This window comes from Pseudoalteromonas sp. 2CM39R (assembly GCF_023161845.1).
Window position 1 is genome coordinate 57,672 of the sequence record NZ_JALNTM010000004.1, and the last position, 57,671, is coordinate 115,342.

The 57,671-nt window shown below is 38.8% G+C and carries 61 protein-coding genes (1 of these 61 only partly in view); 38 read left to right on the plus strand and 23 right to left on the minus strand.

The annotated features are described in order from the left end of the window. The 6 genes from pgm to MTF66_RS10645 all read left to right on the plus strand — a co-directional run. A protein-coding gene (gene pgm, locus MTF66_RS10620) for a phosphoglucomutase (alpha-D-glucose-1,6-bisphosphate-dependent) (protein WP_248527208.1) crosses the window boundary here: on the plus strand, positions 1-644 show its final stretch. 994 nt of this gene lie to the left of the window's left edge; only the last 644 of its 1,638 coding nucleotides appear in the window; its start codon lies beyond the left edge, outside the window; it ends in the stop codon at positions 642-644. A gap of 82 nt (positions 645-726) precedes the next feature. Further along, positions 727-1,779, plus strand: coding sequence for a succinylglutamate desuccinylase (gene astE, locus MTF66_RS10625; RefSeq protein ID WP_075169178.1), 1,053 nt, complete (start codon positions 727-729; stop codon positions 1,777-1,779). Positions 1,780-2,044: 265 nt separating this feature from the next. Further along, positions 2,045-3,259, plus strand: a complete 1,215-nt coding sequence (locus MTF66_RS10630; protein ID WP_008466734.1) for a thiamine pyrophosphate-dependent dehydrogenase E1 component subunit alpha — start codon at positions 2,045-2,047, stop codon at positions 3,257-3,259. After that, positions 3,259-4,236 (plus strand): alpha-ketoacid dehydrogenase subunit beta, encoded by a 978-nt coding sequence (locus MTF66_RS10635; protein WP_010390106.1) that lies wholly within the window; start codon positions 3,259-3,261, stop codon positions 4,234-4,236. The genes MTF66_RS10630 and MTF66_RS10635 overlap by 1 nt, the downstream gene beginning before the upstream one ends. Before the next feature lie 8 nt (positions 4,237-4,244). Further along, positions 4,245-5,819, plus strand: coding sequence for a dihydrolipoyllysine-residue acetyltransferase (locus MTF66_RS10640; protein WP_138621925.1), 1,575 nt, complete (start codon positions 4,245-4,247; stop codon positions 5,817-5,819). A 159-nt stretch (positions 5,820-5,978) separates the two neighbouring features. Beyond that, positions 5,979-6,338, plus strand: coding sequence for a DUF805 domain-containing protein (locus tag MTF66_RS10645; RefSeq protein WP_010390103.1), 360 nt, complete (start codon positions 5,979-5,981; stop codon positions 6,336-6,338). A gap of 58 nt (positions 6,339-6,396) precedes the next feature. Here the strand turns inward: MTF66_RS10645 and MTF66_RS10650 are convergent, their stop codons facing one another. Together MTF66_RS10650 and MTF66_RS10655 are read right to left on the minus strand one after the other, a co-directional pair. Next, the gene (locus MTF66_RS10650; RefSeq protein WP_138621927.1) at positions 6,397-7,569 is read right to left on the minus strand and encodes a putative manganese transporter; all 1,173 of its coding nucleotides are present in this window, start codon (positions 7,567-7,569) and stop codon (positions 6,397-6,399) included. Positions 7,570-7,657: 88 nt separating this feature from the next. Continuing rightward, positions 7,658-9,283, minus strand: a complete 1,626-nt coding sequence (locus MTF66_RS10655; protein ID WP_248527209.1) for a M28 family metallopeptidase — start codon at positions 9,281-9,283, stop codon at positions 7,658-7,660. Positions 9,284-9,390: 107 nt separating this feature from the next. On the opposite strand from MTF66_RS10655, the gene MTF66_RS10660 reads away from it, so the two are divergent. Genes MTF66_RS10660 through MTF66_RS10670 form a run of 3 tightly spaced genes read left to right on the plus strand, consistent with a single transcriptional unit; the run spans position 9,391 to position 12,189 of the window. Further along, on the plus strand, positions 9,391-10,203 hold the full coding sequence (locus MTF66_RS10660; protein ID WP_138621929.1) for a DUF3025 domain-containing protein: 813 nt from the start codon (positions 9,391-9,393) through the stop codon (positions 10,201-10,203). Beyond that, positions 10,200-10,988: an ABC transporter ATP-binding protein gene (locus MTF66_RS10665; RefSeq protein WP_075169185.1), complete on the plus strand. Its 789-nt coding sequence runs from the start codon at positions 10,200-10,202 to the stop codon at positions 10,986-10,988. Before MTF66_RS10660 ends, MTF66_RS10665 begins: the two co-directional genes overlap by 4 nt. Then, positions 10,981-12,189: an ABC transporter permease gene (locus MTF66_RS10670; RefSeq protein ID WP_138621933.1), complete on the plus strand. Its 1,209-nt coding sequence runs from the start codon at positions 10,981-10,983 to the stop codon at positions 12,187-12,189. Before MTF66_RS10665 ends, MTF66_RS10670 begins: the two co-directional genes overlap by 8 nt. A 179-nt stretch (positions 12,190-12,368) precedes the next feature. Here MTF66_RS10670 and MTF66_RS10675 read toward each other — a convergent pair whose 3' ends face one another. The 5 genes from MTF66_RS10675 to MTF66_RS10695 all read right to left on the minus strand — a co-directional run bounded on the left by MTF66_RS10675 (position 12,369) and on the right by MTF66_RS10695 (position 18,122). Further along, positions 12,369-14,093, minus strand: a complete 1,725-nt coding sequence (locus tag MTF66_RS10675; RefSeq protein ID WP_138621935.1) for a proline--tRNA ligase — start codon at positions 14,091-14,093, stop codon at positions 12,369-12,371. A 129-nt stretch (positions 14,094-14,222) separates the two neighbouring features. Next, the gene (gene tsaA, locus MTF66_RS10680) at positions 14,223-14,927 is read right to left on the minus strand and encodes a tRNA (N6-threonylcarbamoyladenosine(37)-N6)-methyltransferase TrmO (protein WP_138621937.1); all 705 of its coding nucleotides are present in this window, start codon (positions 14,925-14,927) and stop codon (positions 14,223-14,225) included. Positions 14,928-15,093: 166 nt separating this feature from the next. Then, positions 15,094-15,663, minus strand: coding sequence for an outer membrane beta-barrel protein (locus MTF66_RS10685; protein WP_138621940.1), 570 nt, complete (start codon positions 15,661-15,663; stop codon positions 15,094-15,096). A 246-nt stretch (positions 15,664-15,909) separates the two neighbouring features. Then, positions 15,910-16,374 (minus strand): acyl-CoA thioesterase, encoded by a 465-nt coding sequence (locus tag MTF66_RS10690; protein WP_008113812.1) that lies wholly within the window; start codon positions 16,372-16,374, stop codon positions 15,910-15,912. Positions 16,375-16,475: 101 nt separating this feature from the next. After that, positions 16,476-18,122, minus strand: coding sequence for an electron transfer flavoprotein-ubiquinone oxidoreductase (locus tag MTF66_RS10695; protein WP_138621942.1), 1,647 nt, complete (start codon positions 18,120-18,122; stop codon positions 16,476-16,478). A 220-nt stretch (positions 18,123-18,342) separates the two neighbouring features. Between MTF66_RS10695 and MTF66_RS10700 the strand changes: the two genes are divergently transcribed. From MTF66_RS10700 to MTF66_RS10710, 3 genes are all read left to right on the plus strand, one after another. Continuing rightward, positions 18,343-19,092: an electron transfer flavoprotein subunit beta/FixA family protein gene (locus MTF66_RS10700; protein ID WP_138621944.1), complete on the plus strand. Its 750-nt coding sequence runs from the start codon at positions 18,343-18,345 to the stop codon at positions 19,090-19,092. Next, on the plus strand, positions 19,093-20,019 hold the full coding sequence (locus tag MTF66_RS10705; RefSeq protein WP_008113818.1) for an electron transfer flavoprotein subunit alpha/FixB family protein: 927 nt from the start codon (positions 19,093-19,095) through the stop codon (positions 20,017-20,019). It begins immediately after the preceding gene. A gap of 185 nt (positions 20,020-20,204) precedes the next feature. Next, positions 20,205-21,284: an acyltransferase family protein gene (locus tag MTF66_RS10710; protein WP_138621946.1), complete on the plus strand. Its 1,080-nt coding sequence runs from the start codon at positions 20,205-20,207 to the stop codon at positions 21,282-21,284. A 126-nt stretch (positions 21,285-21,410) separates the two neighbouring features. On the opposite strand, the gene asnS is transcribed toward MTF66_RS10710, so the two are convergent. Then, a complete protein-coding gene (asnS, locus tag MTF66_RS10715) occupies positions 21,411-22,808 on the minus strand; it encodes an asparagine--tRNA ligase (RefSeq protein ID WP_008113822.1) in 1,398 nt (465 codons plus the stop codon). A 286-nt stretch (positions 22,809-23,094) separates the two neighbouring features. Between asnS and MTF66_RS10720 the strand changes: the two genes are divergently transcribed. Further along, positions 23,095-23,529 (plus strand): ATP-binding protein, encoded by a 435-nt coding sequence (locus MTF66_RS10720; RefSeq protein WP_008113825.1) that lies wholly within the window; start codon positions 23,095-23,097, stop codon positions 23,527-23,529. Between the two features lie 3 nt (positions 23,530-23,532). Here the strand turns inward: MTF66_RS10720 and MTF66_RS10725 are convergent, their stop codons facing one another. From MTF66_RS10725 to bioA, 6 genes are all read right to left on the minus strand, one after another. Beyond that, the gene (locus MTF66_RS10725) at positions 23,533-24,162 is read right to left on the minus strand and encodes a Vat family streptogramin A O-acetyltransferase (RefSeq protein ID WP_248527210.1); all 630 of its coding nucleotides are present in this window, start codon (positions 24,160-24,162) and stop codon (positions 23,533-23,535) included. A 30-nt stretch (positions 24,163-24,192) separates the two neighbouring features. Then, positions 24,193-25,203, minus strand: coding sequence for an ABC transporter ATP-binding protein (locus tag MTF66_RS10730; protein WP_248527211.1), 1,011 nt, complete (start codon positions 25,201-25,203; stop codon positions 24,193-24,195). Positions 25,204-25,215: 12 nt separating this feature from the next. Continuing rightward, complete coding sequence (locus MTF66_RS10735) at positions 25,216-26,715, minus strand: iron ABC transporter permease (RefSeq protein ID WP_109874617.1); 1,500 nt, start codon at positions 26,713-26,715, stop codon at positions 25,216-25,218. Continuing rightward, entirely contained in the window at positions 26,715-27,755 is a 1,041-nt protein-coding gene (locus MTF66_RS10740) for an ABC transporter substrate-binding protein (RefSeq protein ID WP_138621950.1), read from the minus strand. The genes MTF66_RS10735 and MTF66_RS10740 overlap by 1 nt, the downstream gene beginning before the upstream one ends. Continuing rightward, entirely contained in the window at positions 27,756-28,568 is an 813-nt protein-coding gene (locus MTF66_RS10745) for a hypothetical protein (RefSeq protein ID WP_054201198.1), read from the minus strand. Between the two features lie 179 nt (positions 28,569-28,747). Continuing rightward, positions 28,748-30,049, minus strand: a complete 1,302-nt coding sequence (gene bioA, locus MTF66_RS10750; RefSeq protein WP_248527212.1) for an adenosylmethionine--8-amino-7-oxononanoate transaminase — start codon at positions 30,047-30,049, stop codon at positions 28,748-28,750. 95 nt (positions 30,050-30,144) lie between these two features. Here bioA and bioB point away from each other — a divergent pair, with 95 nt between their 5' ends. The 7 genes from bioB to MTF66_RS10785 all read left to right on the plus strand — a co-directional run bounded on the left by bioB (position 30,145) and on the right by MTF66_RS10785 (position 37,194). Next, a complete protein-coding gene (gene bioB / locus MTF66_RS10755; RefSeq protein ID WP_010390068.1) occupies positions 30,145-31,185 on the plus strand; it encodes a biotin synthase BioB in 1,041 nt (346 codons plus the stop codon). A 14-nt stretch (positions 31,186-31,199) separates the two neighbouring features. Beyond that, complete coding sequence (locus tag MTF66_RS10760) at positions 31,200-32,354, plus strand: 8-amino-7-oxononanoate synthase (protein ID WP_248527213.1); 1,155 nt, start codon at positions 31,200-31,202, stop codon at positions 32,352-32,354. Beyond that, entirely contained in the window at positions 32,351-33,184 is an 834-nt protein-coding gene (locus MTF66_RS10765; RefSeq protein WP_248527214.1) for a methyltransferase domain-containing protein, read from the plus strand. The genes MTF66_RS10760 and MTF66_RS10765 overlap by 4 nt, the downstream gene beginning before the upstream one ends. A gap of 10 nt (positions 33,185-33,194) precedes the next feature. Then, a complete protein-coding gene (bioD, locus tag MTF66_RS10770) occupies positions 33,195-33,878 on the plus strand; it encodes a dethiobiotin synthase (protein ID WP_138594985.1) in 684 nt (227 codons plus the stop codon). Positions 33,879-34,034: 156 nt separating this feature from the next. After that, on the plus strand, positions 34,035-35,594 hold the full coding sequence (locus MTF66_RS10775) for an FAD-dependent oxidoreductase (RefSeq protein ID WP_248527215.1): 1,560 nt from the start codon (positions 34,035-34,037) through the stop codon (positions 35,592-35,594). A 252-nt stretch (positions 35,595-35,846) separates the two neighbouring features. Beyond that, positions 35,847-36,710, plus strand: coding sequence for a protease HtpX (htpX, locus tag MTF66_RS10780; protein WP_248527216.1), 864 nt, complete (start codon positions 35,847-35,849; stop codon positions 36,708-36,710). Between the two features lie 151 nt (positions 36,711-36,861). Beyond that, complete coding sequence (locus MTF66_RS10785; RefSeq protein WP_248527217.1) at positions 36,862-37,194, plus strand: hypothetical protein; 333 nt, start codon at positions 36,862-36,864, stop codon at positions 37,192-37,194. A gap of 62 nt (positions 37,195-37,256) precedes the next feature. Here MTF66_RS10785 and gloA read toward each other — a convergent pair whose 3' ends face one another. Beyond that, positions 37,257-37,784 (minus strand): lactoylglutathione lyase, encoded by a 528-nt coding sequence (gene gloA / locus MTF66_RS10790; protein ID WP_248527218.1) that lies wholly within the window; start codon positions 37,782-37,784, stop codon positions 37,257-37,259. Positions 37,785-38,168: 384 nt separating this feature from the next. Between gloA and MTF66_RS10795 the strand changes: the two genes are divergently transcribed. The 4 genes from MTF66_RS10795 (at position 38,169) to MTF66_RS10810 (ending at position 40,917) form a co-directional block, all read left to right on the plus strand. Then, on the plus strand, positions 38,169-38,807 hold the full coding sequence (locus MTF66_RS10795) for a hypothetical protein (RefSeq protein WP_248527219.1): 639 nt from the start codon (positions 38,169-38,171) through the stop codon (positions 38,805-38,807). Between the two features lie 111 nt (positions 38,808-38,918). Next, complete coding sequence (locus MTF66_RS10800; protein ID WP_248527220.1) at positions 38,919-39,878, plus strand: hypothetical protein; 960 nt, start codon at positions 38,919-38,921, stop codon at positions 39,876-39,878. A gap of 120 nt (positions 39,879-39,998) precedes the next feature. Beyond that, positions 39,999-40,454 carry a hypothetical protein gene (locus MTF66_RS10805; protein WP_248527221.1) on the plus strand — a complete coding sequence of 152 codons (456 nt, stop codon included), beginning with the start codon at positions 39,999-40,001 and terminating at the stop codon, positions 40,452-40,454. A gap of 229 nt (positions 40,455-40,683) precedes the next feature. Then, positions 40,684-40,917: a hypothetical protein gene (locus MTF66_RS10810; protein WP_138594973.1), complete on the plus strand. Its 234-nt coding sequence runs from the start codon at positions 40,684-40,686 to the stop codon at positions 40,915-40,917. Positions 40,918-41,414: 497 nt separating this feature from the next. On the opposite strand, the gene MTF66_RS10815 is transcribed toward MTF66_RS10810, so the two are convergent. Next, positions 41,415-41,777, minus strand: coding sequence for a hypothetical protein (locus MTF66_RS10815; RefSeq protein ID WP_248527222.1), 363 nt, complete (start codon positions 41,775-41,777; stop codon positions 41,415-41,417). 189 nt (positions 41,778-41,966) lie between these two features. Between MTF66_RS10815 and MTF66_RS10820 the strand changes: the two genes are divergently transcribed. From MTF66_RS10820 to MTF66_RS10845, 6 genes are all read left to right on the plus strand, one after another. Continuing rightward, a complete protein-coding gene (locus MTF66_RS10820) occupies positions 41,967-43,205 on the plus strand; it encodes an amidohydrolase (RefSeq protein ID WP_248527223.1) in 1,239 nt (412 codons plus the stop codon). Positions 43,206-43,535: 330 nt separating this feature from the next. Next, complete coding sequence (locus MTF66_RS10825; RefSeq protein WP_248527224.1) at positions 43,536-43,991, plus strand: hypothetical protein; 456 nt, start codon at positions 43,536-43,538, stop codon at positions 43,989-43,991. Beyond that, positions 43,988-44,497 (plus strand): cyclase family protein, encoded by a 510-nt coding sequence (locus tag MTF66_RS10830; protein ID WP_248527225.1) that lies wholly within the window; start codon positions 43,988-43,990, stop codon positions 44,495-44,497. The genes MTF66_RS10825 and MTF66_RS10830 overlap by 4 nt, the downstream gene beginning before the upstream one ends. 151 nt (positions 44,498-44,648) lie before the next feature. Then, positions 44,649-45,227, plus strand: coding sequence for a cold shock domain-containing protein (locus MTF66_RS10835; RefSeq protein WP_138621978.1), 579 nt, complete (start codon positions 44,649-44,651; stop codon positions 45,225-45,227). A gap of 122 nt (positions 45,228-45,349) precedes the next feature. Continuing rightward, the gene (locus tag MTF66_RS10840; RefSeq protein ID WP_008113866.1) at positions 45,350-45,649 is read left to right on the plus strand and encodes a DUF6419 family natural product biosynthesis protein; all 300 of its coding nucleotides are present in this window, start codon (positions 45,350-45,352) and stop codon (positions 45,647-45,649) included. Between the two features lie 52 nt (positions 45,650-45,701). Then, positions 45,702-46,076: a hypothetical protein gene (locus tag MTF66_RS10845; RefSeq protein ID WP_008113868.1), complete on the plus strand. Its 375-nt coding sequence runs from the start codon at positions 45,702-45,704 to the stop codon at positions 46,074-46,076. A gap of 87 nt (positions 46,077-46,163) precedes the next feature. Here the strand turns inward: MTF66_RS10845 and bktB are convergent, their stop codons facing one another. From bktB to MTF66_RS10860, 3 genes are all read right to left on the minus strand, one after another. Next, positions 46,164-47,357: a beta-ketothiolase BktB gene (gene bktB, locus MTF66_RS10850; protein ID WP_248527226.1), complete on the minus strand. Its 1,194-nt coding sequence runs from the start codon at positions 47,355-47,357 to the stop codon at positions 46,164-46,166. Between the two features lie 229 nt (positions 47,358-47,586). Then, complete coding sequence (locus tag MTF66_RS10855; protein ID WP_248527227.1) at positions 47,587-49,044, minus strand: aerolysin family beta-barrel pore-forming toxin; 1,458 nt, start codon at positions 49,042-49,044, stop codon at positions 47,587-47,589. Between the two features lie 182 nt (positions 49,045-49,226). Continuing rightward, positions 49,227-50,108, minus strand: a complete 882-nt coding sequence (locus MTF66_RS10860) for a LysR substrate-binding domain-containing protein (RefSeq protein WP_248527228.1) — start codon at positions 50,106-50,108, stop codon at positions 49,227-49,229. A 318-nt stretch (positions 50,109-50,426) separates the two neighbouring features. Between MTF66_RS10860 and MTF66_RS10865 the strand changes: the two genes are divergently transcribed. After that, positions 50,427-50,666: a hypothetical protein gene (locus MTF66_RS10865; protein ID WP_010390035.1), complete on the plus strand. Its 240-nt coding sequence runs from the start codon at positions 50,427-50,429 to the stop codon at positions 50,664-50,666. Between the two features lie 31 nt (positions 50,667-50,697). Then, on the plus strand, positions 50,698-50,868 hold the full coding sequence (locus MTF66_RS10870) for a hypothetical protein (RefSeq protein ID WP_010390033.1): 171 nt from the start codon (positions 50,698-50,700) through the stop codon (positions 50,866-50,868). A gap of 101 nt (positions 50,869-50,969) precedes the next feature. Here MTF66_RS10870 and msrA read toward each other — a convergent pair whose 3' ends face one another. Beyond that, positions 50,970-51,566, minus strand: coding sequence for a peptide-methionine (S)-S-oxide reductase MsrA (gene msrA / locus MTF66_RS10875; protein ID WP_248527229.1), 597 nt, complete (start codon positions 51,564-51,566; stop codon positions 50,970-50,972). A 128-nt stretch (positions 51,567-51,694) separates the two neighbouring features. On the opposite strand from msrA, the gene MTF66_RS10880 reads away from it, so the two are divergent. The 3 genes from MTF66_RS10880 (at position 51,695) to MTF66_RS10890 (ending at position 53,060) form a co-directional block, all read left to right on the plus strand. Then, entirely contained in the window at positions 51,695-52,282 is a 588-nt protein-coding gene (locus MTF66_RS10880; protein ID WP_054200951.1) for a MepB family protein, read from the plus strand. 92 nt (positions 52,283-52,374) lie between these two features. After that, complete coding sequence (locus MTF66_RS10885) at positions 52,375-52,569, plus strand: CPXCG motif-containing cysteine-rich protein (protein WP_054200950.1); 195 nt, start codon at positions 52,375-52,377, stop codon at positions 52,567-52,569. Positions 52,570-52,586: 17 nt separating this feature from the next. Continuing rightward, the gene (locus tag MTF66_RS10890) at positions 52,587-53,060 is read left to right on the plus strand and encodes a GNAT family N-acetyltransferase (protein WP_282454078.1); all 474 of its coding nucleotides are present in this window, start codon (positions 52,587-52,589) and stop codon (positions 53,058-53,060) included. Between the two features lies 1 nt (position 53,061). On the opposite strand, the gene MTF66_RS10895 is transcribed toward MTF66_RS10890, so the two are convergent. Further along, entirely contained in the window at positions 53,062-53,265 is a 204-nt protein-coding gene (locus tag MTF66_RS10895; RefSeq protein WP_138569662.1) for a hypothetical protein, read from the minus strand. A 109-nt stretch (positions 53,266-53,374) separates the two neighbouring features. Here MTF66_RS10895 and MTF66_RS10900 point away from each other — a divergent pair, with 109 nt between their 5' ends. Both MTF66_RS10900 and MTF66_RS10905 read left to right on the plus strand, forming a co-directional pair. Continuing rightward, a complete protein-coding gene (locus tag MTF66_RS10900) occupies positions 53,375-53,884 on the plus strand; it encodes a GNAT family N-acetyltransferase (protein ID WP_248527231.1) in 510 nt (169 codons plus the stop codon). Beyond that, positions 53,881-54,777, plus strand: a complete 897-nt coding sequence (locus tag MTF66_RS10905; protein ID WP_138594951.1) for an alpha/beta hydrolase — start codon at positions 53,881-53,883, stop codon at positions 54,775-54,777. Before MTF66_RS10900 ends, MTF66_RS10905 begins: the two co-directional genes overlap by 4 nt. Before the next feature lie 358 nt (positions 54,778-55,135). On the opposite strand, the gene MTF66_RS10910 is transcribed toward MTF66_RS10905, so the two are convergent. Beyond that, a complete protein-coding gene (locus MTF66_RS10910) occupies positions 55,136-55,657 on the minus strand; it encodes a TetR/AcrR family transcriptional regulator (protein WP_010390018.1) in 522 nt (173 codons plus the stop codon). Between the two features lie 111 nt (positions 55,658-55,768). Here MTF66_RS10910 and MTF66_RS10915 point away from each other — a divergent pair, with 111 nt between their 5' ends. Continuing rightward, positions 55,769-55,951: a hypothetical protein gene (locus MTF66_RS10915; protein WP_248527232.1), complete on the plus strand. Its 183-nt coding sequence runs from the start codon at positions 55,769-55,771 to the stop codon at positions 55,949-55,951. A 96-nt stretch (positions 55,952-56,047) separates the two neighbouring features. Here the strand turns inward: MTF66_RS10915 and MTF66_RS10920 are convergent, their stop codons facing one another. After that, a complete protein-coding gene (locus MTF66_RS10920) occupies positions 56,048-57,256 on the minus strand; it encodes a porin (protein ID WP_248527233.1) in 1,209 nt (402 codons plus the stop codon). Positions 57,257-57,671 lie beyond the last annotated feature (415 nt).

The window sequence follows — 57,671 nt, forward strand, 5'->3', positions numbered from 1 at the left end:
ATTACTTACTAACGCATCGTGACTGGGATGCCAGCGTTGAAATTGGTAAAACCCTCGTTTCTAGCTCAATGATTGATAAAGTCACTGAGCGTAATAAGCGTAAAGTAAAAGAAGTACCTGTTGGTTTTAAATGGTTTGTTGAGGGGTTAAATAAAGGCAAGTTGGCTTTTGGTGGTGAAGAAAGCGCTGGGGCAGCCTTCTTACGTTTTGATGGCACCGTATGGTGTACAGACAAAGATGGCTTTATCATGGGGCTACTTGCTGCTGAAATTCTTGCAGTTACAGGTAAAACACCGTCTACGTTATATAAAGAACTAGAGCAAGAATTTGGTGCACCAATTTATAAACGTTTAGATGCGCCAGCGACGCCTGAGCAAAAATCACGTTTAAAAGCGCTCAGTGCTGACGATGTTAAAGCCGATACCTTAGCCGGTGAGCCAATTATGCAAAAGCTTACTCATGCGCCAGGTAATAATGCAGCAATTGGTGGATTAAAAGTAGTAACTGAAAGTGGCTGGTTTGCTGCTCGTCCGTCAGGTACTGAAGATATATATAAAATATATCTAGAATCATTTAAAGGCGAAGAGCATTTAGCCTTATTAGAAAAAGAAGCTAAAAAACTGGTTGATTCAGTAATTAGCTAATCTGCAATTAAAATTAAAAACGGCTGATTTATTCAGCCGTTTTTGTATCTACAATTTATAAAACAAAAAGGGCTTTATAGTGATGTCAGCCACTTCAGAATATATTAATCAATTAAAACATGATGGTGATTTTTTAACGCTTTCTCGAAACCATGAATGGCATTTGGATGCAGGCCAATTTACTCTTAATAATAATACGCAAGTAACCGTGCATGATACCGGTGTAATTGAATTTGAGCCTGATTGTATAACGTCAAAGAATGTGGTGCTTTCAAGTGCAATTCATGGCAATGAGACAGCCCCTATAGAAATTTGCGATGAACTGATTAAACACATTATTAGTGGAAAACTTGAATTACAACAACGGGTTTTATTTATTTTTGGTAACCCTCAGTCAATTAATATTGGTAAACGCTTTGTAGAAGAGAACTTAAATCGCTTATTTAATGGGCACCACACTGTTGATGGCATCGCGATGAACGACGAACGTATTCGTGCTGCAAAACTTGAACAGTACGTTAGCGATTTTTATGCACGCTCAGAGCAGGACACGTATCGCTGTCATTATGATTTACATACCGCTATTCGTGGTTCTAAAAATGAGAAGTTTGCTGTTTACCCATTTTTACATGGCAAGCCTTGGAAAAAGTCGCAACTGCAGTTTTTATTGAGTTGCGGAGTTAATACGGTATTAATGATGAAATCACCCGCTACCACGTTTAGCTACTATTCATCGTTTGTGCATGGGGCTGATTCGTTTACCGTTGAGCTTGGGCAAGTAAAACCCTTTGGTGAAAACGACATGTCGCGCTTTGCAAAAACTAAGCAAACATTAACTGCATTAATTAGTCAAAAAGAAGTGGAATACCCTAAATTTAATGCAAGTGACTTTGAGTTGTTTTCTGTTCATCGCACAATTAACCGCACAGAGCAAAACTTTAGCTTCCCGTTTTCTGATGATGCCGAGAACTTTACAGGCTTTGCAAAGGGTGAGCTTTTAGCAACTGATGGTGATAATGCAATTTATGCGGACGTAGAAGGGGAAGCGATTATTTTTCCTAACGCACAAGTTGCTATTGGACAACGTGCACTATTAACGGTTGTGCCTATGCAGGTGGATAGTCGTTTTAGCTAATTCAACACATCAGACCACTTGTTATGAAAGTTTAACCAACTGATTAATAAGTGGTTAATTATATGTATAGTTAACTTGCCAGTTTTTTGCTCAATATTTACTTTTGTTTGGTCACAGTTTTGTTGAATAACACTTTACGTTAACGTAAAGTGTTGGCAGCTTTAATTAAATACAGTGCAGATGTTGCAAAGTTTATTCAGCAACAATCACCCATAATAATAATTTAAAGGGGCACTGTGATACCGACAACAAGAGAAGGTAGGTTATGAGTAATCCCAATAACGTATCGCTGAATATTAACCATGAGCTTGAGTTTATCGACGGTCACGCGCTTAATATTCCAACCCTTAGTATTTTAACTGAGGACGGCGACATTCATCCTAGTGCTCCTGCACCTGACATTTCTAAACAAACCGCTATTAAATTATACGAAACCATGCGTTTTATTCGTTTATTGGATGAACGTATGCAGGGTGCTCAACGCCAAGGCCGTGTTAGCTTTTACATGCAGTGTTTAGGTGAAGAAGCGGCGGTAACAGCCTCTGCGGCAGCCCTTGATCAAGATGATATGATTATGGCGCAATACCGTGAGCAAGCGGCGTTGCACTACCGTGGTTTTACGCTTGACCAATTTATGAATCAGATGTTTTCTAACGAACTAGATCTTGGTAAAGGCCGTCAAATGCCGATCCATTACGGTTCTAAAGCACTTAACTACATGACAATTTCATCGCCATTAGGAACTCAAATCCCACAGGCCACCGGTTATGCATACGGTCAAAAAGTAAAACATATCGATGCTAAAACAGGTGAACTAGCAAGCACTATTGATAACGTCACCATTTGTTATTTTGGTGAAGGTGCCGCTTCAGAAGGTGATTTTCACGCAGGTCTTAACATGGCTGCAGTGCACAAGGCACCGGTTATCTTTTTTGCACGTAACAATGGTTATGCTATTTCTACCCCAGCTGATGAACAATTTAAAGGTGATGGTATTGCATCGCGTGGCGTAGGGTATGGTATTAAAACCATACGTGTTGATGGCAGCGATGCACTCGCTGTTTATGCAGCAACTAAAAAAGCCCGAGAAATTGCAGCAACCCAAGGTGAACCTGTACTTATTGAATCGATAGCTTATCGTTTAGGCGCGCACTCAACGTCAGATGATCCTAGTGGCTACCGTTCAAAAGATGAAGAAGCAAACTATAAAGCGTGCCCAATAGAGCGCTTTAGAAAATGGCTAGTAAAACAAAACTGGTTAGATGACGCAGAAGATATAAAAGCGAAAGAAACAATTCGTGATGATATTTTGGCGGCACTTAAACGCGCTGAAGTAATTGATAAACCAGCCTTAGAAGAGCTGATTTCTGATGTGTACGATACACCAATTCCATCTTTACAACGCCAATATGATGAGCTTAAAACACATATAAAAGCTCATCCTGATGCCTACCCAACAACAGCAGGGAGAATTAAGTAATGGCTAAAATGAACATGCTACATGCAATTAATTCTGCTTTAGATATCACTATGAATGAGCACCCTCAAGCGTGTATTTTTGGTGAAGACGTGGGTTATTTTGGCGGTGTTTTTAGAGCAACATCAGGCTTACAAGAAAAATACGGTAAGCACCGAGTATTCAACACGCCGCTTACAGAGCAAGGCATTTTAGGTTTTGCTAACGGATTGGCCGCATTTGGTGCACCAGCGCTTGCTGAGATTCAATTTGCTGATTACATCTTTCCTGCGTTTGATCAAATTGTGAATGAATCTGCTAAGTTTCGCTACCGTAGCGGTAATGAATTTAACGTAGGTAATCTAACAATACGAACACCTTACGGCGGCGGTATTGCTGGTGGTTTGTATCACTCGCAATCGCCAGAAGCATATTTTGCTCATACGCCAGGGTTAAAAATTGTCGTGCCGCGTAATCCTTATCAAGCTAAAGGCTTACTTCGCGCATGTATTAAAGACGATAATCCAGTGCTATTTTTTGAGCCAAAACGTTTATATCGTGCATCTACGGGTGAAGTTCCAGAAGAAGATTACAGCATTGAACTAGGTAAAGCTGAGGTAGTTCAAGAGGGCACTGACGTTACTTTATTGGCGTGGGGCGCACAAATGGAAATCGTAGAAGCAGCCGCTAAACAAGCCAGCGAGCAAGGTATTAGCTGTGAGGTGATTGACCTTCGTAGTATTCTACCGTGGGATGTTGAAACGATTGCTAAGTCAGTGACAAAAACAGGCCGTCTTATTGTTAGTCATGAAGCACCTATTACTAATGGTTTTGGCGCCGAAATTGCGGCAACCATCGCTCAAGAGTGTTTCTTGCATTTAGAGTCACCTATTTTACGTGTCTGTGGTTTAGATACACCATACCCGCTGGCGCTTGAAAAAGAATATGTTCCAGATGCATTGAAAGTAATGGCCGCAATTAAACAATCAGTGAACTTTTAGGGGTTTCCATGGCTAAAGATTTTATATTACCCGACATTGGTGAAGGCATTGTTGAATGCGAAGTAGTCGAATGGCTGGTACAAGAAGGTGATACAGTAAAAGAAGATCAGCCTATTTGTGATGTGATGACAGACAAAGCCTTAGTGCAAATTCCTGCGGTACACGATGGGGTGATCACTAAGCTGCATTGCAAAAAAGGCGATATTGCTAAAGTGCATGCGCCATTATTTGCAATGGATGTTGCCGGGGAAGCACCCAGCGAAAAGACTGAAACATCTTCGGCACCAACATCTACTCGTGAACACTTAGAAGATTTTATCTTACCCGATATTGGTGAAGGTATTGTTGAGTGTGAAATTGTAGAGTGGTTAGTAGCAGAAGGCGATGAGATTGAAGAAGACCAAGCTGTTTGTGATGTAATGACTGATAAAGCGTTGGTACAGATACCGGCTAAATATACCGGTACTGTACAAAAGCTATATTATCAAAAAGGTGAAATTGCCAAAGTACACAGCCCGTTGTTTCAAATGACCATAGCAGGTCAAGCAGCAAAAGAAGATGTTGATGTTAATCAAGCGGTCGTAAAAGCACAAAGCAATGCAACTACCGATTCACCGGCTAAACAATCGCAACCAAAAACTGCAGTAATTAACCAAAAAGCAGTTGCCTCACCTGCGGTTAGACGTAAAGCGCGAGAGCTTGATGTAGATTTAACTTGCGTACCAGGCAGTGGTAAAAATGGTCGTATTTATAAACAAGATATTGAAGCGTTTATAAAAAATGAAGTGCCATCTGGTATGGATACTTCTGAGCTTAACAAACCACAAGCTTCTGAGAGTAAAAAAACCAGCAGTACTGAACATGCAGCGAGCACAGGTGGAACGCGAACAGAAGCGATTAAAGGCATTAAAGCGGCCATGGCAAAACAAATGGTGGCGTCGGTTTCTACTATTCCACACTTTACCTACAGTGATGAAATTGACTTAACTGATTTAATTGCACTTAGAGCTGATCTGAAAGAGCAATATAAAGCACAGGGTGTTAAGTTAACTATGATGCCGTTCTTTATTAAGGCGTTATCGTTGGCAATGAGTCAATTCCCAGTACTTAACTCAAAAGTAAATGATGATTGTAGCGAAATTACTTACTATGACGATCATAATATTGGGATTGCGGTAGATTCTAAAGTGGGCTTATTAGTGCCTAATATTAAAGCTTGTCAAACTAAAAGCATTGTAGAGGTTGCTAACAGTTTAACTCAGCTTACTGATTCTGCTCGCGAAGGGCGAGTTGCACCTGATGATTTAAAAGGTGGCACTATTAGCATTTCTAACATTGGTGCAATTGGCGGCACTATTGCAACGCCAATCATAAATAAGCCAGAAGTCGCGATTGTTGCACTTGGTAAATTACAGCACCTTCCACGCTTTGATCAGCAAGGGCAGGTAGTTTCACGTGCAATTATGCAAGTAAGTTGGTCAGGTGATCACCGTGTAATTGATGGCGGCACTATAGCGCGCTTTAATAATTTATGGAAAGAATACCTAGAACAGCCAGCTAAAATGATGATGGCAATGCGCTAATTCTTTTTGATGATTTATTAAAAAACTATTTAAAAAACCAGCATAAAGCTGGTTTTTTTCTTTAATAAATTTATATTATTAATTAAGATACAAATGTAACCAAATAGGTAACACTGTACGCCCTTTAGGGAATATAAAAAATAACATTAAGGAAATTTTATGGAACATTATATGAATGCACTGCGTAGCTACGCAGATTTTTCAGGACGTAATCGCCGCAAAGCATTTTGGATGTTTATGTTAATTAATTTGATTTTTTCGCTTTTAACAAGTGTTATAGATGGTATTACAAACACAATGTTTGTAAGCACAATATATAGCTTGGCTTTATTGATTCCTCAACTAAGTGCGGGTGCTCGCCGTCTTCACGATACTAATCGTTCAGGTTGGTGGCAATTACTGTGGCTAGTGCCAGTGATTGGCTGGATCATTTTGATTATCTTCCTAGCGCAAGACTCGCAAGAAGGTGAAAACGATCACGGTGCAAACCCTAAAGAAGTTGAACTACACACTGCTTAATTAGGTAACTTGTAAACATTTTAAGCTCAGCCATTGCTGAGCTTTTTTATGTAAAAAATTAAGTTACAAAGTAATACAGTCCATAACCAACCATCAATGCCGGTATGGCGGTATAAATTGTAGCAATAATGGCCGCTCTGGGTGCCATAGCAATAGCAGGGAAAAGCGCATCGCCATCGTTGGAGATGGCGTTCGCAGCTAAAGCACTAAACGGTATCACACCTTGAATGTATAAAGTGGTGACAATGATTTGCGGTCCACAACCGGGTAAGAAGCCAATTAATACTGCAATTAAAGGTGCTAAATAGGCATAATTTACAAACCATGTTTTTAAATCAAGACCAAACACTGTCACTAGTAGTTCAAATAATATAAAGGAGGCAACCACCCACGCAGTTACAAAATGAGTATCTTGCAGTACTTTTGTTATTTTTGAAGGCGAACTGCATACATCATCTTCTGAGGTTACTTCCTTATAGCTTTCACCTTTTGATGATAGCGCCCACATAAATACTACAAACAATGCCATTAATGCGCCAAAAAAACTGACTGCGGTCACTGTGTGCTTGCCAAATTGGCTTAAATCAATATTAAACGCCAGTACAAAAGCAATAAGTAACCCAGGAATAATAGCCATTAACCAAATAGGCTTGCTCAACTTTATTATTTTGGTTGGCAATACAGTCACTGGTTGTGTTTGCTTTTGATTGGTAGGGCATAAATAACCTGTTTTATGCAGTTTATTAACCAGTAAGCCTGTTAGCGTTCCAACGACTAAGCCTATTGCCATTATCGTTAACCCATCAGTAGGGCGGGTAGCTAATAATAAAAATGCCGCATCACCCATAGTGGCCGTTAATACCGCAACAATAGCCCCAAAGCTGGCTTGTCCCTTGGTAAATTGAGTAACCACAATGATTGCACCACCACAGCCTGGCAGCATACCTAAAAAAGCAGCAAAGCTGACCTCTAATACAGGAGACTTAGCATTTAGATAACGAAGCTCTAGTTGGGGTAAATGATCAATCGCGTAGTAGTAAATAAATAGGGTCGCAGCAACAAACACACTGACTTGAAAAAAAGCATCACTAAGTGCAGTGATTGTTATAGTGCGTAAGCTGGGCAGGGCTAAACAAACTAAAATTAACAGTGGTAAAATTAGGCGTTTATTTTGATGAAAAACACGTTTTGCAGCTGGCGAAATAACTCCCAAATGTTCTGTTAAAAACATACAGTACGACCTAATTAATAAACTAGATCGCACTGTACTATTTTATTAAATGATAATCAATATCATTTATGTGGTTGCTTGAGAACGTTTATTTACGTTGAAACTCTGAGTTTTCATTCCAAGTAGGCCATTGAGTTTGCTGTGAAATATCAAAACCTACTTTATAAAATAGTTGTAAATCTTGAACCGCACCTGATAAATCCCACTCATCACGATATCTATCACAAGGCTGGTGGTAACAACCGCGCAATACTAAACTCATACGCTTGCGATAATTAGCCGTTTCTTCGTCAAATGCTTCTGAACCACCACCGGCATACATAGCAGGTACACCCATATTGGCAAAGGCAAAGTGATCTGAGCGGTAGTAACCACCTGAAGATGGTTTAGGGTCGCCCGATACTGTTCTACCTTGCTCTTTAGCAGCCGTTGCTAATAGTTCATCCATTTGCGATTTACCAATACCCACCACACTAATATCTTTTACTTTTCCTAATAGGTTTAAGCTATCCATATTAATATTAGCAACGGTTTTATTTGCTGGAATAACCGGGTTAGCGGCGTAATATTTTGAGCCAAGCAAGCCTTGTTCTTCAGCGGTTACCGCTAAAAAGGTCATTGAGCGGTCAGGGCGTTTACCTAGTTTAGTAAAGGCTTCAGCCACTTCGATCATACCGGCTGTACCTGTCGCATTATCGTGGGCACCATTATAAATTTGATCGCCTTTACGATTTTTATCCGTTCCTAAATGATCCCAATGCGCAGAGTAAATAATATGCTCATCTGGCGTTTTACTACCAGGAAGAGTGGCAATAAAGTTATAAGATACCGATTTTTTGATGGTATTTTTTACATTCACAGTGGCAGCTAAATCGCCCATATCTACATGGTAAGCGCCTTTAGCTGCTTCTGCTTTAGCAGTATCAAAATCAAGACCTGCTTTAGTAAATAGCTCTTTTGCTACATCAACAGTAACCCAACCTTCAACAGCAACACGATCCATGTTGTTATTATCTTTTACAAAACCAAACTGCTCGCCACTCCACGAGTTCTCAACCACTGACCAAGGGTAAGAAGCAGGAGCCGTTTCATGAATGATAATAGCGCCCGCTGCACCTTGACGGCTTGCTTCTTCGTATTTATAAGTCCAGCGCCCGTAATAGGTCATGGCATCACCGGTAAATAAGTTTGGATCTTTAGTTGCAAAACCAGGATCATTTACCAGCATCACGACGGTTTTACCCTTAACATCTAGGCCTTCGTAATCATTCCAATTATATTCAGGTGCGTTAACACCGTAGCCGACAAATACCAGCTCTGAATTTTCAATCCCTTCTTGCGCACTTATACGGCTACTACCCATTACCATGTCTTTTTTGTTTTGGTAGTCTTTACCGCCAATATTAAGCACCATGTCAGAGTCTGCTTCTAATGATACAAGCGGGACTTCTTGGAAAAAACTATCACCGTTACCCGGTTCAAAGCCCAATGCAGTAAATTCTTTTGTTAAGTAGTCAAGCGTAAGCTTTTCACCTTCAGATGAAGGAGCACGACCACCAAACTCATCAGAGGCTAACACTTTTACATGCTTAGCAATTTCATCGGCTTGAATGCTGTTATAGCCTTTCGCGACATCGTCAGAAGTGATACTTGTTGTTGCACAACCCGCTAGAATCGCTGTTGTGATTAAGGTCAAAGAAAAATAACGTTTCATATTGGCTCTTTTTTTGTTCTAAGTGACCCTAGTATATGAACTTCTGTTAATTAGAACCAGTTTTTGCGGTAAACTGTCACGGATAAAAATGTACAGTAAAGGTAACAATGAAGCGTTTTACTCCCCCAGAACAATTCCAAGTAACGAGCCTAAACACAGGGGCATTTGCTCACTTACGTCAGCTGTTTAAAATTCATCAACAAACAGACTGGCCAGAACCTGCGTATTTTGCCCCGTACTTAAATGCCATAAACGCAAATAATCTCCCCGTTCGTTTTATCGATGATGCAAAGGTTGACTTTGCTGAGCGCTATTATGAACAAGTTATTTTTGAAACTGGGGAAGTGCCTACTCGCCAGCAAAATTGGCATGATCTGTTTGGTGGTTTTATTTGGTGTTTATTCCCAAAAACAAAAGCCCTAATCAATCAGCGTCATGTAGATGAAATAGCTGTGCATGGTTTAAAACAACGCAGTAAACATCGTAACGCATTAACCCTGTTTGACGAGTGTGGCGTAGTTTTAGCTATTAGTGACTCTAATTGGAAAGCATGCTTAAGAGACCATCAATGGAAAACAGCATTTATAACGCAAAGAGAGCAGTGGGGTAAAACTATAGCGCCATTCATGTTTGGCCACGCTAATTACGAAATGTTGACCAAACCTTATATTGGGCTCACAGGCAAAGCATTATTTGTGAATGTACCCGATGAAATATTTTGTAAAGATTTAGTAACGCAATATCAGTACCTAGATAAGCAACTTTATGAGATGATTAAAAATGATGATTGTTTAGCCGATAATAAACAGCTTTCACCCTTACCCTTATTAGGTGTTCCTGGTTGGTGTGAGGAGAATAACAATTCATCATTTTACGACAACACGGACTATTTTAGACCGAAACGAAGGACACGAAAATGATAGAAGTCACCGCGCTTAAGAAGAAGTTTAAGCTCACCAAAGATCATAAAAAAAATAAAATAGATGAAGTAGACCCACGCGAAGATAAAGACTTTTTTCATTCAGTAAAAAATGTCAGCTTTAGCTGTGCAAAAGGCGAAGTATTGGGGCTGTTAGGGCCTAATGGCGCGGGTAAAACCACCACCTTAAGAATGATTTCAACCGCATTAAAACCGGATGATGGCAGTATTACTATTGCTGGAAATGACATAATTAAAAAGCCACTCATTGGGCGTAAATCTATCGGGTTTTTGTCTGGCTCTACTGGTTTATATGGCCGTTTAACGGTAAAAGAAAATATCGAATATTTTGCAAAGCTACATGGCATGAGCAAGCAGGCAATCAAGGCACGCTGTGAAGAGTTATTTACCTTACTCGATATGCATAAATTTATTGATAAACGTGCTGAAAACTTATCAACCGGTATGAAGCAAAAAGCCAACATTGCGCGTGCTGTGGTGCATCATCCAGACGTTGTTATTCTTGATGAGCCAACTACCGGGCTTGATATTATGACTACGCAAACAGTGATTAACTTTATTAAAGGCTTAAAAGCACAAGGCACTCCGGTTATTTTCTCAACGCACCATTTAGATGAAGTTGCGCTTTTATGTGACCGTGTAGCGGTTATTAATGAAGGGGTAAGTTGTTTTGATGGCACTCTAGCTGAATTTAAACAAGCAGGTAACAGCGAAGAATTAAACCAAGCGTTTATGAACATATTAACGGAGAAGCAAGATGTTTGAAGTTTTTAAAAAGGAATTAACCGAGCTGCTACGCGATAAAAAAACTTTGTTATTCGTGGTGGTATTTCCGATTGTGGTTTTTCCGTTGTTATTTGCTGTGGTTGCGTTTATCTCTTCTCAAGCTGCGCTTGATGCAGAGCAAAAGGTAAATACCTATGCAATTATCAATGGCGACTTTGCCCCAGAATTTACTGATAAAGTGTTTTATCATAAAAGCTTTGAATTATATAAAGGCGATAAAACCTTTAATAGTGTTGAGGAGCTAAAAGCAGGGGTAACTGCTGGCGATATCGACATGGGGATATACTTACCAAGCGATGCAGTAAAAACATTAAATGATAAAAAGCAAAGTGAATGGCAAGTTGTATTTAATGATTCAAAATCAATTAACTTCTTATTTGAGCGAGTAAAAGAGCTTGCTAAAGAGTACAGCGATACACTTCAAGAAAGTAAACTATTGAGCTTTGGTATTGATAAAAGCGCTCAGCAATCTATTTTAAAGCCAATTAATGTGGTTAAAGTTGATACTGCAGACAAACGTGAAAACTTAGGTGAAAAAGTAGGTGGGTTTTTACCTTATTTACTTATCCCGTTAGTACTGATGGGGGCAACTTACCCAGCAATTGATTTAGGCGCTGGCGAAAAAGAGCGTGGTACTTTAGAAACCTTACTACTTACCCCCATTACTCGTACTGAGCTAGTATTGGGTAAATTTATTACTCTACTCACAACTTCAATCGCATCAACTACTATCACCGTCATTAGTATGGGGTGTTGGATTGCATTAGCACTGGCATTTGCTGATCTAGAGTTTATTAAAGCCGCATTTAGTACATTAGGCATTTCTGACTTACTGATGATTTTTGTATTATTATTACCAATTGCAGCTATTTTTTCTGCATTAGCATTGGCTATATCAATCTATGCACGTTCGTTTAAAGAAGCGCAAAATTACATGACGCCATTAAGTATGGTGGTATTTTTCCCAATTATTATCTCTATTATGCCTAATATGGAACTGACCGCTAAAACAGCCTTTATTCCGGTTACTAACGTCGCCTTAGCGATTAAAGAAATTATTAAAGGCACAGTCGATTACACGCTGGTGGGATTAATATTTTTGGCTACGGCACTGATAGCCGGTGCACTATTGGCATTTTGTGTTAAGTGGTTTAACCGCGAAGACGTGTTGTTTAGATAACCATCTAAATTGCAAAGTAAAAAAAAAGGTCGCACAGCGACCTTTTTTTATAAATTATTAATTATGAGACAGTGCTATTTGCTTAATTTAAGCTCTGTGTTTGAAAATTACTAGATAAGCAATCAATAAAAAACCGCTGTATGAAAAACCATACAGCGGTTTTTTAATTAACTTTAAGCTTATGCGTTAAATTGCGCTTTAATAGTTTCAATTGCGCTATCGATATCAATCATAAGTTTTTCACCGGTGCGACGGTTTTTAAGTTCTACCTTATTCTCATCAAGGTTACGCTCACCAATGACAAGCGTGTAAGGTACACCAAGTAATTCCATGTCGTTAAACATAACACCAGGGCGCTCTTTACGGTCATCAAATAACACGTCCAAACCTGCATCTTTTAAACCTTGATAGAGGTTATTAGCAATATCAGGAATACGATGCGATTTATGCATATTCATTGGCACAATTGCTAAATCGAAAGGAGCTATAGCTTTAGGCCATGTAATACCGTATTGATCGTTATTTTGCTCAATAGCTGCAGCAACAATACGTGATACACCAATTCCATAACAGCCCATAGTCATTATTTGGTTTTTACCTGACTCGCTTAGTACACCTGCTTTTAATGCTTCTGAGTACTTAGTACCTAGCTGGAAAATATGACCCACTTCAATACCGCGCTTAATTTGTAACGTGCCTTGACCACACGGGCTAGGATCGCCTTCTACAATATTACGGATATCAGCAACTTCGTAGTTTGTTACGTCGCGATCCCAGTTAATACCGCTAAAGTGCTCATCATCATTATTGGCACCGGCTACAAAATCAGCCATTACATCCGCTGTTCTATCAACAATAATAGGCATGTTCAAGCCAACTGGGCCTAAAGAGCCTGGTTTTGCGCCAATGGCAGCAACAATATCTGCTTCGGTTGCCATTTCAAGTGGAGAATCAACCAATGGGTGCTTTTCAGCTTTGAGTTCATTAAGTTCGTGATCGCCACGCAGTACTAATGCAACAAGCCCGCGTACGCCGTCTTCATTAGGAGTACCATAAACCACTAATGTTTTAACACCGCGATGGGGTTTTACGCCATAGTGTTTTTTAAGCTCATTAATTGTTTTAGCATCAGGCGTTGGGAATGCTTTTAACTCTTTGCTTGCTTGTGGGCGAGCTTCAGTTGGCGCTAATGCTTCGGCTTTTTCAATATTAGCGGCGTAGTCGCTGGCATCACTAAAAGCAATGGCATCTTCGCCAGATTCAGCAAGTACATGGAACTCATGCGATACACTACCGCCAATAGAGCCTGTATCTGCAATTACTGGGCGGTAATCTAAGCCTAAACGTTCAAAAATATTACAGTAGGCTTTGTGCATTACTTGATACGTTGCATCTAAACATTCATCGGTTAAATGGAATGAGTAGGCATCTTTCATAGTAAATTCACGGGCACGCATAACACCAAAACGTGGGCGACGTTCGTCACGTACTTTAGTTTGTACTTGGTACAAAGTAATTGGTAGTTGTTTGTAGCTGTTAATTTCTTTACGAACAAAATCGGTGATCACTTCTTCATGGGTAGGGCCCATGGCAAATTCACGATTATGACGGTCGGTAAAGCGCATTAACTCAGGACCAAACTCACTCCAGCGGCCAGACTCTTCCCATAAATCAGCAGGCTGAATAACAGGCATAAGCATTTCAATTGCGCCGGCTTTATCCATTTCTTCGCGTACTATGTTTTCTACTTTTCTTAGCACACGTAAGCCAGAGGGAAGCCAAGTGTATAAACCCGAAGCGACGCGACGGATCATTCCGGCTCTAAGCATTAATTGATGCGAGACAATTTCCGCATCGGATGGCGTTTCTTTAAGTGTAGCGAGTATATATTGACTAGTACGCATGTTTTTTCCGAAATAGAGTGATATGTTCTTTTAATTAAGGCGCTCAGTTTACCAGCGGTTGCATTGACACTAAAGCGCTAAGTGATTTTTTATCGAATTTTATAGCCATAGCAGGGCTTTAAAGTTAGCTTAACTGAGCTCAATATGAGTAACCAGATGATGAGAATCAGTCACTTGCCAGGTAATATTGTATTCATACAAATTCATACCATAGCTTTGCACGCCTTGTTTTTGCTTTTTATAGGCAGGGCGCGGATCTTGTTTTAGCACATTACTAATAAACGCTTGTAGCTCAGGATAGTGACTTTGTTTATTTATAAATTCTATAGCCTGTTGGCTAAACTCAACACTCATTTGAGTCTCTGGGCGCGTATCGGCAAATCCAGCGCTTGCATCGGGTAATGAGTCTGAATAGGGTAAATAAGGTTTTATATCTACGATGGGTGTGCCATCAAGTAAATCAATACCGGCGAGCAATAACGCCAACTGACCGTTTTTATACTCAATTCCCTCTAACTTTACTGCACTCATGCCAATGGCATTTGGACGAAAAGTTGCTCGAGTAGCAAACACGCCTTTACGCTCATTACCGCCAAGGCGCGGCGGGCGAACCATTGCTGAATAGCCTTTATCAGCAGTTTCATGAAAACGAAATAACAGCCAAATATGGCTAAATTCATCTAATCCGCGAACAAATTCTTCACGATTAAATTCTTTGGCAAAAATCAGTTTAGCTTTAGCCTCGGGTACTAATCTAGGTTGCCTAGGAATGGCAAATTTTTGTTTATACGGAGATTGAATATGGCCAATAGCCGAAATTTGATAATCGCTCATAATGCTCGGTTATAGAAAAAATAGAGCGTTATTCTACCTTTTATTGACGTTGCTGGCATTAGCTTAATTTGGGGATATTTTATTTTTAGACTAATAGGTTTAAATGTGAAAAAAAAAGGTAAGGCTAAAAATAGCCTTACCTAATGTTTTAACAATTAAGCTATTATTAAAACATGTATTGGAATGATACTGACGCAACATCCATTTCTGGATCAATATCATCTTCTAATTCGTAACGCTCATACTCTAAACGCACTTGCATATTGGTTGTAAATGCATATTCAATACCTGCACCGTAAAATACGTCGCCGCCATCTTGAGATGCGCTTACGCTGCCAACTGGAAGTTCTTGAGTAACTTCTGCATCCCATTCAAACCAACCACCTTTTGCATAAACAGAAAAATCTTCAGTAATAGGCGCTGCAAAACGTGCTGCTAACGATACGCCATCAATTTCAGCTTTGCTGTCTATATCACTCACTTCATCAAAATTTTGATAAGCAAGCTCAAGACTTAAATGTTCATTAAATTGGGTACCAATGTAACCTTTTAACATTTGCGCGTCGTCATCAAAGTCGGTGTCGTTTTCGCTATCTTCAAACTGAAATGAATATTGGCCATAACCAATACCAGTGTAAATACGCGGAGAGTCCATGTCGGTAACATCAGCTTGTGCCGCTGAATTAAAACCCAGTGTTGCTAAAGCAAGTGCAGAAAGAGAAAGTGTTTTAATCATTATATAGCTCCTTTAAAAAGTAATATCGATGAATTATTTCATCAAACGTCGATTTACTAATTGCAGTGAGCGTGCCAAGTATTATTTAGCCTAATATTTAGTCTTTATGTGTGTTTGTTAAGCTATTATGGTGTTTTTGGCACGCAAAACAATCAGGTGTTCAGCGTGCAGTTAATCCATAAAAATTAAAAAATTGTAGCTTTTACAAGTTGTTGTAGTTTCTACATACCTATAAAAGTAACTAAATTAAACTTTATCTAATAAGTTTTCTGTTTCGATGGCTATTTGCTTCATTTTAATTGCGTAGTTCTCAAGCTTTTTGTCTTCGTCGGTAACCGATTTAAATTCTGGTACCGCCACAGGGTAACCCGTTTCATCCATAGCAACAAAGCTAATAACACAGTGATTGGTTTCAACTAAGTTTTGCGTTTTCGGGTCGCCACAGCGAACTTGAATAAAAATTTGCATGCTGGTTTTGCCGGTGTGTGCAATTTTTGCTTCAACCTCAACAATTTGGCCAACTAAGATAGGACGGCTAAACTTAACGCCCGCAACCGATACTGTTACACAGTAATGGCCGCTCCAGCCCGCAGCACAGGCATAACCCGCTTGGTCAATCCACTTCATGACCACACCGCCATGCACCTTACCACCAAAATTTACATCGGTTGGTTCTGCTAAAAAACGAAAAATTACACTCGACGACGCCATAACACACTCTCATTCATTCATATTACTTAACAGCATAGCGCAAAAAAGGGGCCGAAGCCCCTGCAATTTAGGATAAGTTTATAATTTCTATAGAAAGGTTGTTACATATTGGGATAGTTAGGGCCACCAGCACCTTCGGGAGTTACCCAGGTAATATTTTGGCTCGGATCTTTAATATCACAGGTTTTACAATGCACACAGTTTTGCGCGTTGATCACAAAGGATTGCTCGCCTTCTACTTCTTGTACTTCGTAAACGCCGGCAGGGCAGTAGCGCTGTGCTGGCTCGTCAAATTTAACTAAGTTAACGTTAATCGGAATTGATGCATCTTTTAGTTTTAAGTGACACGGCTGCGATTCTTCATGATTGGTATTAGATAAAAACACTGAAGAAAGCTTATCAAAACTGAGTTTGCCATCAGGCTTAGGGTAGTTAATTTTTTCAGCTTGGTTAGCGTCTTTTAAAGTTGCATGATCAGGTACGTTATCTTTAAAACTAAACGGTAGGGCACCCTTAAATATATTTTGATCAAGCGTGTTATATGCGCCGCCTGCAAATTTACCTAAGGTATGCATAGCAGGGCCAAAATTACGAGACTGATACAGCTCTTTAAACGCCCATGACTTTTTAAACTCATCGCTATACTGGGTTAAATCAGTATTGGCTAAATTGTTTTGTAGCGCATTAAAAATAACTTCAGCGGCTATCATGCCTGACTTCATAGCCGTATGGTTGCCTTTAATTTTTGCAAAGTTAAGCGTGCCTGCATCACAGCCCACTAGCAAGCCACCCGGGAAGTGCATTTTTGGTAATGAATGTAAACCGCCTTTAGCAATAGCACGTGCACCGTAAGCAATGCGTTCTCCACCTTCAAGCGTATTTTTGAAAATAGGGTGATGTTTTAATCGTTGAAATTCATCAAACGGGCTTAAGTGTGGGTTTGAGTAATTTAAATCAACAATTAACCCCACAACCACTTGGTTGTTTTCGCTATGATACATAAAGGCGCCACCGCCAGTGTCGCCACTTAATGGCCAACCGGTTCCGTGTACAACTTTACCCAATTGATGTTTAGATTCATCAATTTGCCAAATTTCTTTAAAACCTAAACCATAATGCTGTGGTGAACTTTCATCGTCTAAAGCAAACTGATTGATCAGTTGCTTACCTAGATGACCACGACAGCCCTCAGCAAATACTGTGTACTTAGCGCGTAGCTCCATACCTGGCATGTAACCGTCTTTTTCATTGCCATTTTTATCTACACCCATATCGCCAGTAATGATGCCTTTTACAACATCATCTTCAATAATGACTGAATGCGCACTAAAGCCTGGAAATATTTCTACTCCAAGATTTTCTGCTTGCTCTGCTAACCAGCGACATACATTACCCATAGAAACAATGTAGTTACCCTTGTTATGAAATGTATTTGGTGTAGCAAAGTGAGGAATTGAGGTTGCTTTATGTTCGTTGTTAAACCAGTAAATCTCATCATTTACCACCTTAGTCGAAACAGGAGCGCCGAGTTCCTGCCAATTTGGCAGTAATTCGTCAAGTGCTTTGGTTTCAAAAACGGCACCTGATAATACATGTGCACCAACTTCTGAGCCTTTTTCAACTACACATATCATGCACTCTTGTTGTTTTTCTTGTGCTTGCTGCGCGAGTTTAATTGCTGTTGAAAGCCCCGCTGGACCTGCCCCTACAACTACAACATCAAATTCCATGGTTTCGCGTTCAATCATAATAACCTCTTTATCTATGACGGACTCACCTTTGCATTATTTGGCAAAAAGTAAGCTAAGCAACCTGTTTCTTTGTTATGCAAATTAATCGTTACAGGTTGTGAATAGTTTAAGGTTATTTTAGGTTGACGTTTACGTCAACAGGAAGTAGTCTGATTTCATAAAATAAATAGGTTGACGTAGACGTTAGCTTATAGGTTTAAATAATTATGGAGTCCCTATGAAAGTTCTCGTACCAATAAAAAGAGTGATCGACTACAACGTAAAAGCTCGCGTTAAACCTGACAACAGCGGTGTTGATTTAACTAACGTTAAAATGGCCATGAACCCATTTTGTGAAATTGCTGTAGAAGAAGCGATTCGTTTAAAAGAAGCGCGTACTGCAACCGAAGTAGTTGTTGTTACTATTGGCGCTAAAGCCTCTCAAGAACAATTACGTACAGCACTAGCTTTGGGCGCAGATAAAGCGATTCATGTTGAAACAGAGCAAAACTTAGAGTCCATACATATAGCAAAATTGCTTGCCAAAGTAGTTGAACAAGAATCGCCTGAACTGGTTATTTTAGGAAAACAGTCAATCGATTCTGATAATAATCAAACAGGTCAAATGCTAGCGGCGCTGACTAACCGTGGTCAAGGTACGTTTGCTTCTAAAGTGGTTATTGAAAATGACAAAGTAAATGTCACTCGTGAAGTAGATGGTGGTTTACAAACCGTTGCACTTAATTTACCCGCAATAGTCACCACCGATTTACGTTTGAATGAGCCACGTTATGCGTCGCTACCTAATATTATGAAAGCCAAACGTAAGCCGTTAGAAGTTATTGCGGCTGATTCGCTAGGTGTAGATTTAGCCCCGCGTATTGAATTGGTCAGTGTAGAAGAGCCTGCAAAACGTAGCGGCGGGATTATTGTTGAAGATGTTGCACAGCTTGTAGAAAAACTTAAAACAGAGGCAAAGGTGATTTAAATGAAAACTCTTGTAATTGCAGAGCACGATAACGGTGCCTTAAAACCAGAAACCTCAAAAACGATTAATGCCGCTAAAAAATTAGGCTTTGACGTAGATGTATTATTAGCAGGCATAAACCTTGGCGCCATGAGTGAGTCACTCGCGAGCATTGAGGGTGTTGCGAATGTTTTACTTGCTGATAATGCAGTTTATGAGCATCAACTTGCTGAAAGTATGACAGATCTAGTGTTATCACTTGCAGATAGTTATAGCCATATTGTGGCAAGTGCAACTACTACAGGTAAAAACTTTATGCCGCGTGTTGCCGCATTATTAGATGTAGCGCAAATTTCAGAAATTATTGACGTAATTGACGCAGATACATTTAAACGTCCAATTTACGCGGGTAATGCTATTGCAACGGTTAAATCGCTCGATAGTAAAAAAGTGATCACAGTACGTGCAAGTAGCTTTGATTTACAAGGCGAGCAAGCTCCAGCTAATGTAACCGCTGTAGATGCAGTCTCTGATTCACAGTTAAGCAGTTTTGTTAGTGTTGAACAAACTGAATCAGAGCGTCCAGAGCTAACGGCTGCAGATGTGGTTATTTCGGGTGGTCGTGGTATGCAAAATGGTGAAAATTTTGCATTATTAAATGGCATTGCCGATAAACTCGGTGCCGCTATTGGTGCATCACGTGCAGCGGTTGACGCGGGCTTTGTGCCTAACGATATGCAAGTAGGGCAAACAGGTAAAATTGTCGCGCCTAATTTATATATTGCCGTGGGTATTAGTGGTGCCATTCAGCATCTTGCGGGTATGAAAGATTCAAAAGTTATTGTTGCCATTAATAAAGACCCTGATGCGCCAATATTCCAAGTAGCTGATTACGGTTTAGTTGCTGACTTATTTGATGTTTTACCACAGTTAGAGCAAGCACTATAAAGGACAGCAATAAACCGCTCCTAAAGTAACAAATTCTGATTTAAAGCCGCCGTTTCATTATTGATTCTGCGGCTTTTTTAATTCAACAACTCCACTTATCTAAATTACTTGCGATTTAAGTTTTTTTACTACAAAGTGACAGCGTTGTCATTTGTAGAAATACAAATTATTAAATAGGAGCCAAAATGACAAGGTATAAAGCACTTGATGCTATGCGTGGGCTAACCATAGCGTTAATGATACTGGTAAACACGCCGGGATCGTGGTCCCATGTGTATGCCCCTTTACTTCATGCAGATTGGCATGGCTGTACCCCTACGGATGTAATTTTTCCGTTTTTTATGTTTATTATTGGCTCTGCGATGTTTTTTTCGTTCAAAAAAACTAACAGTGCAGCCAGTACTAGCCAAGTATTAAGACTAGTTAAACGTGGAGCAATTATATTTGCCATTGGTCTAGCTTTAAATATTTATCCCTTTACTACCAATATTGAAAACTTGAGAATATTAGGTGTACTACAACGTATAGGGATAGCCTATATTTTAGCGTCTATCTGTGTGTTGTTTTTAAATAAGCGAGGGGTGTTAACGCTATCGGTTATTATCTTAGTTGCTTATTGGTTATTACTGTTAAGCGTTGGCGCTGAAAACGCTTATACACTCGAACATAACCTAGTTAGAGCGGTTGATATTGCCGTACTAGGTGAGTCGCATTTATGGCAAGGCAAAGGGCTCGCATTTGATCCAGAAGGTCTCATCAGTACGTTACCCGCTGTGGTGAGTGTATTATTTGGTTTTGAAGTAACGCGCATGTTAACGAGCACAAGTTGCCAGTGGGCAAGCATTAAACGGCTTTTAGTTATTGGTGCAGTTGCAGTTGTTATCGGGCAATTAAGCTCAATGGTGATGCCAATTAATAAATCACTTTGGACCAGTAGCTTTGTTATTTACACATCAGGTATTGCCTGTATTGTGTTGGCATTTTTTGTTTGGCTTTGTGACATTGTTAAACCTGAGCGCCTTGTTAATCCATTAATTGTGTATGGGTCAAACCCACTGTTTATATATGTATTATCAGCTGTGTGGGTACTGAGCTATTCACTGATTAATATTGGAGAGCTAAACTTAGGGGATTGGATGTATCAGCAACTCGCCTTGGTTATGAGCGCTAAATTGGCATCGTTCACCTTTGCTTTATTGCATGTTATTGGCTTTTGGGTAATTTCGAATATGCTTTATAAACGAAAAATATTTATAAAGATTTAGTATTTATAACAATTTGCTTCCCTAAGCGGGAGGCTAATTGTTCAAGTATTTATGCACATTAATATATCAGACAATAAAAAACCAACCCGCGGGTTGGTTTTTTTATTTAACGTTACAAAGCTTAGCTTAGTACGTTGCGCTGCCTTTGGTACGTGGGAACGCAATAACATCACGTACGTTACCCATACCGGTAACATAAGCAACTAAGCGCTCAAACCCTAAACCAAAGCCAGAGTGTGGCACGCTACCGTATTTACGTAGATCGCGGTACCAGCTGTAGTCTTCTTTGTTTAAGCCCATCTCTTCAAGGCGTGCATCTAATACATCAAGACGCTCTTCACGTTGTGAACCACCAATGATCTCACCAATACCTGGTGCTACTACGTCCATAGCAGCAACAGTTTTGCCGTCTTCGTTTTGGCGCATGTAGAATGCTTTAATATCACGCGGGTAGTTTTTAATAACAACCGGTGCTTTAAAGTGTTCTTCAGCTAGGTAGCGCTCGTGCTCAGACTGTAAATCTACACCCCATTCAACGTCGTACTCAAATTTCTTGCCACACGCTTTTAAAATCTCTACAGCATCGGTGTAGTCAACTTGGGCAAAGTCTTTTTCAACAAATTCCTCTAAACGGCTAATGGCTGTTTTTTCAACACGTAATGCGAAAAATTCCATGTCGTCACGGCGTTCTTCTAATACAGCTTTAAATACATACTTAAGCATGTTTTCAGCCAGTTTTGCGATATCTTCTAAATCAGCAAACGCAACTTCTGGCTCTACCATCCAAAATTCAGCTAAGTGGCGAGATGTATTTGAATTTTCTGCACGGAACGTAGGACCAAAGGTGTAAATTTTTGACATAGCTGATGCATATGTTTCACCGTTTAGCTGGCCAGATACCGTTAGAAAGGCTTCTTTGCCAAAAAAGTCTTCGCTGTAATCAATCTCGCCTTTGTCCGTCATTGGCAGATTTTGCATATCAAGCGTTGATACACGGAACATCTCACCTGCGCCTTCACAGTCACTTGCAGTAATAATTGGCGTGCTGATCCAGTAAAACCCTTGCTCATGGTAAAAGCGGTGGATTGCTTGTGCTAAACAGTTACGGACACGTGTTACTGCGCCAATCATATTAGTGCGAGGGCGAAGGTGAGCGTGTTCACGTAAATACTCAATGCTGTGGCGTTTAGCCGACATTGGGTAGGTGTCTGGGTTTTCAACCCAACCTAACACAGTTACTGAGTTAGCTTGAATTTCGAAAGATTGACCTTGTCCTGCTGATTGTACTAATACACCGGTAACCGACACAGAACAGCCTGCTGTTAAGCTTGTAACTTCATCATAATTATTCAGTGAATTAGGAACTACCGCTTGAATAGGATCAAAACACGAACCGTCATGAACGGCTAAAAATGATATTCCTGCTTTTGAATCGCGGCGTGTACGGATCCAGCCTTTAATGGTTACTTGGCTGTCTACCGCAACATTGCCTTTTAATAGCTCTGAAATCGCTAAATGGCTCATCTTCACTCCAATGATATAAGTTGCCTAACTATATAAATTAACTGTGCGTTACTCGTGCTATTTAGCATTTGAGGTCACTGCACTTGAACCTTGTATAATACCTAGTAAAGTAAAATAAAAAAACTGTTGTGGGCAACTCTTTAAAAGTTTTTAGTGGTACGTTGTTTTTTTAACCAATTTTTACAGTTAAATAACCACTATTACCATTTGTTGCTCTGAAATTTCATCAATTTGTGGCATTATTAGTAAATAAACCGAATTGACGTATTAATAAAAAATGGATGCTATGAAACAAGTTTTTATTTTACGAGGGCTGCCAGGCAGTGGTAAGTCATATTATGCACAAAATCTCGCCGAGGAACTTTCCGGTGCAGATGAAAGCCAATATTTTATTTGCTCAACAGATGATTACTTTGTTAACGAGCAAGGTGAGTACCATTTTGATAAGTTTAAATTATCGCAATATCACAATTTAAACTTGGCGCGTTTTATTAATGCCCTAGCACAAGGTATTGAACTGGTAATAGTGGATAACACCAATATTAAAAAGTGGGAATTTATTGCTTACTCACAAGCAGCCATTGCTTTAGGCTACCAGGTCAAAGAAGTCATTGTTGGCGAAGTGAAAGATAAATCGATGCAACACTTATATGCTAAGCGCAATAGCCATAACATACCGTTAAAAACGATTAGTAAAATGGCTTACATGTTTGAGTGGTAATTATTAAATTTTAGCTAATACGTCTATATCAGAGTGCGTAATGGCATCTAAATGGGCGGTGATTTTTTCACTGCTCCAGTCCCACCATGCAATCGCTAAAAGTTTATTAATAGTCTCATCATCAAAACGCTTTTTTATCAATTTTGCAGGGTTACCGCCTACAATACCATAGGCGGGCACATCAGACGTTACCACAGATTTACTTGCTATAATGGCACCATCACCGACTTTTACTCCTGGCATAATGGTGGCGTTGTAACCTATCCACACATCATTACCTATTTCAGTATCTCCCTTAAAAGGTAAATCACCTTGTTGAGGTGCAGATTTTTCCCAGCCATTACCAAATATAAAAAATGGATAGGTAGAAAAGCCGGAGGTTTGATGATTAGCCCCATTCATTATAAAAGTAACGTCTTTAGCTATCGCACAAAACTTACCTATGATAAGACGGTCCCCGATAAAATCGAAATGGTAAAGTACATTTTTTTCAAAGTTTTCAGGGCCATCAGGGTCGTCGTAATAGGTATAATCACCAACGTCTATATTCGCAGAGGTGATAAAGTTTTTTAAATAATCTACTTGAGGAAACCCTTCCATAGGTGATGGATTGTTTGGATTTGGTCCGTTCATAGTTTCCTCCAAAGTAGAATATATAAAGCGCTAGCTTTTAAATGCCGCCAGTGGATGAGAGGTACTAAGCGATACATTTACGTTATCACCAGGATTTACCACTACTTCATGACTCACGCGACTTGTAACCACAGTACCACAGGCTAGTTTTATGGCGCATAATCTGCTGCCGCCTTCAAAGCGTACCCAAATTACTTCGCCATTATTTCCTACACTGCTTTGTACTAATAATACATCATCTGGACGAAGTAACACCTCTACCTCACCGTTTTCACAGTCAACACCATGAGCGGGAACATTACCAATATCGGTAAGTGCTTGGCCGTTATTCAGCGTTCCTTTTATAAAACTAGCTTCACCTAAAAATCGTGCCACAAAGCGATTGTTGGGTGCACTAAAGCATTGCTCTGGGCTATCAATTTGCTGTATCTTTCCGCCTTTTAGTACACCCACGCGATCGCCCACCGAAAGTGCTTCTTCTTGATCGTGCGTTACCCAAATAGCGGGTACGCCGGCTTCTTTAAGCGCATTACGTATATCCCAACGTAGCATGTCTTTTAAAGCCGCGTCTAAGTTTGATAGTGGCTCATCAAGTAATACAAAGTCTGGCTGGTGGGCTAGGGTGCGCGCTAATGCAACACGCTGTTTTTGCCCCCCAGAAAGTGTCGCTGGTTTTTTATGTCTAAACGCATCTAAACCGAGTAGCTTTATCCAATGATCAGCAGGGCTTGTGTCTTTTAGTTTAAAACACACATTTTGCTCAACCGTTAAATGGGGAAACAACGCAAAGTCTTGAAACACCATACCCACACTGCGTTTTTCAGGGGCTACAGTATGCTTTGGTGTAGCAGTCCATTTAGCAACTTTAATTTCACCGTCGCTAATTGGTAAAAGCCCTGCTAGAGCCTGTAAAATAGTACTTTTACCACAACCTGTTGGACCAACAAGCATTAAAATTTCGCTTTCACCTAAAGTGAAATTTAAGTCACTAACAACACGATTACTGCCATAATCTATAGACAACTGACTTACAGATAGCATTTATATAAATCCTTAATGTTCAAACTGGTTGCGTTTCTCGCCAGACATCATAATAGCTAAAGCCGCCGCCGAAATCACCACCAACAATAACCCAGGTATTGCTGCGCGGCCAAAATAACCGGCTTCGTAAACACGCCATAAATAAGTAGATAAGGTTTCAAAACCAGTTGGACCCAATAATAGTGTGGCTTCTAATTCACGCATTGACTCTAAAAAGACTAAAGCGGCTCCTGCAATAATACCACGCATAGTCAGTGGTAAAGTAATACGTGTGAAAGCTTCACGTGGGCTTGCGCCTAATACCCGGGCTGATTTTACTAAGCTTGGATCGAGGTGCTCGGTGCTGGTACGCACAGAGCCAACCGCAAGTGGTAAAAAACGTAGCATATAAGCAATGATCAACAAGCCCAGTGTTTGATATAAAAAGGGTAGTTGTAAGCCGCCATAAACAAGCGCTGTGCCCATAACTATACCCGGAATACCAAAGCCAAAGTAAGTAACGCGTTCCATTACTTTACCTGCTTTTCCGGTTAATGCTGCATGCGCCACAGGAATAGCCACGATAACTGTAACAATAGCTGCAATGGCTGAAGCGTAAGTAGAGTGCCATGCAATACTAAAATCAAACGAACTAAAACCATCACGCACTAGCCAAAGTGTAAATACTGCGAGTGGTAAGCCAATAGCAAGTAATAAAATTGGTGCAAAGGTGGCAAACATCGCGCCTAATTGCCATTTTTTTGGGAATAAAATAAGAGGCCGGCCTTGGCGTTCAGACGCAGTTTTAATTTGCGATTCAAGCATTAGTAAAAAGCCAACAATTACCATTAGCTGCATAGACAACATAGCAGCACGGCTCAGTTCAAAGGCGTTATATTCTACGTAAATAACACGAGTGAAAGTATCTAGACGCATCATTGCCGGTGTACCAAAGTCTGATAGCGTATATAAGGCAACGAGTAACGAACCCGCAGCAATACCATTTACAACACGGGGCAAAATAACTTTAAACACGCTTTGTGTCATCGACATACCCAATGTACGAGCTGCATTGACCATATTGGCATCAAGACTTAGTAAGGAGGAGCGGGTTGTCATCATTACAAATGGGAAGGTATATAGGGTCATTACAATGGCGGCGCCAGTTAAGCCATACATAGAAGGGGTTTCAAAACCAAGTAAGTTATGTATTTCACCACCAGGGCCAAATGCAGCATAAAGCGTAAATGCACCAATATAACTTGGTATAGCTAAAGGGGCGGCAAATACTACTAACCAAAACTTTTTAAATGGCAGCTGCACATAAGCGCTAATAAACGCCAGTGGCACACCAATTAAAATTGAGCCTAATACAGTTAAGCCCATTAACGACAGGGTATTTCCTAAAATGGTTAAATTATGGCTATCAAAAAAAGAGCTTGCGTCACTGGCAAGCGTTATTAAAACAAAAATAGGAGTAAGGGTAACAAGCGCTGCAAGCAGCGCCATAGGATAAGATGGTGGTATTCGCATTATAAAACGCCGCTGCTGCGCATTAAGTCAATAGTTGGACGTAAGTCAGCCAACTGGGTTAAGTCTATTTTAGGTGGCGAAATACTGGTTAATTTAGGCAAGCCATCAGGTTGCTTTATGTCATTTACTAGCGGAATTTCATACGCTTCGCTCGCTAAATAACTTTGTACTTCAACGCTGAGTAAATAGCGCATAAAGTTAGTTGCTAGTGGGTCGTCAGATAGCGATAAAATACCGGAGGCATTCACTAAACAACCGGCATCTTGCTCTGTAAATGCAAGATCGAGTTTAGCGTCGGGCTTACCAGACTTCAAACGTAACGTGTAGTAGTGATTAGCAAAACCAATATCTACTTCACCACGTTCAACGCCCATTACTACACCGAGTTCGCCAGCGTAAGTTTTTGAGCGTTTTTGCACTTTTTTAAGCCATTTAGCAGTTTTATCATCGCCTTCTAAAATTCGCATAGCGGTAACAAACGATTGAAAAGAAGCATAAGCTGGTGCCCAACCAATACTTAAATCACTGTCGGCTATTTCCATAATGCTTGTTGGAATTTGCTCTTTGGTTAAACGCTCAGTATTAAAAGGCAAAGTACGTATACGACCAGTAACAGGTGCCCACTCATCGTATCTAAACTGTGGCTGTAGCTGTGCAGATAAATCACTAGGCATAGGTTTAGCAAGCCCTGCATCGGTTACTAAACCAATAGCGCCCGAGTCGACAGCCCAAAATAAGTCTGCACGTTTAACACCCGCTTTGGCTTCGGCAACAATCGTATTAGCCAAAGCTGCAGTTGGGCCGCGTCGAATAGCAAGATCTAAATCCGGGTTCTTTTTTTGAATGGCTTGTAAAACGTTTTCGTATAAGCCACCTTCACCACGTCCCAAATAAAGGGTGAGTGAGCCTTTTAGTTTAGGTAATGTATCTACCGACACGGGGTTGGCAATATCAGCGGCAAACGCGCGTGAAAGAGATAGCGGCAAAGCGCCAGCTACCCCTAACGCAGCTAAGCCTTGAATAAAGGTTCTGCGTTCCACTTAAAATACATCCTTACGTGACTTTTCTGCTTTTTCAATTAGCGTTTGTGCACGAGTTAACTTAGTTTGCATATCAACAACCACTTCGCGTACTTGATTTACTGTTTTATTACCTGAAATAGCCTGCGGTAGGGTTACGTTAAAGTCTTTTTCAAGAACTTCTACTAAGTTAGCGTCTTGCTCAATGAGTGTGCCTTCTACACCTTCAAATAAATGCAGGTAGGTATCGTGAACTATGCTTGTTGCTTCATCGCTTAAACGCTCTGCGTATTTAGCGACCACTCGGTCTAATTTGTGTTTAATTTCATCAATGGTCGCGCTTTGCGTCATTTCTTTTGTTGCTGTGGCTTTAACGCTTTTTAATAACCCTTTTTGTTGAAACTGAGCCGCTAGCTTAACTGCGCCTAGGCCTTGCCATAAAGCATTGTTCATTGCTTGTTGCTGCAAACGTACTTCTGAGGCTGGCTTTTTGTTATCAATAGCCATTTTTATGCCATACAAACCTTGCCAAATAGAGGCATACACAGGGACATAATTTGTTTCTATGGCGCTGTGAAATTTAACCGATTCCCAGTACTCAATTAAGTCATCAGTATTAACTGCTTTAGCGCCTTTTTTCTCGTAATCGCTTACTAGGGTATCAACCTTTGAAACCATCCACTCAACGTCTTCGTTGTAGGTTTTTAAATTAGCTTGAAGGTGATTAACATGCTCACCAATTGGGCCGTTAGCAAGTGCCGGTTGTGCAAAAATCGCAGAAGCGAGTAAAAAAGTTGCACTTAATGTCTTGGCAGGCTTAAGTAATATTTTCATAGCAAGTGAGTCCATAAATGTTATTGTAAATGATAGTCATTATCATATCCCTAAACATCCCTTAGATCAACACACTAAATCAAGCCAAGGGGTTAAATTTACTAAACTTTACAGAGGAATAATAACTAAATAGAAATATCAATTTAATTTTAACTTTAGTGGCTAAAATAATTAACCATCTATACGTAATGTTTACCCTTTATGGCGTTATATATAGCATCGCAAAGCTGTTTAATACTGGCATCGTCACTTATATACGGTGGCATTAAGTAAATTAGTTTACCAAAGGGGCGTATCCACACTCCTTTGCTAACAAAATAAGCCTGTATTTTAGCTACATCTACTATTCCTGCCTCATCTGTCAGTTCTACCACGCCAATTGCACCTAAAGTGCGAACATTAACTACATCAGTAAGTGAGCCACACTGATGTAATGGTTGAAGTGCTTGGTTTATTTCACTAATTCGTTTTTGCCAATCTTGTTCAAGCAATAAGTCTATACTGGCACATGCCACAGCGCAGGCGAGTGGATTGCCCATAAATGTAGGTCCGTGCATCAAAACACCGGCTTCACCTTCGCTAATGCCTATCGCTATTTTATCGGTCGTTAACGTGGCTGATAAGGTCATGGTGCCGCCGGTGAGTGCCTTGCCAATACAAAGTATATCTGGCTGTACATTGGCGTGCTCTACAGCAAACATTTTACCTGTACGGCCAAAGCCTGTGGCAATTTCATCACAAATGAGCAATACATCGTATTGAGTACATAACTTGCGCACACAGGCTAAATATTCAGGATGATAAAAGTTCATTCCTCCCGCGTTTTGTACTATGGGTTCAATAATAAAGGCGGCAACATGCTGGTGGTGTTTTAAAAAATAGTGTTCTAGTTCATCCGCCTCGGCTTGATTAAACTCGTTATTAAATTGGCTAACAGGTGCAGGTACAAATACATGCTCAGGTAAAAAGCCAGAGTACAAGCTATGCATAGAATTAACCGGATCGCACACACTCATGGCTGCAAAAGTATCGCCATGATAGCCCTTAAATGGAGTCATTAACTTTTGTTTAGTATTAATGCCTTGGCTTAACCAATACTGCAGTGCCATTTTAATCGCTACTTCAACACTTACCGAGCCGCTGTCGGCTAAAAATACTTTGTTTAAATGTTCAGGCGTTATTGCTACTAGCTTTTTACAAAGCTCCACTGCACTGTAATGGGTAATGCCGCCAAACATTACATGGCTCATTTTATTGATTTGCTCTGTCATCGCATGATTTAAAGCAGGATGATTGTAGCCATGTATTGCGCTCCACCAAGAGGCCATACCGTCGATGAGTTTCTCGCCTGTTTCTAGGTGTATAAGGTTGTGATTAGCGTTTGTAACAGGGTAAACCGGAATTGGTTGAGTCATTGATGTATAAGGGTGCCAAATGTGATTTCGGTCAAAATCAAGGTCTATTGTATGCTTTGTGTTCATATGTAAACTTTAAATAAGTGAGCTTCGTTGACAATGGTACGGCAATACGTATTCTAAGCCAATAACACCAAGAGCAAAAAATAAAAGAGAGTATTATGGAGCTTGCAACAGTTCGCCACGATTGGACCCATAGCGAGGTTAAAGCCTTATTTGAAATGCCGTTTAACGATCTGCTTTTTAAAGCCGCGACCGTACACCGTGCTAATTTTAATCCTAATCAGGTGCAAATTTCTACTTTACTATCTATAAAAACAGGTGCTTGCCCTGAAGATTGTAAATATTGCCCGCAGTCGGGTCATTATAAAACCGATCTAGAACGAGAGCGCCTGCTAGAAGTAGAAAAAGTAGTAGAGCAAGCACGCCTTGCAAAACAAAAAGGCGCCACCCGTTTTTGTATGGGCGCTGCGTGGTCAGATCCTAAAGATCGTGATATGCCGTACATTTCAAAAATGGTTAAAGAAGTAAAAGAGCTTGGCCTTGAAACCTGTATGACCCTAGGTAAGCTTACCAATGAAAAAGCCCATGCGCTGAGTGATGCAGGGCTTGACTACTATAACCATAATTTAGATACCTCACCTGAATACTACGAACAAATTATATCTACCCGTACCTTTGCAGACAGACTAAACACTATTGATCATGTGCGTGATGCCGGTATGAAAGTTTGTTCTGGCGGTATTGTCGGTATGGGTGAGCAACCCAGCGATCGTTATGGGTTATTAATGCAATTGGCTAATTTACCGCAGCAACCAGAAAGCGTCCCTATTAATATGCTAGTAAAAGTAAAAGGAACACCGCTTGAAAACGTAGACGACTTAGATCAGTTTGAGTTTATTCGTACTATTGCCACCGCGCGTATTATGATGCCGCATAGCTATGTACGTTTATCGGCAGGGCGCAGCGCAATGAATGAGCAAATGCAATCGATGTGTTTTTTTGCCGGTGCTAATTCCATTTTTTATGGTGATAAACTCCTTACTACCGAAAACCCAGAAGCAGATGCCGATATGCAATTAATTAAAAAACTGGGTATGAACCCTGAAACGGCGGAAGACTATTCAGATGAAGCCGTTGCTGCGTCGTTATCTTCTAAAGTGGCCGATAAAGCCAGTTCAGAATTGTTTTATCCTGCTTAACATTGTGTATTGCTATGTCATTTGATTTTATAAATAGCCATTTACAAGCGCGCCAGCAAAGCGCGCTCAACCGCAAGCGTTATGTTATTGAGCAAGCCAGTGCGCGTGAAATTATAGTTGATAATAAACGCTATCTTAACTTTGCCAGTAACGACTACCTAGGCTTTGCGGATGAGCCCACTTTGCTTGAAGGTATGCATAGCTTAGGAAGTCACAGCTCTGCTTTAGTTACTGGCTATCAAGGAGCGCAGCAACAGCTCGAAAAATACTTATGTGCTCAGTTGGGCTATAACAATGCCATGCTGTTTAATTCGGGCTTTAGTGCTAATAGCAGTGTTATAAAAGCGTTATTCCAAGATAAAACTATTGCTCAACAAAGTGCGATTTTTCAGGATAAACTCAATCATGCGAGCTTAATCGATGGCGCCTTACATGCAAACGCAGCGCTTGTGCGCTTTAACCATAACGACATGAATCATTTACGTTCACGGCTGGAAAAGTCCAATGCTAAGTATAAACTGATCGTGAGTGAGGGGGTATTCTCAATGGATGGCGACCAAGCACCATTAATTGAGTTACTGAGTTTAGCTAAAGCACATAACGCCTGGTTAATGATAGACGATGCGCATGGCTTTGGCGTACTGGGAAAATCGGGTTTGGGAAGCTGTGAGCCACTTATAGCGGCAGATAATTTACCAGATATTTTAGTGATCACCTTTGGTAAAGCGGTGGCAAGTAGCGGGGCGTGTGTATTAGGTTCAAGTGAATTTATTGATTACATGTTGCAGTTTAACCGCGATTACACTTATTCGACTGCAATGTCGCCATTTATTGCTTTGCATACATTATCAAGAATCAAAACCATACGTGATGCTAACCACAAGCGAGCAAAATTAAACGCTAATATTGCTTTATTTAAACGTTTAGCCAATGAACACAAAATTGCCTTAATGGATTCGACCACCGCCATTCAACCCCTAGTTTTAGGGTGTGCCGAACAGACCTTAAAAGCCTGTGAGAAGCTCAAACAGCAGGGGATTTGGCTAACCGCTATTCGCCCGCCCACGGTGCAGCATAATACCTCAAGGCTTCGCGTTACCTTAACCGCCGCCCATACCGAGCAAGATATTACAACATTGGTAAACTGTTTAAAAAAGGCCATTGCATGATAAGCGCACATGCTACAAATGCTAACTCGCGTATAAAGTCACCGTTAGCTTGTTTAGCTGTTAATAGTTTAAAGCAGGTAACGCAACGCAAGTTTTCAACGGCGGCAAAACAATATGTAGCCCACGCACATGTACAAAAGCAAGCTGCAATCGATTTAATTAAACTCATTAAGCTTGATGCGATCACAAAGCACAAACATTGTGTTGATTTAGGCGCTGGGCCGTTAGTGAATACCGAAGAGTTACAAGGAATATATGAACAAGTAATTGCCATGGATTTAAGCCTTACCATGCTTAAAAATAGTGCAGTAACCGCACCGCGTATTTGCGCCGACATGGATAATTTGCCATTACAACAAAATAGTATTGATGTGGTATTTAGTAATTTTGCAATGCAATGGTCGGCTAATTTTGAAATGCTAATGCATTCATTACATTCAGCTTTAAAGCCTGGCGGGCAGGCGTACATAAGTACGGTGGTGGAAGGCTCACTACATGAAATAAAAACGGCGTTTGCCACGCTTGATTCGCATAGCCACATTAATAACTTTTTAAGTAGCGATAATATAAACCAATCGGTCAAAAGGGCTGGGTTTATTGTTAATAACGCGACAGAGGTTATTTATACTGATGAGTTTACCAGCCCGCTTAAAGCGATTAGCTCAATTAAAGCCATTGGTGCAACGTCGCAAAATAAAGCAACGCAGCGCCCTGGTTTATTAACTAAATCGGCGCTACAAAAAGTATGTGCGGCGTATCCGCTTAGAAACAACCAAGCCCATGTATCTTACCATGTGGTATTGTTATCATTAGAAAAAGCAAAAATTTAAAGGTAAGGCAATGCAGCAATTTTTTATTACCGGTACCGATACCGACGCTGGTAAAACCCACGTAACTAGTTTGCTATTAAAGTTACTCGCCCAACATAAGCAGCGTGCAATAGGTTTTAAACCGATTGCATCAGGGTGTGAACTTGCGTTTGATCAGCTCGTGAATGCCGATGCCTTAATGCTAATGGAAAGCGCGACTGTGAGTGCTAAATACGACATAATTAATCCGTTTGCTTTTGAGCCCGCCATAGCTCCGCACATTGCAGCAGAGCAAGTGGGAGTAACCCTAAGCGTTGAAAAGCTACTTACCGCTTATAAAAATGTGAAGCAACAAGGTGCAGACTACCTGCTAACAGAAGGTGCGGGCGGCTGGGCATTGCCAATTAACGACAACGAATATTTATATGACTGGGTAAAAGCAGAGCAATTACCCGTAATATTGGTAGTAGGGATGAAACTAGGCTGTATAAATCATGCATTACTCACTGCAGCACATATGCAAAGTATGGGTGTTAATTGCATTGGCTGGATTGCCAACCAAGTTGATGCCACTATGGATGAATACCAAGCAAACCTAGATTCACTTAAAGCACGCTTACCATTCCCGTTGCTTGCTATAAGCCCCTATACCGAGCAAACCCCTAAATTACAAATTTATAAAACCCTTCTTACTGCACTTGCTATAAATGCCTAAACTATACTGCTTTGTAATTTTATAAATATACAAAGCAGTTTATATATTAAATACACCGGTTTAATAAATATGTTTAGCGCCTTGAAATACACACCTTGTATGCATATATAACGCTAATTACTCAGTGCTATTGTTACTAAGGAAATAACAAATACAATGACCCACCCATTTATTAATAACTACGCTTATAATACGCAGTTGAAGGCCGAATCAGCTCTACCAAAAAGAGCTCTACCTAAAACCCGTGTAGGTATTTTAGGTGGGGGAACTGCAGGGGCAACAATTGCGATTCGCCTTGCGGCATTGGGCATAAAAACGACTATATTTGAGAAAAAAACGTCACTTATTGACGGCCCTCCTATGTGCCATCTGCACGCCGGTGGTAATTTATACCGTGAAATTCCAGATCAAGACTGTATAGATTTACTAAAACAGTGTATCGATATTTTACGACTATATCCTTACAGCATAGATGTACGCCCAACTGTATTTGCTGTGCCAACGCGTGATGATGATTCACCGGATGATTTACTGCCAAGGTTAGACAAGCTTACTAACGCATATAAAGACTTAATTGAACAAGATCATAATAATAAAGTTCTTGGCGAGCCTGATAATTACTATCAGCTTTATAGCCATGAGCAAATGATAACCTTGAGTAAAAAAGAGCAGGTTACTGAGCCTAAAACGCTAGACGAGTGGATGATCCCCGTTGCTAAGCATTTAAACTTAAACAAAGTAAAATACCCACTTATTGTTGTTCAAGAATACGGTTGGAATATATTTAGATTATCAGCAAGTGCGCAACTTGCGCTTGCCCAGTACGAACACGCTAATGTTCTTACCAGCACAGAGGTAAAGCAAGTCAGCAAAGTTGAGCAAAGTAGTGCTAAAAATCAAATGCCAAAATGGAAAATTGAATATCAAAACAACCAAAGCAACAAGACCCAAACAGCAGAAGTAGATTACCTTATAAACGCCTGTGGCTTTCAAACCGGTATTGTTGATGACATGGTAGGCGTAAAGCCCAAGCGTATGGTCGAATTTAAAGCCTCATACATTGCACACTGGCAAGGCGCTGGCGGGAAAATACCCGAAATTATTATTTATGGTAACCGAGGCACACCCGAGGGCATGGCACAATTAACGCCGTACCCTAATGGCTTTTATCAAATTCATGGTATGACTAACTCAATTACCTTGTTTAACGATGGCCTAGCAGATACAGCCGAGCAAACGGCACAGCCACAACTGCCTGCTAAGTACTTAAATTATATAAATAATGGTTGGGATCAGCAGGTGCTAAAAGCACGTGGTCAAAAAGCGATTGATTATGTAGCTGAGTTTGTACCAGCATTTAAAAACGCTAATACGCAAAACAATGCCTTGTTTGGCGGCCAACAGATCCCAGGCGAAGACGACACCTTGCGCGTTGCCGACGTAAGTTTATATTCGCATATTAGCTACGCACGAGCCGAAAATGTAAAAGCGTCATCAACTTTGATCGCTGCTGACGAAATAGTAGCTGAATTTGTAAAGCTTGGTTTAATTTGCACAGAACACGACAGTAATAACCACCGTAAGCATCACCAATGGGCCTACCTTAAGAACAGTTGTAATGAAGATATAAGTAAAATTGCACAAGTACTTGCAAAAGAGCGAGGCTTCCCCACAGATATGGCAAATGTTAATCACGGTATATATAAAAGCGTATAGTATAAAAACAAAATAACTTATTGAATTATATTGTTTTTAGAAGTGTATTTTTACTGTTGAACAGAAAAAAACCTAGAAAGTTTAACTTAATTAAATATATATAAAACTTTAAAAATATCCCTTGCGTTATGACATAGTTTGTCACAGAATAGCATTGATGTTATGACATAGTGTGTCATAACGCAGTGGTTGCTATGGCCGATCAACAAAAAGAAATCGCTCAGCAATAAATGTTATTTTTGGAGACCATGTATGAAACGTGTATTTTTGTTTTTATTAACTAACCTAGCGGTTATGTTGGTATTAGGTGTTGTGCTTTCAATAATAATGAGTGCGCTGGGCTTAAGCCATCGTAGCCTGGGTGGTATTTTATTAATAGCTGCTGTATTTGGTTTTGGTGGGTCGTTTATTTCTTTGTATATGTCGAAATGGATGGCGAAAAAATCAACCGGTGCGCAGGTTATTACAAAACCAAGTAACGAAACCGAGCAGTGGTTAATGAATACGGTTGCCGCGCAAGCTAAAAAAGCCGGTATTAATATGCCGGAAGTGGCTATTTACGACAGCCCAGAAATGAACGCGTTTGCAACCGGCCCGAGTAAAAATAACTCGCTGGTGGCGGTAAGTACGGGTTTATTACACAACATGACCCAAGATCAAGCCGAGGCAGTGCTTGCGCACGAAGTATCGCACGTGGCTAATGGCGACATGGTAACGCTAACGCTTATTCAAGGCGTGGTTAATACCTTTGTTATTTTTGCCGCAAAAGTGCTGGCGGGCATAGTAGATAATTTTATAAATAGCGATGAAGAAGAGGGCGGCAGCAGTTGGACTTACTTCTTATTCGATATGTTATTCCAAGTATTATTTGGTGTATTAGCCAGTGTTGTGGTTGCCCATTACAGCCGCAAGCGTGAATTTGCAGCCGATAACGGCGCAGCTCAGTTGGTAGGCGCAGATAAAATGCGTTCAGCCCTTGAGCGATTAAAGCAAAACCACCCATCGCAATTAGAAGGCTCAATGATGGCCTTTGGTATTGCCAGTGGTAAAGGCATGGCTGAGTTGTTTTCATCTCACCCACCGCTTGATGCACGTATAGACGCACTACGCAAGTAATTACGTAAATTAGTAAATATACAAAGCCAGCTTAACAGCTGGTTTTTTTATACTTGCAATCTAGTGCCTTTTATGCAAGCTTAATGTGGAGTACGAAAAATACTCATTAATTTTTTATTTGTTATAAGTTCTCTAATATAAGGAAATAAATATGAAGTTACTTAAAGTATTAGTCGTTGTTGCAATTGCTTTACCAAGTGTTGTTTTAGCTAATCAGCATGTAATTACAGCAAACAAACAAGTTTTCTCTTCGGATAATAAAACCCAAAAATATATAGGTGACGTACACCTTTCATTTGACTATAAAAATAAATTTCAAACCACATCAAACAGCGTTAGCTTTAACAATGGCGATACAGTAATGGAAGGAGAAGTAGTTATAACCTTTAATAATATTACCGCAGTAACTGATAAAGTTACTTTTTCTGAGTCTGATTCAGGTGTTTTAGCTAAAATGGATGAAGTGACTTTTACTTATAAGTAATTGTTTATTTAGAAACACAAAAGCCAGCTTGTTTGCTGGCTTTTTAATATTCTGTATATGGGTTATTTATCAAAAATAATATCGGTAATTCCCTCAGGCGAAAGTATTTCAATCCAGTAACCGTCTGGGTCTTTAATAAAGGCAAGGCCTTTCATTGAGCCGCCACCTGGCTGTTTTACAAACTCCACATCGTATTTAGCAAAGCGTTCGCACGCTGCATATACATCAGGTACGCTAATACCAATATGGCCAAAGCCTTTTGGTTCTTCATTACCACTGTGATAACCGCTAAAGCTGTCGTCGTTTTCAGCACCCCAGTTATGGGTAAGTTCAATCAGCGCAGGGCGGCGAAACACCCATTGAGTTTTTTCTTTATCATCGCCTTTAGGCATATCTTGCTCGTAGCCTAAAAAGTACAAAGTAAACTCCATACCAGGAAAGTCGTACTTACCTAATAGTTTCATACCCAATACGTTTTCATAAAATGCCAGCGACGGTTTTGGATCTTTAATACGCAACATAGTTTGCTGCATCACATAGCCCTCAGTGGCCTGTGCAATTTGCTCTGGAGATTCGTTATAGCTAGACATGATATATCCTTAATAAAATGACTGAAAAAACCTTAATGGATTTAAAAAGGCAGGGTGAACGCTCATCATAATAAACAGCAGCAAAAATTAAAACCACTGAGCTAAATTATCAGCCTGTGAATTGAGTGTTTTTAAAGCAGAAAATGGCTTAATTAGCGGCACTGTTTATTTATACAGTATTTGTTTTTGTCCCATAACATTATTAAAAGTCGTTTTGGTGTATTTTAGCAATAGTCATTTTATAGCCTACGTAATTACTTGTTTACATTAAACTTATTTAGTGGAATTATTAAGCAATGTAATATACGCCGTTTTGGGGTGTTATAACCCCCCAAAGTGGTGTTCAAAAAGCTGTTAACTTGCCTTCAAATTTAGGAGTATAACTTGGAAGAAAAACAAGAAGAACAACTAGAGCTACTGCCTAAAAAACAGGTTGATTTGCGACTTCAGTTTATTCATAGGCCTATTAGAAGGCGGTGGTTTTCAAGAAAGTACCCATTTTTAATACAAAATGAACCTTTTGAGTATGGTTTGAAAATCAAAAATATTGGTTCAGAGTCATTTTCTGGGGCAACAATTTCCGAGTTCACAATAAGTTCAGGTGATGGTTTCTCTGGTTTTGCACAACAGGCTCAGTCTACACCAAAAATTAAGGCGTTAAATCCTAATGAAGAGTATGAACTCTACTTTGATAGATATACTTTTTGGCACGAAGGCTCAATTGGCACAAGATGTAAATTAAGCCCCGATAAAGAAGGAGAAGTAATTAAAACTTATCAACATCATAGAGATCATGATTTTGATGAACCATACAAAAATGAAAATGAATGGTGGCATGATTATTATTGTCAAAGCCAGCAGCAATTGCTTCAAACACGAACTAATAACCTTATTTTAGTACTAACAGTGATAACTGTAATAGAAGCGGTATTCGGATTGAAATATTCATTAAAGTTAATTATTGGCTCTATTGCATGGGGATTAAGTCAATTAACAACATTGTTGCAGTGGTTGGCAAGTTAACAAGAATTTCAAGCGGGACAAAATACAGTTGGCTTTTTGTTCACTACGTTCATCTATTTTAGCCAACTATATTTTGCCCCTTAAATGGGCTTTATATTTCTAAGGAAAGTGATGAGTATTCTGAAAAATGCAATCGACTCCATCCAAGTTGGTGTTGAAGATTACAACCTAGAAGATGAACGTCGTAATGCATCTGCGATAAGAAACATATTCGCCGGAATTTTACTTTTATATAAAGAAAAATTGTGTGAGCTATCCCCAGCTGAAGATAAAGAGCTACTGATCAGAAAAAAAATCAGTCCAGTATTAAACGAAGATGGTGAACTTGAATTTCAGGGAAATGGGCATAATACAGTCGACGTTCAAATGATTAAAGAAAGATTCAAATCATTAAAAGTTACTGTTGAGTGGGGGCGATTTGATGAAATCAATAGACTTAGAAATGATCTTGAACATTACTATACGACAATTAGCTCTGATTCAGTCAGGGAGATCGTAAGCAAATCATTTATGCTTATACGTGACTTTGTCTCAAATGAATTAAATCAAAATCCAGCAACAATGTTCGGAGAAGATTGCTGGCAGTCACTATTGAATGTTGCTGATGTCTACGAAAAAGAAGAGGAAGAATGTAAAGCGTCACTTGATAAAATTGACTGGGAATTCAGCATTGTCCCCGAGTTACTCAATAAGCTAAGATGTAAATCGTGCCACTCCTCTCTAGTCTTTGCTCCTTACGAGGACGATTCCTACCCAATTATTAATCTCACTTGCCGTTCTTGCGATCTTGATTTTTGTTTTGATGAAGTGGTTACAGAATGTGTTAAAGAATCTCTTTATGGTGAAGTGGTTCGTGCTGCTATGGATGGTGGTGAGAGCCCTTATGATACCTGTCCTGAATGTGGTGAGAGTACATATATCCATGAAGAAGAATGTTGCATAAAATGTAAATATACACAGGAATACTTAAATTGCGATAGGTGTGGTTCTTCTTTAACTCTAGATGAGCAGTATATCGATGGCACATGTGGATATTGCCAGCATCAATATGAAAAAATGATGGCAGAATAAAAATATAACAAGAGATTTAAATAGAACTAAAACAGTAGGTTACGTTTCGCTTTGCTCTACATTATAACCCACTATTTTAGTCCGCTTAAGCAGGCGTTACAAGGCATAAGATAATCCATCATGAAACGTGAAGCAGTATTAGAAGATGTTGAATTAAATCCTCTCGGAGAAATTCGAATGGGATGTGATGCTTATGGAGTTACGCTTAAAACCAGTTTTGGTGACTTTGATGTATTTAAAAATATCCCTATTTTAATTGGCCATACTGATCACTCAAAATGTATAGAGCAATCGAAGTGTAATCGCTATTTGCTTCTTAGAGGCGAGTTCGGTACATATATTTTAGATATAAAAGACCAATCCATAAGTGTTTATAAAACGACAATTCGTGGAGAAAACAACGAATGGAGTGAAGAGCAAGCTATCTTTGGTAAAGATAAAATTCATATCAACGGTTTCTCTCGTCATTACTATCTTCAATTTCCATTTGTTAGACAGGCTTCTTTCTATGAAGTACTTGGGAAATACGAAGTATTGCGGAAAGAACAAATACAGGCAGCAGTAGATGCCTTGTAACAAGAATATCAATGATCGCCAGCAGAGCTGGCTGGACGCGCAAAAAGCCGCGCGCCATTATATTGGCGTTAGGCATCTTTAAACAAAATAGGGTCAAATCTTGACTTCAAACATCAAATTCATGCGGCAATTTTATAAGCTGTTTTTAAAATAAAATGCTGGTAGCTCACTAGCTAATTAATTTCTAAGTCAAATTAAGGAAAAGGATTATTTATGAAAGGTATTAATTATGAAAGGTATTAGACGTATTTGGTTTTGGTTTACGCTAGTTGTGTGCCCATTGTTAATTATTTTAGGTTTGGCTACCTTTGCACAGTTATTAGGGCAGTACATGTATTCTCAGCAATTTAGTTTTTCTTCGCTATCTAGTTTTCAAATTGCATTTATGGGGGGCGGAATTTGTGCGTTTTCTGTATTTTTATGCACATTAAAAGAAGCAAAAATACGCTTTTTTGCAAAATGAGTTAGTTAATAAGGAAACTACGGTTGTTGGTGGGCTCGGCTAGGTTTGCTTGGTTTTGAGCCTCTTTTAAAACGGGTGTAAAATTAACAGCTATTAAATGGACGATTCAAGGATGAACAAAGGATTATTAAAATCGTGGAATCACGATAAAGGCTTTGGCTTTATTAAATCAACCACACAGAGATGAATGTATTTATAAAATGGTTGATTTTAGCTGCATTAATTATTGCCGCTATTGCTTGTTATTCGTATGGTAGCACACTGGCTTATTTATTTTTATTATTGCGGGCTTTGTTTTTGAAATGGCGTTTTGGTTTAAGGTGTTTCCTATAAAAAAGAAATCATCATGATGGAAGTCGATTTTACTCACCAAAGAAAAACTTATTCCACACAGATAAATCCTTCATTATTTTGCTAGAGTAATTATTAGTTTTAAAAAAATAATGGAGTACTTTATTACTCCATTATTTGTAAGAACTTTAATTTAGTGAAATTATTTACTCTGTTTCAGCTTCTAAAGACTTTCTATCGTCTGCAAATAAACCTTTCCATTTGCTTGGAATATAGCTGTCGATTATTTTTGTTTCAGTATTTAGTTCTGCGAGTGAGTCTTTTAATCGAGCCATAGTTTTTGGTATATTTTGGCTAGTATCACCAACTACTGAGCGAACTAAGCTTTGACTAAGTTGATTGACAGAGATCCCCCCAGACTGTTGTTCTAATGTGGTGTATACATCAACTTGATAACCTGTTTGATATTGAACAACACATATGAAGAACGTTGTTCTTTCACTCCATCCGCTAACTGATTTATCTGACTTCATAGTGAGAATAGGAGATTCACACTGAGGTATTTTCATAGCTGAACCTCCTGATGCTTGTGATAAAGCTGAGAATCCGCTCATCACGTTACCTAACTGTGTATTTTGAATGGACTAACTAATTTAAAACGAGATGCTTTAATATATTAATTATGGGTGTCACTTTATGTTTTTGTTTAAAACATCATGTGCTAAATTTATTACAGCTATATTTACAGGGAAGATAAAATGACAAAGCGATTACGTTTTTTATTACCATCAGTATTATTTTGTTTTGGAACAAGCGCGCTAGCAGCTGAGCCGGTTTTATATTACGGCGGAGATATCCTCACTATGGAAGGAGAAAAGCCGCATTATGAGGAAGCTTTAGTTGAGTCAGAAGGGCGGATTGTTTACCTTGGCAGCTTAGCGAAAGCCAGAGAAAAGTTTGACAATCTACAAAACAAAGACCTTCAAGGGAGAACACTTTTACCCGGTTTTTTGGATGCCCATAGCCATATGTACAATACGGGTTTAATTGCGCAATTGGCAAATTTATTACCTCCTCCCGATGGCCCCGGTGCAAATTTTAATAGTTTAGTGACAACAACCAAAAAGTGGATGGAGTCTGCTGAAGGGAAATTCATTATCGGAAAATTTGGTTGGGTGTTAGCTAATGGGTATGACGATTCGCAGCTTAGCGAAAAACAACATCCAACTAAAGATGTTCTAGATAAAATTTCGTCTAAATACCCAGTGCTTATAATGCATCAATCGGGTCATCTAGCAAGTGTCAATTCAAAAGCTCTAGAAGTGGGTGGCTACACAAAGGATACCAAAGACCCCAAAGGCGGTGTAATTAGACGTTTGGCTGATAATAGTCCTAATGGCGTGCTTGAAGAAGCGGCTTTTTTTAATCTATTACTGCCTATTGTTGCCACTAAATCTGATGCTGAAGTACAACAGAGGTCCATTGAGCTTGCTCAGCTGGAGTATGCTAAAAATGGATATTTAACAGCTCAAGATGGCCGCACCACAGCGGATGCGACTTCGGCATTAGAAAGAGCAGCTCGTGAAAAATCGCTATTCATTGATGTTGTTTCATACCCTGACATTGTTTGGAATAAGTCAGCTGTTAAACCCGAATTTTATAATTCAGATCGCAGTTATGTTAATCGATACAGAATAGGGGGTGTTAAATTAACTTTAGATGGTTCACCACAAGGAAAAACGGCTTGGTTATCATCACATTATCATACGCCGCCCGAGGGTAAACCGCTGGATTATAAAGGTTATCCTATCATGAGTGATGAGATGGCCATTAATATTCAATATTTTGAAGAAACAAGTAAAGGTACGCTAGCTGAGGGAAAACTCGCGGATTTCGTCATTTTAAGTAACAACCCTTTAAAAGTGGAACCACTTACTATTAAGGATATAAAAATAGTGCAAAGCATTAAAGAAGGTCATGTTGTATATTCAAATTGATATTCAACATGAAACAATTTTAACGCTTAACTATACGACGGCTTTAGTCGCCGTCGTATTAAACCTCAGCCTTGAGATGCAAGTGAAGTTTGAGATTTAATGAATATTTATAAAACTTCTAACGGTTAATTCTTGTAAAAACTTGTCCCTTTTTTGTTTGATTTGAATTCATATGCTAATTTTTAAATACTCGGTTAAGCGAATAACAATCAAATTTAAGGGTTGAAAATGAAAAAATGTACTAATTTATTGTGAGAATGCATGTAGCGGCTTATTTTAGTCGCTATTTTTTTGGATAGCGCGTTAAACATATACAAATAAGGAGATACGATGAAACTGGCAATGTTGATGTCGTTTATGTTTTTTTTAATTAGTTGTTCGAGCTTAGCGACCAATAGCAAAGAATTAAGTAAATCTAAGCAAACTGAAGAGTTTATTACTCTTGTCAGTCATGCCAAAACCTATGACCTGTCTCATAATTGGGATGAAAATTCCCCAATAGCGTCCGTTAACCCAAAATACTCAATGGCACTTAATGCAACCCATGCAGATACACGTGGTACATTTGGTGATAACAATCAGCTCTCATTCACCTCAGAAATAATGCAATGGAGTGGTCACCATGGAGGTCCAACTATTGATGCGTTAGGTCATATTGGTCGAGATGGTTTGCTGTATGGTGGAGTAGATGCGGCGCAAGCGACCAATGATCGCAGAGGAATAGGACGCAGTGGTGTAGGGAGTGACTTAGGAATTGATCATTATCCTGTAAACTTATTGTATTGAGTAACCGAACGGTATTACTTGATGTGGCTCGCTTTATTAACGGTGACGATACCCCATTGGCTGCAGATTTTGACATAACAGCGTCACATTTAAAAAGAACAGCAAAATCGCAAGGTGTAAAAATTAAAAAAGGCGATACTGTGTTTATTAGAACGGGGTGGGGGCAATATTTTGCTAATAACCCACAGCAATATATTGCAGAACATGCTGCAGGCGTTGGTGTAAGTGGTGCACAGTTTTTAATAAAGGCTGGTGCAAGTGTTGTGGGTAATGACACCCTTACTTTTGAAAAACGCCCACCTATTGCTACAGAACCCTCTTTTCAGGTTTTTCCGGTACATATGATGTTATTAGCAGATAACGGTATTTACATAATAGAAAACTTGTTCCTTGAGGAGCTAGCAAAAGAAAAAGTCTATGAGTTTATTGCCATTGTGCCGCCGCTTAAAATACGTGGTGGCACTGGCTCGGCATTACGCGTATTTGCACTTACAAGTAACTTATAGTTGAATAAAGAGTAAGGTTAATAGTGGTTACTGTTTTTATATACAGTGGTATCGTTTTTTGAAATAAGAAACATACACAAAGAGTATTTTTCTTTATCATGATAAAAGTACTGGCTGTAAAATTAACAATACTTATATGGACGACTCAAGGATGAACAAAGGAATATTAAAATCGTGGAATGACGATAAAGGCTTTGGCTTTATTAAATCAAGCACACTGCAACACGATACCTTTATACACATATCGTCGCTCAAACATATGAGTCGTAAACCTAAAGTGGGTGACATTATCTATTTTGAGGTTGCGACTGAGCCTAACGGTAAAACTAAAGCTGTAAATTGCCGTATTGAGGGCGTACTAGCACAACCACACATAAAAGCTTCATCAAGGCCGGTTAGAATAAGTAAAACCTCAGGTAAGAACTCACCTTTAATGAAACTTATAACACTTGGTATTATTTTTAGTATTGGTTTTAGTGTGTATAAAACCGGTTTTTTAAATACCAAGCAAACACCAGTCGTAACTAATGCTAACTTAGAGTCATTTATGCCCGCGAGTTCAAGCTCACTTAATAAAACACCACCAACATTTCGCTGTGATGGCCGCCAACATTGTAGCCAAATGACCTCGTATGCAGAGGCATTATTTTTTATTCAACATTGCCCAAATACTAAAATGGACGGTGATAAAGACGGAGAGCCCTGTGAACGGCAGTTTGGGAATAGGTAGTTTTTATATTGAGGTTATTAATAAACTAAAAATTAGTTTTGGGCCCTTAGGGGGAATACGATTTTTAGTAATACAGTTATAAATAGCTGGTGGATTTAAAGCCATTTATCAAGGAGGTTGTTATGTTTAAAGTAATAATTGGATGTGCTGTTATATTTTCGTTTGTTTGTATGTTACTCGCCGCGGCGCCTTTTACGCCTGCAGTTTCAGGTTCATTTATTATGCTGTTGTTCGCAGGGGCTATAGGTTACAAGGGCTATCTGCAATCAAGCTTAATACTGCTGTTAATTAATACGCTGGCGGTTATTGGCAGCCCAGGTATAAATCTAGACAACACCCAAACATTACTGTTTTTACCAATATTATTTTTAATTTCATTTGGTGGTGTTTTATTAGGCGTAAGAAAGTTAACGAAATTGTAAAAGAAGATGCCGAAGGGATATATGATTATATTATGGAGCAGGTTAATAAATTATGAGTGATAGAGAAATTTGGGTCGCTATATTAATTATGTCATCTATTATTTCTGGGATCCTTTATGTGGTTTTTGGCCAAATGACCGTACGTAAATTAAGAAAAAACCCTAAAACAAAAGATATACTCGGTCTAGAGGTTATTAGTGGTTGGGATATTATAAATGTTGCTCAAGCATTCTCCTTGCCAAGGCGTTGGTTACTTAAAATTGAAAAAAGTAAGTTTTCTTTTATGTATGCGCACTCTTCGTTGTTATTTGAAAATACAACCAAATTCGATAGATTTCTTGGATGTATCTTTTATTGGTTATTAACACTTTCGGGTCTATTTGGCGCTTTACTCGTTGTACTTAACTTATTTGGCGTTTTTAGTTAATTAGTGTAAATATTGAATTGGCTAGTTATATGACTAGCCAATTTAATTATCAACTTTATTACTACAAAAATGATTTAGCTTTACTCATTAAAACGCTTCAAATATAGCTGCAATGCCCTGGCCGCCGCCAATACACATTGTGACTAGCCCATATTTGCCATTAATTCGTTTTAGTTCGTACAAGCATTTGGTGGTTAGTATGGCGCCCGTTGCGCCAACAGGGTGGCCTAAGGCAATTGCACCACCATTCGGGTTTACCTTATGGGCAGGGAAATTTAACTCGTTAGCAACGCACAGTGCTTGTACTGCAAAGGCCTCGTTAGACTCAATCACATCCATATCGTCGATGGTTAAGCCGGTTTTTTCAAATACCTGTTGTACTGCAGGAATAGGGCCGATACCCATTAAAGTAGGATCAACGCCTGCTCTGGCATAACCCACTAAACGAGCGAGCGGTTTTAAGCCTTGGTCATTTGCTTTTTGCTCTGACATAAGTACCAACATGGCTGCACCATCGTTTATACCTGATGAGCTTGCTGCGGTAACGGTGCCATCTTTTTTAAAGTAGGGCTTTAAAGATGCAAGTTTATCGGCTGTGGTATCGGCGCGAACATGTTCGTCGGTGTCAAAAATGTGCGTCCCTATTCGCGACTTGATTTCTATTGGCACAATCTGCTGTTTAAAATGACCTGCAGCAATGGCTTTTGCAGCTTTATGATGGCTTTTTGCTGCGTACTCATCTTGCTGCTGACGGCTAATTGAATATTTTTCTGCAATGTTTTCAGCAGTTATTCCCATCGGGTTATTATCCCATGGGTCTTGTAAGGTCGTGGTGAGCTCATCAATCATAGTGCTATTACCCATTTTTTGCCCCCAGCGATTACTTTCGAGGGTATAGGCAGAGCTACTCATGCTTTCTGCTCCGCCAGCAAGGGCTGCATCTACATCACCTAATTGAATTTGTTGTGCCGCTTGTATAATGGCTTCAAGGCCAGAGCCACATAAGCGATTAAGCGTTACAGCGTGGCTGCTTATAGGTAACCCAGCATCTAGTCCAATGACCCTTGATAGGTAAGCGTCTTTTGGGCCGTTATGAATAACTTTGCCTACCACACATGAACCAACTTGGTCAGGGGTAAGCTTAGACCGAGTTAGGGCTTCTTTTGCGCACAGTGTGCCAAGCTCAGCGGGGCTAAAATCTTTAAGGCTGCCACCAAAGCCACCAATTGCGGTACGAACCGCACTGAGTATTACTACGCTGTTGTTTGTATTTTGTGTCATTGCTGTTCTCTTATTATTTTTATAATCACTTTTGCTGAAATATGTTTAATAGACAAAGGAGATCAATACTTCTTCTAACATCAAAGCATAACTTTTAAATAAACTAATGGCGAGGTTGGGTTGAGCTGTATGTGTTTTCTAATAAAGTGGAAGTAAAATAGGCGTGTGATAATTATATTTTTGTGTAAATTTATAAAATAGGGCTCTCCTTATGAGAGCCCACGGGGATTTATAAATCAATCATTTCAATATTAACAACTACATTTTTAAAACCAGCATCTTCAAACTCTTTTTTTAACTTTTCTGCACTTGAGTAATCACTAGCTGAAACACTTCGCTTACTTCTTTGGTTAGTGACAAGTGGGGTTTCATCACCAAAATAAACGCTACCAGCAAATTGGCTTTGTGCATAAAAGTGGCCTGTTAGGGTTGTTTTTTTAGGTCTTAAAACATGACTTAAATAGTATTGCATTGTTGATAAGCTTGTTTGTTGTATCATCCAAGGCCAATCCCATTTTTTATTCTCACCTGGTATATAGCGGTGTTCCCATTGATACTCAATGCTATTTTCTTGACCTGCCCAACGGCCTATTACAAAATTAGCAGTGTCATTAGGTCTGTTTTCAGGATGGCTTAATAAAGCATTGCCTCCCCAACGCATAAAGCCATTTATTGATAGATCGTAAGTAATATCAGCATCGAATGAATAAGGATACGATATTGATGATTTAAACAAATCGACCTTAGCATTAAGCTTTGTGAATGCTGGTACATTGGTTCTTGCCTGTACAACAACACGTTCAGCTTCTGAGCCGCCGTTACTTGTTCCCCATGCTTGCTCTGCTGCTATAGTAACCGATAACGAAGTGTCTGATCCGCCAGTAACTGAAGGGGATTTCCATGTATTGGATAATGTAACAGACTCAGAAATACTGTAGTCATTTGTTTTAGACCAATTAGTAGCTGCATCGTATTCAATGGTAACGACTGACATTTGAGCTGCTGACGTGTCATTCACTGCAGGGACTGTTAACGTTTTAATTAGTTCTTTGTCGGCAGCAACAATATCACCTGTTATTTTATATGATTTGTTATCCATCACATATTCAAAGTTAGATACGGTAATAGCTGACTTTTCATCACATCGATAACCATCACAGCTGCCCCCATTATAACCTTGTATTTTCCATCCAGAGCCCGCTTTAGATACCTCCATGTCATCACCCACATAGCTTGAGCGATTTCCACCAACCCACGCAAAACCCATTGTGTGAGCAAGATATGAAAGGGGTTTTATAAAATCCTCTTTTTGGTTTACTAAGTCCCATTCAATTTGGCTTTGACTGCCAGGCGCTACTTTTAAGGAGCTTAATTTAGGGATCTCATTAATAGGATCGTTAGGGTAGCACCAAGAATTTACAGCAGACCCTTGTTTTATTTCACCTGCGTAGCCAGAGCCCATAATAACCCAGCCATTAGCTAATCCCGTTATTTGCCACTTACCCATTTTGTTAGTAAGTTCGTTTCTGTAGGTTTGCGCTTCAGCCTTTGTAATTAGTCTATTATCAGCTGAGCAAACTCCAGCACCTAAGCTTTCATTTTTAAGTTGATCTGGATAAATTGCAGTTGTATTAGCACTTACAAAACTTGTGTGTGACAACAGCAATAGAGGTATTATTTTTTTCATTAAGTTACATCCTTTAAAATCATATTTTAATTAGGCCCTAATTAAATAATCTAATTTTGGACCGATTTTGATTCTAAAGAACTCGCTATATTTTTATAGAGTGTTAAATGAAAGTTGGTTTTTCAAAAATATTAGTTGCTTAAATATTGCAAAAATTCATTAAGACTATAGTGCTATTGTAGCTACATTTTTACCCCCTTGAGAGAGTACTCTAAAAAATCGATTAGATAGCGTGTGCTTTTTGGGATTAATTTATCAGGCCATATCAGGTTTACATCTCGTTTAATAGGTTTGAATTGCGTTAATACTTCAACCAAGCTTTCGTCTTTTATATGCGGTAATAAACAATATTTTGGACCATAATAAACACCTCTTCCTTCAATGGCAGCTAAGGCACACATTTCTATATCGTTGGAAATAAAGTTGGGTTGAGGTTTAAAAATTACTTTTTCATTTTTATTTGCTTTAAAAGACCAATTTTCGAATGGCGAGCACGATATGTGGGGGAGTTTAGCTAAATCGTCAAAATTACTTGGTATGCCATATTGCTCAATTAAACTCGATGAGCAAGCTAAAACAAAGCTCATTTGGTTAATGACTTTACATATATTTTGTGAGCTATCTAATTTTCCGATTCTAATAGCTAAATCAAACTCGGTGGCTTTTAAATCAAGGCGTTCATCCGATAGCATCATATGAATCTTAATATTTGGATAAAGTAGGGTGAATTGATTTATAACGCCTGAGAAGTACACACTCTTTATAAAGTTTTGCGGTGCTATTAATTTAATTTTACTCACTTTATTTTCACTAGAGTTCTTAAAATTGCACAGCGTACTTTGTAAACCTTCTACGTGAGCTAAGCAATGGCTATAAAAGCTCTTTCCTGGCTCTGTTAATCGCAAACTTCCTTTTTCACGATAAAACAACGCTAAAGATAAGTCTTCTTCAAGTTTTTTTATTTTTCTTTGTAAAGTGGGTAAAGGAATATTTAACTTTACTGACGCTTCATTAAATGTTTTGTAATGATTTACTTTTATAAAAAGCGCGATTATATCAAGCAAGGTAAATCTCCTGTATAAATTTGAGGTATAAAATCGTATTTAGTACTTAATTATTGGTTAGATTCATAAAACTAATCATTTATTTAAAGTACCCATTAGTCCCTTTTGTGGCAACAAAAATTTTACCTTTGTATTAAATGATTTAGTTACTCGTTTTAGGATAGGAAGTACTGAAGGAAAGTATTAGTAATTTTATAATAAATAACTCATTAGAAATAATTAGTAACATTTAATCAAACAATACAATAGACACGTAATAAGCTAGGTATTACGATTAACAAACTAAATAAAAAACGCTATAAAAAGCAGAGAGTTATTATGGAAGGTAAACCAATAGATAAGAGTGTATTCGATTCTTTTTTTGGAGAATATTCATGGATGTTTAAGGCTTGTAGCATTGTTGCTTTTATAATGTGTGTATATATCAGTTTTAATACTAAAGAGTATATATGGACGCTACTTATTAATGGCGATTTAAATTCTACTATGTTGGTTATGATACTCGGTTACTTATCTGAATTTAGATATCGCTTTATTAAAGAATCAAGAAATAATTGATAGCTACTAATTTAAATCTAAGGTACTAGAGATGAATATATTTATAAAATGGTTGATTTTAGCTGCATTAATTATTGCCGCTATTGCTTGTTATTCTTATGGTAGCACTACTGGCTTATTTATTTTTATTATTGCGGGCTTTGTTTTTGAAATGGCGTTTTGGTTTAAGATGTTTCCTATAAAAAAGAAATCGTCATTGTAGAAAGCTATTTAACCGTCTTGAAAAATAAATTTTTTTAGTTAGCGAGATAAGGGAATAAATAAAAAGGCTGCATTTTTACAGCCTTTTTGGTTTTTATAAACTTAGTGAGTAACTCTATCGCCCCAAATGTCTTCTAGGCGGCTATCACGACCACAGCGCCAGCGATAGGTATTATAACGAATAGGGTTATTTTTATAGTAATCTTGATGATAACTTTCTTTGCCCTTTATCGGGTAAAAGGTTTTCGCATCAAGAATAGGGGTTACCACTGTTTGCTTAGTAAACTCACTAATAACGGCTTGTTTGGATTTTTGAGCTAGCTTTCGCTGTTGCTCATTAGCTACAAAAATTGCGCTACGGTAGCTTGGGCCTTTATCGCAAAACTGGCCTTTGGCGTCAAAAGGATCAATGTTAACCCAGTAATGGTTTAAAATATCTTGATAGCTTAATGCATTAGTGTTGTAGGTAACCAGAACGGCTTCGTAATGGCCGCGATGATTACCATTGTAAGTAGGATTTTTAATTTCACCGCCAGTAAAACCTGAGATCACATCGGTTACACCTTCGAGTTTTTCAAAGTCACTTTCCATACACCAAAAACAGCCTCCTGCTAAAATAGCTTGTTCGGTTTTAGCATGAGCAAATGAGCTAGTCAAAAGTACGGCAGAAGTGACTGCAAATACGAGTGTTTTATTCATAAAAATTATCAACCTAGTGTGTGAGTGCGTAAATGCTTGTTATAGTAGACCCGCTAACTGTAAATACTCTTTCATTGTGTAGCAGGTAACTTGTTTTAAACTCGCTTTATATAAAATGGACTCTATAAATGGAAACCAGTAATTCGCGTAATGAATTAACCACACTTTTGCAAACCAGTTTTGCTTCTTTAGGCTATAAACTGCCAAGCGCTGATGAACTCGTTTCTCATGACCACAATGCCCAATACCATGGCTATGCATTTACTTTAAACCAAAAACGCATAATTTACAGAAAGGCTAAAGTTACACCCGACAGACCTGGCGCTTTTTTAGCACTATGGAAACGCCCAGCGGATTGTAAAAATAATAAGCCAATTCCGTTAAATGATGAGTTTGATTATTTACTCGTAGAGGTTAACAGCGAAGGTTTAACTTCTACGAACAACCAAGTTACAAATATTGAACGAGGCTTGTTCATGTTCCCCGTAAATGTATTACTAAAAAAAGGCATAGTGAGTTCTTTAAACTCTAAGGGTAAAACAGCTTTTAGAGTGTTTCCACCTTGGAGCGAAAGCAGAGCCTTAAAAGGGACTGGCACATTTAGTAATTCTGCTAAAGTTACTCAGCGTTGGCAATGCGATTATTTCTTAAAGCAAGATCAAAATAAATTAATTGATTTATCTAAGTTAAACAAAATTTTAGCTAACGCTGTTTAAATTTGAATTATTAAGTCACTTTACCAGCATTGTTTTATATAGGGTTATTTACTAAAGTGAGATCATACAGTCATACGAATAGTAGGTAAGATATGAACCAGTTAACCGAAAAGTCGATTAGTTGCCCTTACTGTGGCGAATCTATAGAAGTATTAATTGATGTGGCTGATATTGATGAGCAATATATAGAAGACTGCCAAGTGTGTTGCAGGCCTATTTCGTTTGTCGTATTTGAAGATAACGATGAACTTAATGTAAATGTATACAGTGAAGATGAGGCATTTTAAAGGAGTTACTCAGTCGAATGACATTACAACCACTTAATAATACGCATATCCTCGAGCTAATGAGCTGGTTTAACAGTCAACATGACATGACTCAATGGGCTGGCCCATACTTTAGATACCCATTTACAGAGAAGACTTTTATTGAGGACTTAAACCTTGGTGGCTCGGCTTCTTTTGTATTGGTTGGACAACAAAACGAATTATTCGCTTTTGGGCAATATTATCAACGAAAAAACAAATGCCATTTGGCTCGTTTAGTAGTAAACCCTATATACAGGGGGGAGGGAATTGCAGCCACCCTGATTAAAGAATTATGTAAGCATGGGCACTTAAACTTAAATGTTACTTATAGCTCATTGTTTGTTTATGAAAATAACCTAGCAGCAGTTTTGGCTTATAAAAAGCTAGGATTTATAGTTGAGACGAATCAAGATTCAAGCCCATTACCAGATAACTGCGTTTATATGGTTAAAGTAATAAATTACGTTTAAGTTAGCTATTTTGCTGTTCACGCGCTAATTGGTTAGGCAGCAACTCCTCCACAATTTCTCTCGCTGGTAAGGTGTAACGTACGCCATCAAACATAACCGATGTGAACTCATCAATATTAGTAATGCCGGTGAGAGTCCAACCTTCACCACGTTTTGGGCAGTAAACAGTAGTAGTTGGTTGTATTACTTTAAAATTGTCGCTCATAGTTTATCTTAATTAATGCTTGTTAATGCTTGTGAATACGATATGGTAAGTTAATAATGACGTTCTATAAAGTGCTATTTAAAGCGCGTTTACTTTATTTGGCATAGGCATGTTTAAAACGATAAAATTACCCCGCGTTACCTTGCGTTTAATTACCCACAAACATGGCGCAGCGCTATTAACAATTTTAAATAATCCCCTCGTTTATGAGTTTAACGATTATAAAACGCCGTTAAATAAAGAGCATGTTAAGCAATTAATTCAAGATGATATATCGAGTTATTATCAAGGGGAAGGTGTTCGGCTTGCGATTGAACATAATATGTCTGGCGACTTAATTGGTACTTGTGGTTTGTATAACATTAATAACCAAACTAAAACTGCTTATTTGGGCTTTGAGCTTGATCCTTTTTATTGGCAACAAGGCTTAATGCATGAAGTACTTAAAGGTTTTGTCAGTGAGATACATCGCTCTTTAAACATTGAACATCTATACGCAGAAATTCATGGTAAAAATGTACGCTGTTATAACTTACTCACTAAGCTTGGCTTTGCATTTAACCAGCAATTTAATAACGGTGTATGGCATAAGCAATTAACTAAAATGGATGGCGCATGAGAATTAAAAAAGCGATTATTTTAAATATGTTGCTTACGGCTAGCGTATTTGGGCTTGCAATAACTGGGTTTAGCTATTATCAAAATGATGTTTCAGAGTTTGTTGATGTAACCCTAGATTCGAAAGTGCTTAAAGAGTCACGAAAAGTATTTATAAGGTTACCCGATAGTTTTGACAAAAATAAAGCGTATCCACTTATTATAAAAACAGATGGTAATTTTAATCTAGCTAATTGGGATAAAGCCTTAAAAGCATTAAATCATGAAAGTACATTAAATGAGGCTATTTTAGTTGCTATACCAAATCAGTTTTTTACTGATACTAGAAATCGTGATCTTGTGCCACCTTATGCAAGGAAGGACGTTAATACAAATCCTCGACCTAAACATGAAAGTTCGCCTGAAATTTTTGGTAAAGCTGATTTGTTTTTAGCTTTTCTAGAGCAAGAGTTACTTACTTATTTAGAGGCCAACTACACATTAACTGAAAATCGAATTTTGACCGGATTTTCAGCTGGGGGCAGTTTTACTTTATACACGCTGCATACTAAACCAAAGTTATTCAATGGTTACTTTGCATTTAGCCCAGCCGCTTGGTATGACGATATGACAGTGACTAAGCGGTTTGATGCATTTTTAAAAACAAATATAAATTGTATAAAACAACCGACATTTTTATATATCACTGTCGGTGGGGCAGAGCACTCTTTAATGTTAGGTGCATACAATAATTTAGTTACTAGTTTAGCAAAACATCCAAACGACTGGCTTAAGTGGGGAAGTACAATTAATAGTAATGCTGAACATAATCAAAACCCTGCACTGAGTGTCGATAAAGCACTGTTAAATTATACGGCGTTCTTAAGCTCGCAAATTAACACGCCTTCTGATTAATTAATGACGGTGATCAATTAAATATAGTTTGCATTGATTTTTATTGCTTTACTGCTGGTGGAGCATCCACTCTAAAGAACACATCATACTTTGTTTGATTTAAAACAAGTCTTAGCAATAGGTGAATTTTTTAAAAATATAATCAGGGAGGGGGGAAATTGTTGGGGCGTTTTTTTTAACTTATATCTACGCGTTTTATTAAGTGAGTTGTGTAGGAGCAGGAAAACCAAATTAAACAAAGCAACAATGTAATTATTTAGATGTTCTAAGTTAGACATTTTAATTGCAGCTAACATCGGGTTTTCCATCAATGGTTCAGTAATACACAGACTTAAACTCCAGCTTTTTATAATTGACGTTACAACAATGCAATTTTGTTGCTCAGTTGTCTCAGCATGGCTTCTGCATTTGGTATCTCGTCGTTTAAGCCTGTGATCAGGGTCATAAAATAGCAGTCCATCATCACACTTGCTTTTATTTCATCAAATTCTGGTTGTTCACTAAATAGTAGTTTTTTAAATTCATCCATTTGTGCTTTAAAAAAATCCTCACGCCAAATGATGTCGCTAATTAGTAATTTGCTAAACTCACTGTTTTCACAATAAAAGGAATATAGAGGGTGAGCGTAGTGGCGTAATTTCAATCGAGGAGGGCGCTGAGTATCTGATTGCTTTGCTTGCTCGATAATAACTTCAATTTGTTGCTGCATACCTGCCATAAGCAGATCAATTTTATTTTCAAAATGACTAAACACAGTACCAACTGCCACATTAGCTGCAACAGCAATTTCTCTTGTCGATGTGTGGTCATAACCTTGTAGTAAGAAAAGCTCCCATGCTGAAGCTAAAACTTTATCCCGTGTTTTTTCTTTTTTACTCATAGTATTCAATGCTTTATAATTTTGTTGGATGTTGAGCTTAAATCAGCTCTTGATTAATTGAGCGCACTCAATTAAATTTATGAGCATGCTCAATTAATCATAAGGTGATACATGGAGTTTATCAAACGTGTTATTGGTTATGTACTTTTTATTCCACTTATTTATTTTTATTCTTTTATTCTCGGCCCAATACTAAAAGCCGCTTTAGTCCCAGGTGGGGTTACCTTTTTGTGGCTTATTTTAGGGCCACAAGAGGGAACACGTGCGTTAAAAAAAGCATTTAAGAAAAAGTAGTAAAATCTTCAGTAAAACAAATAAAAAGCCCTGCTATTTTGCAGGGCTTTAGTCTGTTGACCTTTGCTATTTTAAACTTGAAAGCTCAACAGGCCATTAAAGAACGTATCTAAAACCAAAAGCAATACCGTCATCTTCCGATTGTTCCATTTGTGCTTGCTGTTGCTTATTATCACTTTCAAAATCACCAAAGTCTTTACGCGCTTCTACATAAAGTTGGGTGTTATCATCTATTAAGTAATGCACACCAATAACAGCAAATTGACGCTTAAATACATCGTTAGGATCGGCATTAAAGTTTGGTTGAATTACGTAGTCATCACCTGCATCAAATAAGTTGTAGGCAATAAATGGTCTAAAATCGTTTTCAAAACGATAAGACACAAATGTTTCAATACCAATTGCATCTTTAATTAAACGACCAATGTTATCTGTGTCGTGGTTTTCGTTTTTATTGATATTAGCAGCTACATATAAACCTGGCGCATCAATATTGCCCCAAATAACACCGGCACCGTAAATTAAATCGTCAACTGAGCGAGTTGTTCCGTCGCCATAAGTTAATTCAAACTCGCCGCGGTTAATACCGGCAGTCAGTTTCAGCTTATCAGTCACGTTATAAGTTACTGCACCGCCAAATGTATAGTTAAATTCAACTTGTTGCGCAGCAGTATCGCCTGACTCAAAATTAGCCTGGCATTGTGACTCTGTAATATCACTTACATCACAGGTATAAAATGCGCTATTTTTTAACTGAGTTTGTACACTAAAATCAAAATCACCGTAACTATTACGGTATTGCAATGTTTTATCGCCACGTCCCGTACCATTTACAGCACCGTCGTCTTTGTTGTAGGTATATACACCTGCGGCATTGCCATCCCAAACATAGCTGTAGTTAGTTGCATATACTACGTCAAACCACGCACCCCATTGTTTACCAATAGTAATTTGGCCGTATTTGTCGTGTTTAAGTCCTGCATAACCTAAACGATTATACAAAAATTCATCTTGAATTGATTCAAAACGGTTGTTGTATACAATATCGCTACTGCCAACAGGGTTTACACCCCATTCAACTAAAGCCATTGCTTCCCAGCCGTTCTTTAGTTGACGTTTAAAATCAAAATTAATTCGTGAGGCACCATTAACCACTTCATTTTGACCTTGAGTATTAATTACTCGCGCATCTATATAGCCGCCAATAGCGACTGTATTTTTTTCATCCTTAAATACTTCAATTGCTGAAACACTCGGTGTTGTTAAAACACCTGCAATCGCGAGCGATACTAATTTTATTTTCATTGTGTGTGCCTTGCCTAAAAAAGACGTTTTTATAATTACTAAATTCGAAGTCGTGCAGACTAGCAAAGCAATAAAAGGCTCAAAAGTGAAAAATTATCAACGATAATTAATACAAAATACGCAGCTTGTTCACTTTAAGTTAATGCTGTATTTATTTTGTAGCCGTATAAACCGCTATTTAATTTTGGAATAAGACATTAGGATTAAATGCAGGAGGGGGAGAGTTGAATTTTTTTCATAGTTGCTACTATCGGCATAGGTAGAGCTAAAACTCTAATGCTATAAAAAACGTTAATATAGCCGTATTAAATGTTAATAAAAGTAAAATGCGACCAATTAGCGATTTAGTACGTTTAAATTATTTATTTTTCTGTAACGGTGATTGTTTTTTTATTAAACATATTTTTACCGCGTT

Coding starts and splice junctions, on each gene's coding strand:
- astE (WP_075169178.1), top strand. CDS start 727: ATGTCAGCCACTTCAGAATATATTAATCAATTAAAACATGATGGTGAT.
- MTF66_RS10630 (WP_008466734.1), top strand. CDS start 2,045: ATGAGTAATCCCAATAACGTATCGCTGAATATTAACCATGAGCTTGAG.
- MTF66_RS10635 (WP_010390106.1), top strand. CDS start 3,259: ATGGCTAAAATGAACATGCTACATGCAATTAATTCTGCTTTAGATATC.
- MTF66_RS10640 (WP_138621925.1), top strand. CDS start 4,245: ATGGCTAAAGATTTTATATTACCCGACATTGGTGAAGGCATTGTTGAA.
- MTF66_RS10645 (WP_010390103.1), top strand. CDS start 5,979: ATGGAACATTATATGAATGCACTGCGTAGCTACGCAGATTTTTCAGGA.
- MTF66_RS10650 (WP_138621927.1), bottom strand. CDS start 7,569: ATGTTTTTAACAGAACATTTGGGAGTTATTTCGCCAGCTGCAAAACGT.
- MTF66_RS10655 (WP_248527209.1), bottom strand. CDS start 9,283: ATGAAACGTTATTTTTCTTTGACCTTAATCACAACAGCGATTCTAGCG.
- MTF66_RS10660 (WP_138621929.1), top strand. CDS start 9,391: ATGAAGCGTTTTACTCCCCCAGAACAATTCCAAGTAACGAGCCTAAAC.
- MTF66_RS10665 (WP_075169185.1), top strand. CDS start 10,200: ATGATAGAAGTCACCGCGCTTAAGAAGAAGTTTAAGCTCACCAAAGAT.
- MTF66_RS10670 (WP_138621933.1), top strand. CDS start 10,981: ATGTTTGAAGTTTTTAAAAAGGAATTAACCGAGCTGCTACGCGATAAA.
- MTF66_RS10675 (WP_138621935.1), bottom strand. CDS start 14,093: ATGCGTACTAGTCAATATATACTCGCTACACTTAAAGAAACGCCATCC.
- tsaA (WP_138621937.1), bottom strand. CDS start 14,927: ATGAGCGATTATCAAATTTCGGCTATTGGCCATATTCAATCTCCGTAT.
- MTF66_RS10685 (WP_138621940.1), bottom strand. CDS start 15,663: ATGATTAAAACACTTTCTCTTTCTGCACTTGCTTTAGCAACACTGGGT.
- MTF66_RS10690 (WP_008113812.1), bottom strand. CDS start 16,374: ATGGCGTCGTCGAGTGTAATTTTTCGTTTTTTAGCAGAACCAACCGAT.
- MTF66_RS10695 (WP_138621942.1), bottom strand. CDS start 18,122: ATGATTGAACGCGAAACCATGGAATTTGATGTTGTAGTTGTAGGGGCA.
- MTF66_RS10700 (WP_138621944.1), top strand. CDS start 18,343: ATGAAAGTTCTCGTACCAATAAAAAGAGTGATCGACTACAACGTAAAA.
- MTF66_RS10705 (WP_008113818.1), top strand. CDS start 19,093: ATGAAAACTCTTGTAATTGCAGAGCACGATAACGGTGCCTTAAAACCA.
- MTF66_RS10710 (WP_138621946.1), top strand. CDS start 20,205: ATGACAAGGTATAAAGCACTTGATGCTATGCGTGGGCTAACCATAGCG.
- asnS (WP_008113822.1), bottom strand. CDS start 22,808: ATGAGCCATTTAGCGATTTCAGAGCTATTAAAAGGCAATGTTGCGGTA.
- MTF66_RS10720 (WP_008113825.1), top strand. CDS start 23,095: ATGAAACAAGTTTTTATTTTACGAGGGCTGCCAGGCAGTGGTAAGTCA.
- MTF66_RS10725 (WP_248527210.1), bottom strand. CDS start 24,162: ATGAACGGACCAAATCCAAACAATCCATCACCTATGGAAGGGTTTCCT.
- MTF66_RS10730 (WP_248527211.1), bottom strand. CDS start 25,203: ATGCTATCTGTAAGTCAGTTGTCTATAGATTATGGCAGTAATCGTGTT.
- MTF66_RS10735 (WP_109874617.1), bottom strand. CDS start 26,715: ATGCGAATACCACCATCTTATCCTATGGCGCTGCTTGCAGCGCTTGTT.
- MTF66_RS10745 (WP_054201198.1), bottom strand. CDS start 28,568: ATGAAAATATTACTTAAGCCTGCCAAGACATTAAGTGCAACTTTTTTA.
- bioA (WP_248527212.1), bottom strand. CDS start 30,049: ATGAACACAAAGCATACAATAGACCTTGATTTTGACCGAAATCACATT.
- bioB (WP_010390068.1), top strand. CDS start 30,145: ATGGAGCTTGCAACAGTTCGCCACGATTGGACCCATAGCGAGGTTAAA.
- MTF66_RS10760 (WP_248527213.1), top strand. CDS start 31,200: ATGTCATTTGATTTTATAAATAGCCATTTACAAGCGCGCCAGCAAAGC.
- MTF66_RS10765 (WP_248527214.1), top strand. CDS start 32,351: ATGATAAGCGCACATGCTACAAATGCTAACTCGCGTATAAAGTCACCG.
- bioD (WP_138594985.1), top strand. CDS start 33,195: ATGCAGCAATTTTTTATTACCGGTACCGATACCGACGCTGGTAAAACC.
- MTF66_RS10775 (WP_248527215.1), top strand. CDS start 34,035: ATGACCCACCCATTTATTAATAACTACGCTTATAATACGCAGTTGAAG.
- htpX (WP_248527216.1), top strand. CDS start 35,847: ATGAAACGTGTATTTTTGTTTTTATTAACTAACCTAGCGGTTATGTTG.
- MTF66_RS10785 (WP_248527217.1), top strand. CDS start 36,862: ATGAAGTTACTTAAAGTATTAGTCGTTGTTGCAATTGCTTTACCAAGT.
- gloA (WP_248527218.1), bottom strand. CDS start 37,784: ATGTCTAGCTATAACGAATCTCCAGAGCAAATTGCACAGGCCACTGAG.
- MTF66_RS10800 (WP_248527220.1), top strand. CDS start 38,919: ATGAGTATTCTGAAAAATGCAATCGACTCCATCCAAGTTGGTGTTGAA.
- MTF66_RS10805 (WP_248527221.1), top strand. CDS start 39,999: ATGAAACGTGAAGCAGTATTAGAAGATGTTGAATTAAATCCTCTCGGA.
- MTF66_RS10810 (WP_138594973.1), top strand. CDS start 40,684: ATGAAAGGTATTAGACGTATTTGGTTTTGGTTTACGCTAGTTGTGTGC.
- MTF66_RS10815 (WP_248527222.1), bottom strand. CDS start 41,777: ATGAAAATACCTCAGTGTGAATCTCCTATTCTCACTATGAAGTCAGAT.
- MTF66_RS10820 (WP_248527223.1), top strand. CDS start 41,967: ATGACAAAGCGATTACGTTTTTTATTACCATCAGTATTATTTTGTTTT.
- MTF66_RS10825 (WP_248527224.1), top strand. CDS start 43,536: ATGAAACTGGCAATGTTGATGTCGTTTATGTTTTTTTTAATTAGTTGT.
- MTF66_RS10835 (WP_138621978.1), top strand. CDS start 44,649: ATGAACAAAGGAATATTAAAATCGTGGAATGACGATAAAGGCTTTGGC.
- MTF66_RS10840 (WP_008113866.1), top strand. CDS start 45,350: ATGTTTAAAGTAATAATTGGATGTGCTGTTATATTTTCGTTTGTTTGT.
- MTF66_RS10845 (WP_008113868.1), top strand. CDS start 45,702: ATGAGTGATAGAGAAATTTGGGTCGCTATATTAATTATGTCATCTATT.
- bktB (WP_248527226.1), bottom strand. CDS start 47,357: ATGACACAAAATACAAACAACAGCGTAGTAATACTCAGTGCGGTTCGT.
- MTF66_RS10855 (WP_248527227.1), bottom strand. CDS start 49,044: ATGAAAAAAATAATACCTCTATTGCTGTTGTCACACACAAGTTTTGTA.
- MTF66_RS10865 (WP_010390035.1), top strand. CDS start 50,427: ATGGAAGGTAAACCAATAGATAAGAGTGTATTCGATTCTTTTTTTGGA.
- MTF66_RS10870 (WP_010390033.1), top strand. CDS start 50,698: ATGAATATATTTATAAAATGGTTGATTTTAGCTGCATTAATTATTGCC.
- msrA (WP_248527229.1), bottom strand. CDS start 51,566: ATGAATAAAACACTCGTATTTGCAGTCACTTCTGCCGTACTTTTGACT.
- MTF66_RS10880 (WP_054200951.1), top strand. CDS start 51,695: ATGGAAACCAGTAATTCGCGTAATGAATTAACCACACTTTTGCAAACC.
- MTF66_RS10885 (WP_054200950.1), top strand. CDS start 52,375: ATGAACCAGTTAACCGAAAAGTCGATTAGTTGCCCTTACTGTGGCGAA.
- MTF66_RS10890 (WP_282454078.1), top strand. CDS start 52,587: ATGACATTACAACCACTTAATAATACGCATATCCTCGAGCTAATGAGC.
- MTF66_RS10895 (WP_138569662.1), bottom strand. CDS start 53,265: ATGAGCGACAATTTTAAAGTAATACAACCAACTACTACTGTTTACTGC.
- MTF66_RS10900 (WP_248527231.1), top strand. CDS start 53,375: ATGTTTAAAACGATAAAATTACCCCGCGTTACCTTGCGTTTAATTACC.
- MTF66_RS10905 (WP_138594951.1), top strand. CDS start 53,881: ATGAGAATTAAAAAAGCGATTATTTTAAATATGTTGCTTACGGCTAGC.
- MTF66_RS10910 (WP_010390018.1), bottom strand. CDS start 55,657: ATGAGTAAAAAAGAAAAAACACGGGATAAAGTTTTAGCTTCAGCATGG.
- MTF66_RS10915 (WP_248527232.1), top strand. CDS start 55,769: ATGGAGTTTATCAAACGTGTTATTGGTTATGTACTTTTTATTCCACTT.
- MTF66_RS10920 (WP_248527233.1), bottom strand. CDS start 57,256: ATGAAAATAAAATTAGTATCGCTCGCGATTGCAGGTGTTTTAACAACA.